The sequence below is a fragment of the Nocardioides ungokensis genome (assembly GCF_013466985.1).
GTDB lineage: Bacteria > Actinomycetota > Actinomycetes > Propionibacteriales > Nocardioidaceae > Nocardioides > Nocardioides ungokensis.
The window spans coordinates 4390745-4445461 of the sequence record NZ_CP059164.1 but is presented as its reverse complement, the minus strand read 5'-3'; the positions used below and the strand labels follow the sequence as shown (position 1 = coordinate 4445461).

General features: G+C 73.3%; 57 protein-coding genes and 5 pseudogenes (2 of these 62 only partly in view). 22 read left to right on the top strand and 40 right to left on the bottom strand.

Annotated elements, in window-relative coordinates:
- Window positions 1-142, bottom strand: partial view of a hypothetical protein gene (locus H0S67_RS22050; RefSeq protein WP_180934787.1) — the 5' portion only. 65 nt of this gene lie to the left of the window's left edge; 142 of the gene's 207 nt are visible here — the first part of the coding sequence; the start codon lies at window positions 140-142; its stop codon lies beyond the left edge, outside the window.
- A 102-nt stretch (window positions 143-244) separates the two neighbouring features.
- On the opposite strand from H0S67_RS22050, the gene H0S67_RS22045 reads away from it, so the two are divergent.
- The 3 genes from H0S67_RS22045 (at window position 245) to H0S67_RS22035 (ending at window position 2643) form a co-directional block, all read left to right on the top strand.
- Window positions 245-634, top strand: coding sequence for a spore germination protein GerW family protein (locus H0S67_RS22045; protein WP_180934786.1), 390 nt, complete (start codon window positions 245-247; stop codon window positions 632-634).
- 126 nt (window positions 635-760) lie between these two features.
- On the top strand, window positions 761-2077 hold the full coding sequence (locus tag H0S67_RS22040) for a diacylglycerol/lipid kinase family protein (protein WP_180934785.1): 1317 nt from the start codon (window positions 761-763) through the stop codon (window positions 2075-2077).
- Window positions 2074-2643, top strand: a complete 570-nt coding sequence (locus H0S67_RS22035; protein WP_180934784.1) for a phosphatase PAP2 family protein — start codon at window positions 2074-2076, stop codon at window positions 2641-2643. The genes H0S67_RS22040 and H0S67_RS22035 overlap by 4 nt, the downstream gene beginning before the upstream one ends.
- Here H0S67_RS22035 and H0S67_RS22030 read toward each other — a convergent pair.
- The 14 genes and pseudogenes from H0S67_RS22030 to H0S67_RS21975 all read right to left on the bottom strand — a co-directional run bounded on the left by H0S67_RS22030 (window position 2640) and on the right by H0S67_RS21975 (window position 14296).
- Entirely contained in the window at window positions 2640-3473 is an 834-nt protein-coding gene (locus H0S67_RS22030) for an alpha/beta fold hydrolase (protein ID WP_180934783.1), read from the bottom strand. The two genes, H0S67_RS22035 and H0S67_RS22030, sit on opposite strands and share 4 nt — an antisense overlap.
- 109 nt (window positions 3474-3582) lie before the next feature.
- A complete protein-coding gene (locus tag H0S67_RS22025; RefSeq protein ID WP_180934782.1) occupies window positions 3583-3837 on the bottom strand; it encodes a phosphopantetheine-binding protein in 255 nt (84 codons plus the stop codon).
- Window positions 3838-3839: 2 nt separating this feature from the next.
- On the bottom strand, window positions 3840-5174 hold the full coding sequence (locus H0S67_RS22020; RefSeq protein ID WP_180934781.1) for a dihydrolipoamide acetyltransferase family protein: 1335 nt from the start codon (window positions 5172-5174) through the stop codon (window positions 3840-3842).
- Window positions 5171-6166, bottom strand: coding sequence for an alpha-ketoacid dehydrogenase subunit beta (locus H0S67_RS22015; protein WP_180934780.1), 996 nt, complete (start codon window positions 6164-6166; stop codon window positions 5171-5173). The genes H0S67_RS22020 and H0S67_RS22015 overlap by 4 nt, the downstream gene beginning before the upstream one ends.
- Window positions 6163-7146, bottom strand: coding sequence for a pyruvate dehydrogenase (acetyl-transferring) E1 component subunit alpha (gene pdhA / locus H0S67_RS22010; protein ID WP_180934779.1), 984 nt, complete (start codon window positions 7144-7146; stop codon window positions 6163-6165). The genes H0S67_RS22015 and pdhA (H0S67_RS22010) overlap by 4 nt, the downstream gene beginning before the upstream one ends.
- Complete coding sequence (acsA, locus tag H0S67_RS22005) at window positions 7143-8873, bottom strand: acetate--CoA ligase (protein ID WP_180934778.1); 1731 nt, start codon at window positions 8871-8873, stop codon at window positions 7143-7145. The genes pdhA (H0S67_RS22010) and acsA overlap by 4 nt, the downstream gene beginning before the upstream one ends.
- A gap of 92 nt (window positions 8874-8965) precedes the next feature.
- Window positions 8966-10228 (bottom strand): phosphoribosyltransferase family protein, encoded by a 1263-nt coding sequence (locus H0S67_RS22000; RefSeq protein ID WP_180937054.1) that lies wholly within the window; start codon window positions 10226-10228, stop codon window positions 8966-8968.
- Window positions 10229-10303: 75 nt separating this feature from the next.
- Window positions 10304-10867, bottom strand: a complete 564-nt coding sequence (locus H0S67_RS26230) for a sensor histidine kinase (protein ID WP_246354960.1) — start codon at window positions 10865-10867, stop codon at window positions 10304-10306.
- Window positions 10843-11196, bottom strand: coding sequence for a HAMP domain-containing protein (locus H0S67_RS26225; RefSeq protein ID WP_246355429.1), 354 nt, complete (start codon window positions 11194-11196; stop codon window positions 10843-10845). Before H0S67_RS26225 ends, H0S67_RS26230 begins: the two co-directional genes overlap by 25 nt.
- Window positions 11197-11771: 575 nt before the next feature.
- A pseudogene (locus H0S67_RS21990) lies at window positions 11772-12444 on the bottom strand (response regulator transcription factor).
- 101 nt (window positions 12445-12545) lie between these two features.
- Entirely contained in the window at window positions 12546-13010 is a 465-nt protein-coding gene (locus tag H0S67_RS27070; RefSeq protein ID WP_281369054.1) for a fructosamine kinase family protein, read from the bottom strand.
- Window positions 12944-13402 (bottom strand): fructosamine kinase family protein, encoded by a 459-nt coding sequence (locus H0S67_RS27065; RefSeq protein ID WP_281368921.1) that lies wholly within the window; start codon window positions 13400-13402, stop codon window positions 12944-12946. The genes H0S67_RS27070 and H0S67_RS27065 overlap by 67 nt, the downstream gene beginning before the upstream one ends.
- Window positions 13399-13808, bottom strand: a pseudogene (locus H0S67_RS21980) (low molecular weight protein-tyrosine-phosphatase). Before H0S67_RS21980 ends, H0S67_RS27065 begins: the two are co-directional and overlap by 4 nt.
- A 92-nt stretch (window positions 13809-13900) precedes the next feature.
- Window positions 13901-14296: a phage holin family protein gene (locus H0S67_RS21975; protein ID WP_180934777.1), complete on the bottom strand. Its 396-nt coding sequence runs from the start codon at window positions 14294-14296 to the stop codon at window positions 13901-13903.
- Between the two features lie 78 nt (window positions 14297-14374).
- On the opposite strand from H0S67_RS21975, the gene H0S67_RS21970 reads away from it, so the two are divergent.
- Both H0S67_RS21970 and H0S67_RS21965 read left to right on the top strand, forming a co-directional pair.
- Window positions 14375-14938, top strand: coding sequence for a VanZ family protein (locus H0S67_RS21970; protein ID WP_180934776.1), 564 nt, complete (start codon window positions 14375-14377; stop codon window positions 14936-14938).
- Between the two features lie 10 nt (window positions 14939-14948).
- Window positions 14949-16124 carry a histidinol-phosphate transaminase gene (locus H0S67_RS21965; RefSeq protein ID WP_246354959.1) on the top strand — a complete coding sequence of 392 codons (1176 nt, stop codon included), beginning with the start codon at window positions 14949-14951 and terminating at the stop codon, window positions 16122-16124.
- A 292-nt stretch (window positions 16125-16416) separates the two neighbouring features.
- Here H0S67_RS21965 and H0S67_RS21960 read toward each other — a convergent pair whose 3' ends face one another.
- The 3 genes and pseudogenes from H0S67_RS21960 to H0S67_RS21950 form a co-directional block, all read right to left on the bottom strand.
- Window positions 16417-17292 carry an MFS transporter gene (locus tag H0S67_RS21960; protein WP_219635391.1) on the bottom strand — a complete coding sequence of 292 codons (876 nt, stop codon included), beginning with the start codon at window positions 17290-17292 and terminating at the stop codon, window positions 16417-16419.
- Between the two features lie 448 nt (window positions 17293-17740).
- Window positions 17741-17800: pseudogene (locus tag H0S67_RS28540) on the bottom strand (hypothetical protein); the annotation flags it as partial.
- 125 nt (window positions 17801-17925) lie between these two features.
- Window positions 17926-18660: an SRPBCC family protein gene (locus tag H0S67_RS21950; protein WP_180934775.1), complete on the bottom strand. Its 735-nt coding sequence runs from the start codon at window positions 18658-18660 to the stop codon at window positions 17926-17928.
- An 85-nt stretch (window positions 18661-18745) separates the two neighbouring features.
- Here H0S67_RS21950 and H0S67_RS21945 point away from each other — a divergent pair, with 85 nt between their 5' ends.
- Window positions 18746-19387 (top strand): glutathione S-transferase family protein, encoded by a 642-nt coding sequence (locus H0S67_RS21945; protein WP_343050222.1) that lies wholly within the window; start codon window positions 18746-18748, stop codon window positions 19385-19387.
- Window positions 19387-19458, top strand: a pseudogene (locus tag H0S67_RS27635) (glutathione S-transferase C-terminal domain-containing protein); the annotation flags it as partial. The gene H0S67_RS21945 and the pseudogene H0S67_RS27635, both read left to right, overlap by 1 nt.
- 223 nt (window positions 19459-19681) lie before the next feature.
- Here the strand turns inward: H0S67_RS27635 and H0S67_RS21940 are convergent.
- Window positions 19682-19852, bottom strand: coding sequence for a hypothetical protein (locus H0S67_RS21940; RefSeq protein WP_180934774.1), 171 nt, complete (start codon window positions 19850-19852; stop codon window positions 19682-19684).
- Window positions 19853-19951: 99 nt separating this feature from the next.
- Between H0S67_RS21940 and H0S67_RS27060 the strand changes: the two genes are divergently transcribed.
- Window positions 19952-20359, top strand: coding sequence for a cation diffusion facilitator family transporter (locus H0S67_RS27060; protein WP_281368920.1), 408 nt, complete (start codon window positions 19952-19954; stop codon window positions 20357-20359).
- Window positions 20329-20865, top strand: coding sequence for a cation diffusion facilitator family transporter (locus H0S67_RS27055; protein ID WP_281368919.1), 537 nt, complete (start codon window positions 20329-20331; stop codon window positions 20863-20865). Before H0S67_RS27060 ends, H0S67_RS27055 begins: the two co-directional genes overlap by 31 nt.
- Window positions 20866-20890: 25 nt before the next feature.
- Here H0S67_RS27055 and H0S67_RS24000 read toward each other — a convergent pair whose 3' ends face one another.
- From H0S67_RS24000 to H0S67_RS21920, 6 genes are read right to left on the bottom strand one after another with little or no spacing between them, the layout of a single operon-like run.
- Window positions 20891-21412, bottom strand: a complete 522-nt coding sequence (locus H0S67_RS24000) for a VOC family protein (protein ID WP_219635390.1) — start codon at window positions 21410-21412, stop codon at window positions 20891-20893.
- Window positions 21343-22689, bottom strand: coding sequence for a sugar phosphate isomerase/epimerase family protein (locus H0S67_RS21930; protein ID WP_219635389.1), 1347 nt, complete (start codon window positions 22687-22689; stop codon window positions 21343-21345). Before H0S67_RS21930 ends, H0S67_RS24000 begins: the two co-directional genes overlap by 70 nt.
- Complete coding sequence (locus H0S67_RS23995; protein ID WP_219635388.1) at window positions 22689-23066, bottom strand: hypothetical protein; 378 nt, start codon at window positions 23064-23066, stop codon at window positions 22689-22691. Before H0S67_RS23995 ends, H0S67_RS21930 begins: the two co-directional genes overlap by 1 nt.
- Window positions 23030-23584 (bottom strand): hypothetical protein, encoded by a 555-nt coding sequence (locus H0S67_RS23990; protein ID WP_219635387.1) that lies wholly within the window; start codon window positions 23582-23584, stop codon window positions 23030-23032. Before H0S67_RS23990 ends, H0S67_RS23995 begins: the two co-directional genes overlap by 37 nt.
- Window positions 23581-23763: a hypothetical protein gene (locus H0S67_RS23985; protein ID WP_219635386.1), complete on the bottom strand. Its 183-nt coding sequence runs from the start codon at window positions 23761-23763 to the stop codon at window positions 23581-23583. Before H0S67_RS23985 ends, H0S67_RS23990 begins: the two co-directional genes overlap by 4 nt.
- Complete coding sequence (locus H0S67_RS21920; protein ID WP_219635385.1) at window positions 23703-24956, bottom strand: MFS transporter; 1254 nt, start codon at window positions 24954-24956, stop codon at window positions 23703-23705. The genes H0S67_RS23985 and H0S67_RS21920 overlap by 61 nt, the downstream gene beginning before the upstream one ends.
- A gap of 107 nt (window positions 24957-25063) precedes the next feature.
- Between H0S67_RS21920 and H0S67_RS28535 the strand changes: the two are divergent.
- A pseudogene (locus tag H0S67_RS28535) lies at window positions 25064-26002 on the top strand (LacI family DNA-binding transcriptional regulator); the annotation flags it as partial.
- 98 nt (window positions 26003-26100) lie between these two features.
- Here the strand turns inward: H0S67_RS28535 and H0S67_RS26210 are convergent.
- Window positions 26101-27075, bottom strand: coding sequence for a helix-turn-helix transcriptional regulator (locus tag H0S67_RS26210; RefSeq protein ID WP_180934773.1), 975 nt, complete (start codon window positions 27073-27075; stop codon window positions 26101-26103).
- A gap of 53 nt (window positions 27076-27128) precedes the next feature.
- Between H0S67_RS26210 and H0S67_RS21905 the strand changes: the two genes are divergently transcribed.
- Window positions 27129-27695 (top strand): DinB family protein, encoded by a 567-nt coding sequence (locus tag H0S67_RS21905; RefSeq protein WP_180934772.1) that lies wholly within the window; start codon window positions 27129-27131, stop codon window positions 27693-27695.
- 62 nt (window positions 27696-27757) lie between these two features.
- On the opposite strand, the gene H0S67_RS21900 is transcribed toward H0S67_RS21905, so the two are convergent.
- On the bottom strand, window positions 27758-28225 hold the full coding sequence (locus H0S67_RS21900; protein ID WP_180934771.1) for an SRPBCC family protein: 468 nt from the start codon (window positions 28223-28225) through the stop codon (window positions 27758-27760).
- A 189-nt stretch (window positions 28226-28414) separates the two neighbouring features.
- Between H0S67_RS21900 and pdhA (H0S67_RS21895) the strand changes: the two genes are divergently transcribed.
- The 3 genes from pdhA (H0S67_RS21895) to H0S67_RS21885 are packed head-to-tail and all read left to right on the top strand — an operon-like array spanning window position 28415 to window position 32109.
- Window positions 28415-29611 carry a pyruvate dehydrogenase (acetyl-transferring) E1 component subunit alpha gene (pdhA, locus tag H0S67_RS21895; RefSeq protein ID WP_425489847.1) on the top strand — a complete coding sequence of 399 codons (1197 nt, stop codon included), beginning with the start codon at window positions 28415-28417 and terminating at the stop codon, window positions 29609-29611.
- Window positions 29611-30594 carry an alpha-ketoacid dehydrogenase subunit beta gene (locus H0S67_RS21890; RefSeq protein ID WP_180934769.1) on the top strand — a complete coding sequence of 328 codons (984 nt, stop codon included), beginning with the start codon at window positions 29611-29613 and terminating at the stop codon, window positions 30592-30594. Before pdhA (H0S67_RS21895) ends, H0S67_RS21890 begins: the two co-directional genes overlap by 1 nt.
- Window positions 30595-30603: 9 nt before the next feature.
- Window positions 30604-32109, top strand: a complete 1506-nt coding sequence (locus tag H0S67_RS21885; protein WP_180934768.1) for a dihydrolipoamide acetyltransferase family protein — start codon at window positions 30604-30606, stop codon at window positions 32107-32109.
- A 17-nt stretch (window positions 32110-32126) separates the two neighbouring features.
- On the opposite strand, the gene H0S67_RS21880 is transcribed toward H0S67_RS21885, so the two are convergent.
- Complete coding sequence (locus H0S67_RS21880; RefSeq protein ID WP_180934767.1) at window positions 32127-33620, bottom strand: carboxyl transferase domain-containing protein; 1494 nt, start codon at window positions 33618-33620, stop codon at window positions 32127-32129.
- A 144-nt stretch (window positions 33621-33764) separates the two neighbouring features.
- Here H0S67_RS21880 and H0S67_RS21875 point away from each other — a divergent pair, with 144 nt between their 5' ends.
- Window positions 33765-34370, top strand: a complete 606-nt coding sequence (locus tag H0S67_RS21875) for a nitroreductase family protein (RefSeq protein ID WP_246354955.1) — start codon at window positions 33765-33767, stop codon at window positions 34368-34370.
- Between the two features lie 9 nt (window positions 34371-34379).
- Here the strand turns inward: H0S67_RS21875 and H0S67_RS21870 are convergent, their stop codons facing one another.
- The 6 genes from H0S67_RS21870 to H0S67_RS21845 all read right to left on the bottom strand — a co-directional run bounded on the left by H0S67_RS21870 (window position 34380) and on the right by H0S67_RS21845 (window position 39252).
- Entirely contained in the window at window positions 34380-35387 is a 1008-nt protein-coding gene (locus H0S67_RS21870) for an NAD-dependent epimerase/dehydratase family protein (RefSeq protein ID WP_180934765.1), read from the bottom strand.
- A 65-nt stretch (window positions 35388-35452) separates the two neighbouring features.
- Window positions 35453-35833 (bottom strand): gluzincin family metallopeptidase, encoded by a 381-nt coding sequence (locus H0S67_RS21865; protein ID WP_180934764.1) that lies wholly within the window; start codon window positions 35831-35833, stop codon window positions 35453-35455.
- The gene (locus H0S67_RS21860; protein WP_180934763.1) at window positions 35830-36882 is read right to left on the bottom strand and encodes a gluzincin family metallopeptidase; all 1053 of its coding nucleotides are present in this window, start codon (window positions 36880-36882) and stop codon (window positions 35830-35832) included. The genes H0S67_RS21865 and H0S67_RS21860 overlap by 4 nt, the downstream gene beginning before the upstream one ends.
- Window positions 36882-37451 carry an RNA polymerase sigma factor gene (locus H0S67_RS21855; RefSeq protein WP_180934762.1) on the bottom strand — a complete coding sequence of 190 codons (570 nt, stop codon included), beginning with the start codon at window positions 37449-37451 and terminating at the stop codon, window positions 36882-36884. The genes H0S67_RS21860 and H0S67_RS21855 overlap by 1 nt, the downstream gene beginning before the upstream one ends.
- A gap of 83 nt (window positions 37452-37534) precedes the next feature.
- Window positions 37535-38344 carry an ABC transporter permease gene (locus H0S67_RS21850; protein WP_180934761.1) on the bottom strand — a complete coding sequence of 270 codons (810 nt, stop codon included), beginning with the start codon at window positions 38342-38344 and terminating at the stop codon, window positions 37535-37537.
- Window positions 38341-39252, bottom strand: a complete 912-nt coding sequence (locus tag H0S67_RS21845) for an ABC transporter ATP-binding protein (RefSeq protein ID WP_180934760.1) — start codon at window positions 39250-39252, stop codon at window positions 38341-38343. Before H0S67_RS21845 ends, H0S67_RS21850 begins: the two co-directional genes overlap by 4 nt.
- A gap of 124 nt (window positions 39253-39376) precedes the next feature.
- On the opposite strand from H0S67_RS21845, the gene H0S67_RS21840 reads away from it, so the two are divergent.
- Window positions 39377-40882: a serine/threonine-protein kinase gene (locus tag H0S67_RS21840; RefSeq protein ID WP_246355427.1), complete on the top strand. Its 1506-nt coding sequence runs from the start codon at window positions 39377-39379 to the stop codon at window positions 40880-40882.
- Window positions 40883-40899: 17 nt separating this feature from the next.
- Here H0S67_RS21840 and H0S67_RS21835 read toward each other — a convergent pair whose 3' ends face one another.
- Entirely contained in the window at window positions 40900-41550 is a 651-nt protein-coding gene (locus H0S67_RS21835; RefSeq protein WP_180934758.1) for a hypothetical protein, read from the bottom strand.
- 107 nt (window positions 41551-41657) lie between these two features.
- Here H0S67_RS21835 and H0S67_RS21830 point away from each other — a divergent pair, with 107 nt between their 5' ends.
- Window positions 41658-43148 (top strand): DHA2 family efflux MFS transporter permease subunit, encoded by a 1491-nt coding sequence (locus tag H0S67_RS21830; RefSeq protein ID WP_180934757.1) that lies wholly within the window; start codon window positions 41658-41660, stop codon window positions 43146-43148.
- A gap of 66 nt (window positions 43149-43214) precedes the next feature.
- Window positions 43215-44723, top strand: coding sequence for an amidohydrolase (locus H0S67_RS21825; RefSeq protein ID WP_180934756.1), 1509 nt, complete (start codon window positions 43215-43217; stop codon window positions 44721-44723).
- A gap of 1 nt (window position 44724) precedes the next feature.
- Here the strand turns inward: H0S67_RS21825 and H0S67_RS21820 are convergent, their stop codons facing one another.
- Both H0S67_RS21820 and H0S67_RS21815 read right to left on the bottom strand, forming a co-directional pair.
- Window positions 44725-46866, bottom strand: coding sequence for a DEAD/DEAH box helicase (locus tag H0S67_RS21820; protein WP_180934755.1), 2142 nt, complete (start codon window positions 46864-46866; stop codon window positions 44725-44727).
- A gap of 270 nt (window positions 46867-47136) precedes the next feature.
- Entirely contained in the window at window positions 47137-47571 is a 435-nt protein-coding gene (locus H0S67_RS21815) for a MarR family winged helix-turn-helix transcriptional regulator (protein WP_180934754.1), read from the bottom strand.
- Between the two features lie 133 nt (window positions 47572-47704).
- Here H0S67_RS21815 and H0S67_RS21810 point away from each other — a divergent pair, with 133 nt between their 5' ends.
- Window positions 47705-48892: an MFS transporter gene (locus H0S67_RS21810; RefSeq protein ID WP_180934753.1), complete on the top strand. Its 1188-nt coding sequence runs from the start codon at window positions 47705-47707 to the stop codon at window positions 48890-48892.
- On the opposite strand, the gene H0S67_RS21805 is transcribed toward H0S67_RS21810, so the two are convergent.
- Window positions 48889-49836, bottom strand: coding sequence for an SGNH/GDSL hydrolase family protein (locus H0S67_RS21805; RefSeq protein ID WP_180934752.1), 948 nt, complete (start codon window positions 49834-49836; stop codon window positions 48889-48891). The two genes, H0S67_RS21810 and H0S67_RS21805, sit on opposite strands and share 4 nt — an antisense overlap.
- A gap of 95 nt (window positions 49837-49931) precedes the next feature.
- Here H0S67_RS21805 and H0S67_RS21800 point away from each other — a divergent pair, with 95 nt between their 5' ends.
- Entirely contained in the window at window positions 49932-50927 is a 996-nt protein-coding gene (locus H0S67_RS21800) for a cation diffusion facilitator family transporter (protein ID WP_246354954.1), read from the top strand.
- Between the two features lie 70 nt (window positions 50928-50997).
- On the opposite strand, the gene H0S67_RS21795 is transcribed toward H0S67_RS21800, so the two are convergent.
- Together H0S67_RS21795 and H0S67_RS21790 are read right to left on the bottom strand one after the other, a co-directional pair.
- Window positions 50998-51636, bottom strand: a complete 639-nt coding sequence (locus H0S67_RS21795; RefSeq protein WP_180934751.1) for a fasciclin domain-containing protein — start codon at window positions 51634-51636, stop codon at window positions 50998-51000.
- Window positions 51637-51791: 155 nt separating this feature from the next.
- Window positions 51792-52970: a PucR family transcriptional regulator gene (locus H0S67_RS21790; protein WP_180934750.1), complete on the bottom strand. Its 1179-nt coding sequence runs from the start codon at window positions 52968-52970 to the stop codon at window positions 51792-51794.
- Window positions 52971-53067: 97 nt separating this feature from the next.
- Between H0S67_RS21790 and H0S67_RS21785 the strand changes: the two genes are divergently transcribed.
- Window positions 53068-54192 carry a ferredoxin reductase gene (locus tag H0S67_RS21785; RefSeq protein WP_180934749.1) on the top strand — a complete coding sequence of 375 codons (1125 nt, stop codon included), beginning with the start codon at window positions 53068-53070 and terminating at the stop codon, window positions 54190-54192.
- 37 nt (window positions 54193-54229) lie between these two features.
- Window positions 54230-54717: the 5' portion of a fatty acid desaturase family protein gene (locus tag H0S67_RS21780; protein WP_180934748.1), read on the top strand. 739 nt of this gene lie beyond the right edge of the window; only the first 488 of its 1227 coding nucleotides appear in the window; it begins with the start codon at window positions 54230-54232; the stop codon falls past the right edge of the window.

Sequence of the window (54717 nt, the reverse complement as noted above, 5' to 3'; positions counted from 1 at the left end):
GCACGATCGCGACCGCCCACCCGTAGCGTCCCTGCCGCAGCGCGTCCACGAGCGGCCACACCACGAGGACCCCCACGACCAGCAGCGTGGTCAACAGGAGCACGGGATCGGGCGAGAGGTACGACGTCTCCAGGGCGGTCACGGGGATCATGATGCGACAGGGGTCGCGCGACCTTCGGCCGGGGGCAGCGGCTGAGGACCTTCTGCCCTGTCCGGGGGCCGGGGCCGGTCGGAGTGTGGAGCCATGAAGGTCGCGGACGTCGTCAACACAGCCAGGGACGCCATCACCGTCAAGCGGGTCTACGGCGAGCCCTACGAGAAGGACGGGCTGACCGTGATCCCGGCCGCCGTCGTCTCGGGCGGAGGCGGGGGCGGGACCGGGCACGACGAGAAGGGCCAGGAGGGCGAGGGGGGCGGGTTCGGCGTCACCGGCCGCCCGGTGGGCGCCTACGTGATCCGGAACGGCGAGGTCAGCTGGCGCCCGGCGCTGGACCCCAACCGGATCCTCACCATCGCCGGCCTCGTCGTCATCGCCTACCTGATCAGCCGCCCGCGCGTGGTCCGCGCCCGCGCCGCCACCGCCAAGTGGCAGCTGCTCGCCGCGCGGGCCCGGGCGAAGCGGTCCGCCGCCTGAGCCGTCGTCACAGCGACCTCACCCCGCGCAGGTGATGTGCCGGCCGCCGTGCGCCGGGCACCGTGAGGGCATCGGAGGTACGGCGGTCGCGGGCGCGGTGGTGCCTCCCCGGCGGAAGGGGACGCGATGAACGGCAGCGAGCGCCACCCCTGGTGGGCACGCCTGGCGCTCGTCCTCGCGGTCCTCGGCATCATCGGGCTCGTCTCGGCCGCGGCGTCGCGCGCGCTGTGGCTGTTCCTGGTGGTCGCGATCGCGGTGGTCGCCTTCGTGGCGGCGGGCTACTCCTTCCTGGCACTGCGGGGGTGGCGGCGCACCGCCAGCCTCGTCGTCGCCCTGGCGGCCCCGGTGGCGCTGGTGGTGCTGCTCGCCGTGAACGACCTGCTGCTCCCGCTGCTCGTCTGCGCGGGCCTGTTCGCCCTGGCCGTCGGCGCGGGACGGGTGGCGCTGACCCCCGGGGCCGACACCGAGGGCATGCCCGAGCAGGTGGTCCCGCCGCCGCGGCACCCGTTCATCGTGATGAACCCGCGCTCGGGTGGGGGGAAGGTGGCCAGGTTCGACCTGCAGGCCAAGGCCGAGGCCCTCGGCGCCGAGGTGGTGCTGCTCGAGGGACCCGAGATCATCGACGTCGCCGAGCTGGCCCGCCAGGCCGTGGCCCGCGGAGCCGACCTGCTGGGCGTGGCCGGTGGCGACGGGACCCAGGCCCTGGTCGCCGGGGTGGCCGCCGACCACGACGTACCGCTCCTGGTCATCAGCGCCGGCACCCGCAACCACTTCGCGCTCGACCTCGGGCTCGACCGCGAGGACCCCTCGACCTGCCTGGCGGCGCTGGGTGAGGACGCCGTGGAGCTGCGCGTCGACCTCGGGGTGATCGCGGGCCGGACCTTCGTCAACAACGCCTCCTTCGGTGCGTACGCTGCTGCCGTGCAGAGCCCGGGCTACCGCGAGGACAAGACCCGCACCACCCTCGAGGTGCTGCCCGACCTGCTGAGCGGCGCCAAGGGCCCGCAGCTGCGGCTCGACGTCGACGGGATCGTGGTCGACCACCCGCAGGCTGTGCTGGTCAGCGACAACCCGTACGGCATGGGCGACCTGGCCGGGCTGGGGCGCCGCGCCCGGCTCGACACCGGGCGGCTCGGCGTGGTCTCGGTGACCGCCGGCAGTGCCCGGCAGGCCGTCGGGCTGCTGCGCGGCGCCACGCGGCACGGCGTGGTCGCGACCACCGCCCCCGAGGTCGTCATCTCCTCCGACGCCCCGGAAATCCCGGTGGGCATCGACGGTGAGTCCGTCGTGGTGCCCACCCCGGTCCGCTGCAGCGTCCGCCCCCGCGCTCTGCGGGTGCGCGTGCCCCGCGACCGGCCCGGCGTACCACCGCGGCGGCCCACCTGGAGCTGGGCCGAGCTGCTGCGCCTCGCGTCCTTCTCGCGGAGCGGGTCCGCACGGTGACGGGGCTCCGCCCGCGGATCCGGCAGGTCGGCCACGAGCTCGTCGAGCTCGACCGCGCCGTGTACGCCGCCGTGCAGTCGACCCCGACGCCGCGGATCGACCTCGCCCTGGCCCGCATCTCCCGCACTGCCGACCGGTCCGTCCTCTGGATGGGCATCGCCGCGGCGCTGGGAGTGTCGGGACCCCGACCGCGTCGGGCCGCAGTGGTCGGGCTCGGCGCCATCGCCGTCACCTCGGCGACCGTCAACCTGCTGGTGAAGCCGGTCCCGAAGCGGGTCCGCCCCTCGCTGGAGGGCTCGGTCCGCACGCACGGGGTCCGGATGCCGGGGTCGCACTCCTGGCCGTCGGGCCACTCCGCCTCGGCGTTCGCGTTCTCCACGGCAGTCGGCAGCGAGATCCCGGAGCTGGACAGCGTGCTCCGGCTCGCGGCCACCGTGGTCGCCTACTCGCGCGTCCACACCGGGGTGCACTACCCCGGGGACGTCATAGCCGGGACCCTGATCGGTGCCGGCATGGGCACGGCGGCGCACCTCGTGGCCCGCCGGCGCCCGGCGCCCCGCCGCTAGGACGCCTGCGTCTCCTCGTCGCCCTCGATGCCGATGACGTTGGTGATGACCTCGGCGAACCGGGTCGGGTCGGCGAGCAGCCAGCTGTGGTTGCCGGGGACGGTGACGACCTCGGTCTTGCCGAGCGCCACGGCGAGGGACTCCGCGCACGCCCACGGGATCACGGTGTCGTCCCGTCCCCAGACGATGACGACGGGCAGCCCGCGCTCCTTGAGCTCCTCGAGCTCGGCAGCCAGGTTGGCGTCGCGGGCGAGCCGTCCGACCTTCCACAGCGTGGTCGGGTGCAGCACGAAGTTGGGAACCGCGTCGGCCGCGATCACGGGCATGACGCGGGTGAACGACCGCACCGACAGGGCGTGGGCCGCGATGTGCAGCCCCCAGTCCCACATCGGCCGGTCGGCCATCGGCACCGGCAGCTCGCCGCGGTTGGACCACACCGACCCGCCGATCGAGTTGACCAGCACCAGCCGGCCGAACAGGTCTGGACGGAGGTGGGCGGCGTGCAGGGCCACCCCGCCCCCGAAGGAGTGACCGATCAGGGTGACCGGCTCGTCCACGCCGTACTCCTCGAGGAAGGCCGCCACCCACTCGGCGTACCCCTGGAGCGTGAAGGCGTCCTCGGGGAGCGACGCGGTGCCGGCGAAGCCGGGGAGCGCCGGGGCCAGCACCCGCACCCCGTGCCCGACCAGCAGCTCGAGGCCGTGGCGGTAGGTGCGGTGGGAGAGTCCCCACCCGTGCAGGAAGACGACCAGCGGCCCGTCGCCCGCGACGCCGTACGACGCGGGGCGGCCGTCGACCCGCATCGTGCGCCACTCCATCCGTGCCCTCATGGGTCGGCCTCCTCAACCGAGGACCCGAGTCCTGACCTGAGTGTCGCCGCAGGCAGGACCGGAGGGTGGGTCCGGAAGTCCCGACCCACGGGGGCCGGTGGTCCTGCTGTCAGCGAGTGAGGAAAGCGATGCAGGAGCGCATCGTGCGCAGCGCGGGGTAGTCGTCCTCGTCGATCCGGGCGCCGGTCGAGGCGCTCAGCTGCTCGACGAACCCGAGGAAGTCCAGCGAGTCCAGCTCCAGCTCGGCCCGCAGCGCGCCGTCGTCGCCCACCTCGTCGAGATCGGCGTCCGGGACGATGCGCAGCAGCGCCGCAGTGACCGCCTCGCGGGCCTGGTCGTCGGTGAGGGTGGTCGGATCGGGCATGGTCACAGCTCCTCGGGGCTCTGGAGACGTTCGTCGACGGCGGCCAGGAAGCGGCCGCCGGTGAAGCCGTCGGTGGCGCGGTGGTCGGCTGCGAGGGTGGCCACCGTGAGCGGGCGCACGCCGAGGAGACCGTCGACCGCCCACGGCCGCTCGGTGACGCGGCCGAAGCCGACGAGCGCCACCTGGGGCGGGTAGATCACGCCGTGCACCGACTCGACGCCCTGCTCGCCGAGGTTGGTCACGGTGATCGTGGGGTCGCTCAGCTCGGCCCGGCGGAGCCGGCCGGCGCGGGCCCGGGTGACGACGTCGCGCATCCCGGCCATCACGTCGGTGAGGTCGAGCTGGTCCGCGTCGTGGATCGCGGGGGCGACGAGGCCGCCGCCGCGCAGCGAGACCGCCACCCCGAGGTGGACCCCCGACCCGGGCCGGAACTCGTCGTCGACCCAGAAGCCGTTGAGCCCCGGGTTGGCCGCCGCCGCCAGCGCCGCCGCCTTGAGCAGCAGGGCCGCCGGGACCAGCCGCTGGGCCACCGGCAGGTCGCGGTTGCGCTCGCGCATCCACCGCAGCGCGCGGTCGAGGTCGATGGTGAGGGTCAGGTAGTAGTGCGGGATCTCCCGCTTGGACCGGGCCATCACGGTGGCGATGGTGCGACGCATCTCCTCCCGGCGGTCCGCCTGGGCAGGGGCGGCGACCTCTGGTCGCTCCGGGGCGGGCCGCTCGGAACCGGCCGCCGCGGCCCGCACGTCGGTGGCGCGCACCGGGCGTCGTTCAGGGGCGGGCAGCCGGTCGAGGTCGACGCCGAGCTCCCCGGCCAGCCTCCGGGCGTACGGCGTGACGCGCGCCGGTCCGCGTCGTCCCTCGGACGGTCGGGCATGGGGCGCCGCCGGGACCGCGGGCGGTGCCGCCGCGTGGGCCACGTCGGCGCGGGTGATCGCCCCGCCCCGGCCGGTGCCGGTCACGGTGGCGAGGTCCACGCCGGCCCGTTCGGCCTCCCGGCGCACCAGGGGGGAGCTGACCAGGGGTTCCTCGGCGATCGCCACCGGCATCTTCGCGGCGTGGCGGCTCGGCCGCTTCCTCGGTTCGGGCGGCGCCGGCTCGGCGCCGGCCGCGGCGAAGGTGGCCAGGACCGCGCCCACCGGGACCCTGGTGCCGGGCTCGACGACGAGGGACTCGACCACGCCGTCGGTGAAGCTCTCGACCTCCACGGCCGCCTTGGAGGTGTCGACGACCGCCATCAGGTCGCCCTTCTGCACGGTGTCGCCGGGCTTGACCAGCCACTCCAGCAGGGTGCCCTCGTCCATGTCCGCACCCAGCGACGGCATCGTGAAGTCGCTCATCCGCCCTCCCACGTCCGCCGCGCGGCGGCGGCGATCGTCTCCGGCTGGGGCAGCGCGGCCTCCTCGAGATGACGTGGGTAGGGCAGGGGCACCTCCGCCGTGCACACCCGCTCGACCGGGGCGTCGAGGTCGTAGAACGCCTGCTCGGTGATCCTCGCGCTCACCTCGGCGGCGAGGCTGCCGCTGCGCCAGCCCTCGTCGACCACGACGGCGCGGTGGGTGGCCCGCACCGACGCCAGGATCGTCGCGTCGTCGAGCGGACGGAGGGTGCGCAGGTCGACGACCTCCGCGGAGGACCCCTCCGCGGCCAGGAGGTCCGCAGCCGCCATGGCCTTGCCGACGCAGCCGCCGTAGGCGATGAGCGTGACGTCCTCGCCGCTGCGCCGGATCGCGGCGTGCTCGATGTCGACGGCGCCGGCGTCCGTGGGCAGCTCGCCGGCGAGGTTGTAGAGCGAGCCGTGCTCGAAGATCAGCACCGGGTCGGGGTCGGCGAGCGCCGGGGCGAGCATGCCGCGGGCGTCCTCGAGGGTGGCCGGCGCGAGGACCCGCAGCCCGGGGATGTGGGCGTACCACCCCTCGAGGCTGTGGGAGTGCTGGGCGGCGAGCTGCCGCCCGGCGCCGGTGGTCATCCGGATCACCAGCGGCACGTTGAACTGGCCCCCGGACATGTGCAGCAGCGACGCGGCGTTGTTGAGGATCTGGTCGAGCGCCAGCAGGCTGAAGTTGACCGTCATGATCTCGACGATCGGCCGCATCCCGCCGAGGGCGGCGCCGATCCCGGCGCCGACGAAGCCCGACTCCGACAGCGGCGCGTCCCGGATCCGCTCCGGCCCGAACTCCTCGAGCAGCCCGAGGCTGACCGCGAACGAGCCGCCGTAGCTGCCGACGTCCTCGCCCATCAGGAACACCCGCTCGTCGGCGCGCATCGCCTCCGCGATCGCCTCCCGCATCGCCTCGCGGTAGGTCGCCTCGACCGTGGTCACGGTGGTCATCGGCCCGCGGCGGTGTTTGTGAGAGCGGTGCTCGTCACGAACCTGGTCAGGTCCTCCACCGCCTCCCGGGGCGCCTGCTCCGCGGCCTCGACGGCCCGGGCCAGCAGGCCGGCCACCTCGGCCTCGAGGGCGACCAGCTCGTCGTCGTCGAGCTGGCCCTCGGCCCGCATCCGGTCCGCGAAGGTCGGGATCGGGTCGTGGGTACGCCACGACGCGATCTCCTCCTTGGTGCGGTAGCGGTCCGGGTCGTACATCGAGTGGGCACGGAAGCGATAGGTCCGCAGCTCGAGGAACACCGGCGCGCCACCGCCGCGGATCTCCTCGACTGCCCGGGTGGCGGCGTCCTCGACGGCCTCGACGTCCATCCCGTCGACCGGCCACGACGCCATGCCGTACGACGAGGCCCGCAGTGCCAGATCGGTCTGGGCGTGCTCCTTGGCCAGCGCGGTGCCCATCGCGTAGCGGTTGTTCTCGCAGCAGAAGAGCACCGGCAGGCGCCACAGGGCGGCGAGGTTCATCGCCTCGTGGAACTCGCCCTCGGCGACCGCGCCGTCGCCGAAGAAGCAGGCGGTGACGCGGTCGCGGCCCTGCATCCGGTCGGCGAGCGCGAGCCCGACCGCGAGCGGGATGCCACCGGCGACGACGGCGTTCCCCCCGACGAAGTGGGTCTCCTTGTGGAAGAGGTGCATCGAGCCGCCCCGGCCCCGGCTGCAGCCGGTCTGCCGGCCGAACATCTCGGCCATCAGCGCGTCCAGCGGCACGCCCCGGGCGAGCGCGTGCCCGTGCTCGCGGTAGGTCGAGACGACGGCGTCGTCGGGCCGCAGCGCCGACATCACCCCGGTGGCGACCGCCTCCTCGCCGATGTAGAGGTGCAGGAACCCGCGGATCCGGGTCGCGCTGTAGAGCTCGGCGCAGGACTCCTCGAAGCGGCGGATCAGCACCATCGTGCGCAGCAGCTCCTGGCGGTGCTTGGCGCTCACGGGGCGTTCTCAAGGGTGGAGATGTCCCCTTCGGGCAGGCCGAGCTCGCGGGCCTTGAGCAGCCGGCGCATCACCTTCCCGCTGCTGGTGTGCGGCAGGTGCTGGTCGAAGTCGATCTCCTTGGGCGCCAGCCCGCCGAGGCGGTGCCGCCCGAACGCCAGCAGGTCGCGGCGGAGCGCGTCGTCGGGCTCGAAGCCGGGCCGCAGCGTCACGAACGCCTTGACCAGCTCGCCGGCGACGGCGTCGGGCTTGCCGATCACGCCCGCCTCGACCACGGCGGGGTGCTCCATCAGCGCGGTCTCCACCTCGAAGGGGCCGATCAGGTGGCCGGCGGACTTGATCACGTCGTCGGCCCGGCCGACGAACCAGAAGTAGCCGTCCTCGTCGACCCGGGCCAGGTCGCCGCTGAGGTACCAGCCGTCGGCGAAGCAGGCGCGGTAGCGCTCCTCCTCGCCGAGGTAGCCGCGGAACATCGACGGCCAGCCCGTCCGCAGCGCCAGCTCGCCGGTGACCCCGGGGCCGGCGACGGTCACCCGGTCGTCGACGACACGGGCCCGGCCGTTCTCGCCGCGGACCAGCACGGCCGCCTCGACGCCGGGCATCGGCCGCCCCATCGAGCCCGGCCGGATCTCCATGCCGGCGTAGTTGCTGACCATGATCGCGCCGGTCTCGGTCTGCCACCAGTTGTCGTGGATCGGCCGGCCGTAGGCCTGCGTCCCCCAGGTCACCACCTCGGGGTTGAGAGCCTCGCCGACGCTCGCGATGTGCCGCAGCGTCGACAGGTCGTGCGCCCGCGCCGCGCCGGCGCCGTACTTCATCAGCATCCGCAGGGCGGTCGGCGCGGTGTACCAGACGTTGACGTGCTGGGCCTCGAGCAGCTGGTACCACGCACGGGCGTCGAACTCGCCGGCGTAGCTGATCAGCGTCGCGCCGTGGGTGAGCGGCGCGATGATGCCGTACGACGTGCCGGTCACCCAGCCCGGGTCGGCGGTGCACCAGAAGACGTCACCGGGCCGCAGGTCGAGGGCGAGCTCGGCGGTCGCGTGGTGGGCGACCACGGCCTCGTGCACGTGGACGGCGCCCTTCGGTCGGCCGGTGGTGCCGCTGGTGAAGTGCAGCAGCGCCGGGTCCTCGGGGTCGGTCGGCGCGATCTCGTAGTCGTCCGAGGCGAGCGCCATCTCGGCGGTCAGGCTCAGGGTGTGCTCGTCCGGCGGCTCACCGACCACCAGGACGTACTCCAGCGACGGCAGGTCCGCCAGCAGGGCGGCCACCTTGCGGCGGTAGAGGAACGGCGTGGTGACCAACACCCGCGCCCCGCTGATCCGGAGGCGCTCGCGGATCGGCTCGGGGCCGAAGGAGGAGAAGAGCGGCGAGAACACGGCCCCGTGCTTGAGGGTGCCGAGCGCGGCGACGTACTGCTCCTGCTGTCGCCCCAGCAGCGTCATCACCCGGTCCCCGCGCTCGACGCCGAGGTCGGCGAGCACGTTGGCGAAGCGGTTGGTCTCCCGGCGCAGCTGCTCGTACGTCGTCGTGGTGACGACGCCGTCCTCGTCGACGCAGCGCAACGCGGCCCGGTGGCCCAGCCCGGCGCCGACGTGCCGGTCGACGGCCTCGTGGGCGATGTTGAGACCGCGGCCGTCGGGCAGGCCGGAGAGGTCCCGACGGGCGCGGTCCCAGGTGAAGGTGCGGCGGAGCTGTTCGTACGTCGGGGGGATCAGGTGCAGCACGGGGGGCTCCTTCCGGTCCCGCCAGTCAACGACGGTGCGTCCCGGCCAGGCAGGGCCGAAGGTCGGCTCCCGGCAGGGCCATGGGTCTGCGCTCAGCCGGTGGGCGAGGCCGCCAGGTGCGGGCCGTGCGCGAGGTGCTCGAGGAAGAAGTCGCGGGCCAGGTCGGCCACCCGCTCCAGGGTGCCGGGCTCCTCGAAGAGGTGGGTGGCTCCGGGGACGACCACCAGGCTCGCGTGCGGCAGCTGCTGCCCGGCCTGCCGGTTGAGCTGCAGCACCAGCTCGTCGCGACCCCCGACGAGGAGCAGCGTGGGCGCGCGGACCCCGGAGAGCCGGGCACCGGCGAGGTCGGGGCGCCCGCCCCGCGACACGACGGCCGCCACCCGCAGGCGGGGGTCCGTGGCCGCGCAGAGGGCGGCCGCGGCGCCGGTGCTCGCGCCGAAGAGGCCGAGCGGCAGCGCCCGGCAGCCCGGCTGCCGCTGCAGCCACTGACAGGCCGCGGCGAGGCGCCCGGCCAGGAACTCGATGTCGAACACCAGGTCCCGGTCGCCGTCCTCGTCACCGGTCAGCAGGTCGAGGAGCAGGGTGCCCAGGCCCGCCTCCCGCAGCACCCGGGCGACCAGGCGGTTGCGGGGGCTCAGCCGGCTGCTGCCGCTGCCGTGCGCGAAGGCCACCAGGCCCACGGGCCGGGCAGGCACGTCGAGGATGCCCTCCAGCGGTCGTGCCGCGCCGGGCACCGGGATGAGCACGTCGGACGCCGCCCAGGCCGCGCGGTCCAGCAGGGACAGCACCTCCTCGTCGCTGACCTGGCCGAAGTCGCCGTAGACCTGGCCCACGGCCCAGAACGGGGAGGGCTGGTCGAGGCAGACCAGGTCGTCCACGTCGCGGGCCAGGACCGCGGCCGCCTGGCGGGACGCCACCGGCACGGCCAGGACCACGGCGCGCGCCCCGTGGGCGCGGGCCACCTGGCAGGCGGCCCGGGCGGTGGCGCCGGTGGCCACCCCGTCGTCGACGACCACGGCGACCCGGTCGAGCAGGGACCTCCTCGGGTGGCCCGGCCGCAGCCGGCGTACCCGCTCGTCGAGCTCGGCGCGGCCGTGCTCCTCCAGGACCCGCAGCGAGTCGCGGGTCAGCCCCGCGCCCGCGACCACCTCGGGGTTGACCACGAGGACGCCGTCCTCGCCGACCGCCCCGGCGGCCAGCTCGGGCTGCGTGGGCACCCCCAGCTTGCGGACCAGGATCACGTCGAGGGGAGCGTGCAGTGCCCGGGCGACCTCGAAGGCGACGGGCGCCCCGCCGCGGGGCAGTCCGAGGACGACGGTGTCGGCGTCTCGGTAGGCCTCGAGGGCCCGGGCCAGCCGGCGCCCGGCGTCGTGCGGTGCGGTCGTCGAACATCACGGTGGGTCACCTCCCGGTGCGGGGGTCCGACCCGTTCACGCTCTGCCCGGTGACCTCGCCCCGGTAGGGACCTTCGGCCCGAGAGGCCGGTCGTAGCCGGGCAGCCACAGGGTGAGCCGAGCGCCTCCGGCGGGTGAGGCGCTGGCCACGACGGTGCCCGAGTGGCGGACGGCGACCTGCCGCACGATCGAGAGCCCGAGCCCCGAGCCGGGCATCGAGCGGGACTCCTGGGAGCGGTAGAAGCGGTCGAAGACGTGGGGGAGGTCGGCGGGCGCGATGCCGGTGCCCTCGTCGTCCACGGTGAGCACCCCGTCGGCGAGCCGGACGGTGACCGTGCCCTCGCGGGGACTCCACTTGGCGGCGTTGTCGAGGAGGTTGGTGATGGCCCGCTCCAGGCCCGCGGGCTCACCGACCACCCACCACGGCTGCCCCGTCACGTCGAAGGTGATGCCCGTGGCGCGGCGCCGGACCCGCGCGACCGCCCGGTCGAGCACCTCGGCGAGGTCGACGGCCTCCACCACGTGCGTCATCGGGTCGTCGCGGGCCAGCTCGACGAGGTCGCCGATCAGGGTGGTCAGCTCCTCGATCTGCGCGCGCACGTCCTCGAGCAGCTCGGCGCGCGCCTCGGCGGCAGGCCGTGGGCGCCGCCCGGGCCGTCGGCCTGGGTGAGCAGGTCGAGGTTGGTGCGCAGCGAGGTGAGCGGCGTGCGCAGCTCGTGCCCGGCGTCGGCGACCAGCTGGCGCTGCCGGTCCCGCGAGGCGGACAGCGCGGTCAGCATCTGGTTGAACGCCGTGGCGAGGCGGGCGATCTCGTCGTCGCCCTCGACCGGGAGCGGCGTCAGGTCCTCGGTGCGGGCGATGTGCTCGACCGAGCTGGTGAGCCGCCGGACCGGTCTCAGCCCGTTGCGCGCCACACCCCACCCGGCCATCCCGGCCGCGATCACGCCGGCCAGGCCGAAGAACAGCATCACCGCGCCGAGCCGGTCGAGGACGCGCTGCTGCGAATCGAGCGGCTGGGCGATGATCATCGTCTGTCCCGAGTCGCGGCGGACCGCCGCCACGCGCCACAGCCGGTGGTCGTTGCTGCTGACGGTGTTGATCGAGGACTGCTGCGATCCCGAGATGACCTGGAACTCGGGGTCGCCGAGACGGATGTTCGGCAGACTGTCCGAGGTCACGGCGAACTGACCGGTGACGCAGGCGATCCACACGTCCGTTGCGCCGAAGTACTTCGTCGGCACACCGGTGTTGGGGTTGCACAGGCCCAGGGACGCCGAGTCCGCTCGCTCCAGCAGTGACTCGTCGAGGGAGGACTGCAGCTGCATCCGCACGGTCACGTAGGCGCCCATCGCCACGAAGGCGACGGCCAGGCCCACGGCCATCGTGGTGAGCAGGGTGACCCGGCTGGCCAGGGAGCGCCGGTAGTGCCAGCGACGCTCGTCCCCCTCCCGGACCGGTGGCACCGACCGTCCGTCGGGCGGTGGCGGCGGCGGGGTCAGGGAGCTCATGACTCCTTCAGCACATAGCCCACGCCGCGGACCGTGTGGATCAGGCGCGGCTCGCCCTCGGCCTCGGTCTTGCGGCGCAGGTAGCCGACATAGACCTCCAGCGAGTTCGCCGTGGTCGGGAAGTCGTAGCCCCACACCTCCTCGAGGATGAAGGAGCGCTCGAGGACCCGGCGCGGGCGGCGCAGGAAACATCTCGAGCAGCGTGAACTCGGTGCGGGTCAGCTCGACGGTCCGGTCACCCCGGCGGACCTCGCGGGTGGCGACGTCCATGGAGAGGTCGGCAAACCCGAGGATCTCCTCGGTGCCGTCCTCACGGGGCACGACGCGGCGCAGCAGCGCGCGGAGCCGGGCGAGGAGCTCCTGGAGGGCGAACGGCTTGGTCAGGTAGTCGTCGGCGCCGGCGTCGAGCCCCTCGACCCGGTCGCCGACCGCGTCCCGGGCGGTGAGCACCAGGATCGGCACGTCGTTGCCGGCGGTGCGCAGCGCCTTGGTCGCCTCGATGCCGTCGAGGCGCGGCATCATCACGTCCATGATCACGACGTCGGGCTGGGTGCCGGCGATCCCGGCCAGGGCGTCGGCACCGTCCGAGGCCAGGCTGACGTCGTACCCGTTGAACTCCAGCGAGCGCCGCAGGGACTCGCGCACCGCCTTGTCGTCGTCGACGACCATGACGCGGGGCCGGGGCAGGCCGCTGGAGGCAGAGTCGGTCACGGCACCACTCTGCCAGCCGAGTCTGAGTCGGGACTGAGAGTTCGCGGGAAAGTCGCGCGTCAGGTGTAGCGGCGGGCCGCGTCCGCGGCACGCGGGCCGTAGCCGCCGCCGAAGAGGCAGGCGTGCACGAGCAGCGGGAAGAGCTGGTGCAGCCCGACGCGCTCCTGCCAGCCGTCGGCGAGCGGGGCGGCCTCGGCGTACGCGTCGAGCACCCGCGGCAGGTTGGGCAGCCCGAACAGCGCCAGCATGGCCAGGTCGGTCTCCCGGTGGCCGCCGTGGGCGGCGGGGTCGATCACGTGGGCACGTCCGTCGACGCCCCAGAGCACGTTGCCGTTCCACAGGTCGCCGTGGAGCCGGGCCGGGGGCTCCTCGGGGACCAGGCCGGGCAGCCGCGCGACCACCGCCTCGACGGCCCGCGCGTCGCCGTCGTCGATGGCGCCCCGGTCGCGCGCCAGCTTCAGGTACGGCAGCACCCGCCGGGTCGCGTAGAACTCCGCCCAGGTGTCGGCCGGCTTGTTGGGCAGTGGCAGCCGCCGATGTAGCCGTCCCGGTCCAGGCCGTACGACGGGGCGCCGGAACGGTGGGTGGCCGCCAGGGCCCGGCCGAAGCCGGTTGCGGCGTCGTGGGTGCACTTGCCCGGCTCGACCCACGACAGGATCAGGCACTCCGGGTCGACGGCGAGCACCTCGGGGACCAGGACCCCGCTGCCCTCGGCGAGCCAGCGCAGCCCGTGCGCCTCGCTCTCGAAGAAGTCGGCGGGCGCGTGGGGGAGGGTCTTCATCAGCGCGGTCGTGCCGTTGTTGAGCCGCAGGCGGGTGGCGGTCGCGATGTCACCGCCGGCGACCGGGGCCGTGGCCACCACAGCGGCGCCGAGGAGGTCCTCGGCGCGGCGGGCGACCAGCGGCTGCCGGGTCACTCGAGCTCGAGCCCCAGCTGGGCGACGATGGTCGCGGCCGTGCGCTCCACCATGGTGAGCACCTCCTCGAAGCCGGCGTCACCACCGTAGTACGGGTCCGGCACCTCGCCACCCGGTTCGAGGGGATCGAAGTCCCGGAAGAGTCGCACGCGGTGGTCGGCCCCGCCGATGTCGACGAGATTCTGGCCGTCCATGGCCAGCACCAGGTCGAACTCGTCGCGCCAGGTGGGGGCGTACTGCTGGGCCGGTGCCGCGAGGCGTCGTACCCGGCCGCGGTCAGGGTGGCGGCCGCGCGCCGGTCCATCGGCTGGCCCACGTGCCAGTCGCCGGTGCCCGAGCTGGCGATGCTGACGCGGTCGGCCAGCCCGGCCTCCTCGACGCGGGCCGACAGCACGACGTCGGCCATCGGGGAGCGGCAGATGTTGCCCAGGCAGACCAGCGCGACCGCGTAGCGGCTGCTGGTCCGCGGCGCCGGCAGCGCTGGTGGTGGGGTGGCCATCAGCGGTCCCGGTCGGGGCCGATGAGCCGGTCGACCCCCCAGTCCACGAGCGTGATCACGATCGCCCCGGCGACCGCGGTCCAGAAGCCGTCGACGTGGAAGCCGAGGTCGAACTGGCCGGCGAGCCAGCTGGTCAGCATCAGCATCAGGGCGTTGATCACCAGCAGGAAGAGGCCCAGCGTCAGGATGATCAGCGGGATCGACAGGATCTTGAGGATCGGCTTCACGAACGACGAGACGACCCCCAGGATCAGTGCCACGAGCACCAGCGGGACCAGCTTGTCGGTCAGCTCCGCGTGACCGTGGTGGGGGCCCTCGAAGTAGATGCCGTCGAGCAGCCACGCGGCGACCGCGAGCGCGATCGCGTTGGAGACCAGCCAGGTGAGGAGACGCACGGCTCGATCCTCTCAGCCCGGGATCGTCGGACGCGACCCGTCGGTGCTCCATGGGCCCGGCTGGGTAGCCTCGCCCCCGTGGTTCCGGTGGGTGGGGTGGGCGTGATGCTGCTCGGCAGCGCGCTGTCCGGCCTGCTCTGCCTCCTCTTCTTCCTGGCCTCCCGGCGACGGCTGGGCACGGTCTCCGCCCTGGCCATCGCGGGGTTCGTCTGGTCGCTGATGGTGATCGCCTGCGTCACGCTGATCCCCGCCCAGGGAGCGCCGGGGGTGGTGTCCGCGGAGGGCCGCCTGACGACCTGCTCGTGGGACATCGGCGGGCCCGCGCCGCAGGGGTTCTGGATCTTCCAGAGCGGGCAGCGGGCGCTCAACACCGTTCTCTTCGTGCCCTCGGGGGCGCTGCTGGTGGTCGGCGCCGCGCGCTGGCGGGCCGGCTGGGTGCTGGTGCCCCTGGGCCTGGTCGGGCTCGCGGTCTACTCCGCGGCCATCGAGGCGACCCAGCTGGCGCTGGCCCGGCTGGACCGGGCCTGCGACGTCACCGACTTCGTCGACAACGTCACCGGGGCCGCCCTCGGCGTGGCCATCGGGGTGGTCCTGGCCGTGGTCCTCCGCCCGTGGCGCGCCCGCAGCCGCCGGCACCACTAACCTGACCCGCATGACCGGCCCCGCCACCCCTGCGCCCCGTCCCAACATCGGCCAGATCCCGCCGTACGTCGCGGGCAGGCCGCCGACGGTCCGCCCCGGGATGACGTCGTACAAGCTCTCCTCCAACGAGAACCCCTACCCGCCGCTGCCCGGCGTGGTGGAGGCGGTGCAGGAGGCGGTCGGCTCGATGAACCGCTACCCCGACATGGGCAGCGCCGCGCTCTACGCCGCGCTGTCGGAGAGGCTCGGGGTGCCCGCCGACGACCTGTCGCTGGCGACCGGCTCGGTCGGGCTGATCTACCAGCTGGTGCAGGCCTTCTGCGAGCCCGGTGACGAGGTGCTGTTCGCCTGGCGCTCGTTCGAGGCCTACCCGATCGCGGTCACGGCCGCGGCCGCAACGGCGGTGCGGGTGCCGGTGCTGGCCGACGGTCGCCACGACCTCGACGCGATGGCCGCGGCGATCACCGACCGCACCCGCGTGGTGCTGGTCTGCACGCCCAACAACCCGACCGGCCCGGCCGTCACCCAGGCCGAGCTGGACGCCTTCCTGGCCCAGGTGCCGCCGCACGTCCTCGTCGTCGTCGACGAGGCGTACGTCGAGTTCGTCCGGATGGACGACCCGGTGGACGGCATCGCGACCTACCGGGCCCACCAGAACGTGGTGCTCACCCGCACCTTCTCCAAGGCCTACGGGCTGGCCGGCTTCCGGGTCGGGTACGCCGTGGCCCCGGCACCGATCGCCGCCGCCCTGCGCGCGGTCTCCCTGCCCTTCGGCGTCTCGACCGTGGCCCAGGCCGCCGCGATCGCCTCGCTGGAGCGAGAGCCCGAGCTGCTGGAGCGGGTCGAGGCCCTCGTCGCCGAGCGGACCCGCGTGGTCGAGGGCCTCCGCGCCGCCGGCTGGGAAGTCCCCGAGGCTCAGGGCAACTTCGTGTGGTTCGAGCTCGGTGACCGGACGGCCGACTTCGCCGCCGCGCGACGAGGTCGGCATCGTGGTGCGCCCCTTCGCCGGCGAGGGCGCCCGGGTCTCGATCGGCGAGGACGAGGCCAACGACCGGCTCATCAAGCTCGCCCAGGAGTTCCCGCGCTGACGCTCACCGACGCCGAGTCGGCGTCCGTTGACGCGGGCCGGTGGTCCATCTCGCGCCAGCGCGGCTGGACCGCAGGCGCCAGCGTGGTGACGAGGTAGGCGCCGCCGACCACCAGCAGCGCCGGCGCGAGGCCGAAGGCGCCGACGGCCAGGCCGCCGAGCACCCCGCCCAGCGGGATCAGCGACCAGCTCATCGCGATGTTCATGGCCGACACCCGGCCCATCAGGTGCGGGGGCGTGCGCTCGAACAGCACCGCGCCGAGCACCGGGTTGATGAAGCCGGCCGCGCAGCCACCGACCACGGCGACCAGCAGGATCGACCACAACGGGGCGTCGAGGGCGAGCGCCACGAAGCGGGGCACGCCGCCGAGGAAGAAGCACAGCAGGTAGGTCAGGTAGCGCGGCAGTCGTTCGGCGTACGCCGTCGCGACAGTGACCCGAGCACCGCGGCCCCGCCGAACGTGGCGGCCAGGATCCCGACCGCGGCCACGCCGTTGCCGCTGTCGTGGGCCCAGACCGGGACGAGCACGACCGACCAGGCCTGGTCGAGGAGGTTGGTGATCGCCACCATGACCGCGATCCCCATCAGCACCGGGTCGCGGCGCGTGAAGGTCCAGCCCTCGCGGAGCTCGTGCAGGTAGGCCCGCACCCGCGAGGGAGGCGGCGTCGTATCGCCGGGCGCCGGCGCCGTGGCCAGGCCTCGGGTGGTCGCCACGAGGATCACCGCGGAGACCAGGAACGACGCGGCGTCCACGACCAGGGCGTCGGCGCCCCCGACGGCGGCGACCACGCCGCCGGCGATCGCCGCGCCGGCCAGGGAGGCGGTGCGCTCGACCGTGCCGTCCAGCCCGGTGACCCGTTCCGTGGGCAGGTGCGAGTGCGCGACGAGCAGGGGGAGCATGGCGTGCCGCGCCGCGTCGCCGGGGCCGCGCAGCGCGCCCGCCACGGCGACCAGCCCGAGCAGGGCGGGGAAGGTGAGCAGGCCGAGCGCGTGCAGCAGCGGAACGGCTCCGACCACCAGGGCGCTGCCCCAGTCGCACGTGATCGCGACCCGGCGGGCGCCGAGGCGGTCGATGACCGGCCCGGACAGGAACTGCAGCAGCACCAGCGGCGCCATCTCGGCGAAGGCCACCAGGCCGGTCCGGGTCGCCGAGCCGGTGGTGGTGAGCACGAACCACGGGATCGCGATCATCGAGAGCCGGGTGCCGGTGATCGACACCGCCTGCGCGGTGAGGTAGCCCCACAACGGGGTCCGTCGAGCACTCACGGCTCGACGTCCTCGGTGGCGAGCGTCCCGGGTCGGACGAAGGCGTTGACGTTGACCCGGAACGACGCGGCACCGGTGCGTCCGCGGGGTCCTCCGGCCAACCCTCGATGAGCTCGTGCAGCGCCTCGACCAGGGCCTTGGCCCGCTCCGGGGTGAGGTGCAGCGACCAGTCGCTGAGGTTGCCGGCGTCCTGCCAGGCGGCCGGCAGCGTGCGGCGCTCCTCAAGCGAGTGCTGCAGCTGCTCGGTGTAGATCACCCCGACGGCCTGCAGGTAGGCGTCGTAGGTGTCGTGCTCCTCGGGCGTGGTCGCCTCGGCGGCGTCGGCCTGGGTGTAGTGGTGGGCCGCACGCCACCACCGGTCGCGCGCGTTGCCGCGCGTGGTGTCCTCGACGATGAAGCCGTGCTTCTCGAGCTGGCGGAGGTGGTAGGACGTGGCCCCGCTGTTCAGGCCGAGCCGGGTCGCGAGCATGGTGGCCGTGGCCGGGCGCTCGCGCAGCAGGCCCAGCATGCGGAGACGTCCGGGGTGGCTGAGCGCCTTGAGCCCCTCGGGACCGGGTGAGACGGAGGTGCGCGGGTCCATGCCCCGAGCCTAGAACCGCAAAGACTTGTTTGCAAAGAGTTCTTTGCAGTTTGTCAGAAGACGTGGGTGGCCCGCTCGGCGTGCTCCTTGATGCCGAGCAGCATCCGGCGCTCCATCACCGCGTGCGGCAGCTCGATGCCCAGGTAGTACGCCAGGGCGCGCGGTTCGCGGTCCACGTGCGAGCGGGCGACGAGGCGGCAGCCGCCGTCCCAGTCCGGCTCCACGACGTAGGCACCCCACCCCTCGATCACCAGGGCGTGCGGCGCGTCGACCTCGGTCAGCTTCGTCGCGACGCCGGGGAAGAGGACGAGCGGGTCGCCCGGCTCGGCGTGCTGCCACTCCGGGTGCACCCGGGTCGCGGTGCGCAGGCGGCAGCCGGCGAGGTTCTCCAGCCAGTCGTAGGAGTAGAACCCGCCCTTGTCCTGGCCGATCTGCACCAGCCACGGCCAGACTGCCTCGGCGGGGGCCCGGACCGTGACCGCGCGGGTGCTCGTCGAGAGCGGCCGCCCGACACCGTCACCCGGGTAGCGCCGGTCCCGCTCGCCCTCGGTGGAGCCCCAGTTCTGCAGCCACGGCCGCACCATGCCGGCGTACACCCAGGGCAGCGCCAGCCCCGCGAGGGTCGCCGCCCAGGCCGTACGCCGGGTCGTGCGACCCCGCAGCCGCGAGGGCCAGCGGCGGGCGGCTGCCACGGGCGCCACGGCCGAGGCCAGGGCCAGCAGCACCGGCCCTCCCGCCACGACCGTGACCGCGCGGGCCAGCTGCAGGGGAGTGGGTTCGGTCCTCATGGCCCGACGCTGCAGGCAGCGTGCCGCCGCGGGGCAGGGTCGGACGTCCCGATTGGCGAGGCCGCACCGCGGGTACGTCTCCGGCGTGAGCGACGACTACCAGCGGGACATGACCTACATCCCGGACCGGATCACCCTGGACGCCCGCAAGCCCGACCACGGCCCGGTCGAGGGCGACCTGTGGCCGGTCGAGCCGGGTCGCTACCGCCTGGTCGCGGCGCCGGCGTGCCCGTGGGCGAACCGGTCGCTGATCGTGCACCGGCTGCTCGGCCTCGAGGACGTGATCTCGGTCGGGCGACCCGGCCCGGTCCACGACGAGGACAGCTGGACCTTCGACAACGACCCCGGCGGGGTGGACCCGGTGCTCGGCATCCACCGGCTGAAGGAGGCGTACCTCGCGCGCGACCCCGACTACCCGCGCGGCATCACGGTGCCCGCGGTCGTCGACATCCCCACGGGGCAGGTCGTGACCAACGACTTCCCGTGGATCACCCACGACCTCTTCTTCGAGTGGCGCGAGCACCACCGCCCCGACGCGCCGGACCTGTGGCCCGAGCACCTCCGCGAGGAGATGGAGGAGGTGATGGAGCAGGTCTTCACCGAGGTCAACAACGGCGTCTACCGCTGCGGCTTCGCCGGCTCGCAGGAGGCGTACGACGCGGCGTACGACCGGCTCTGGAACGCGCTCGACTGCTCGAGGACCGCCTGGCCGGCCGTCGTTACCTGATGGGTGAGCAGGTCACCGAGGCCGACGTGCGGCTCTTCACGACCCTGGTCCGGTTCGACGCGGTCTACCACGGCCACTTCAAGTGCAACCGCCAGAAGCTGAGCGAGCTGCCCGCCCTGTGGGGCTACGCGCGCGACCTGTTCCAGACGCCGGGCTTCGGGGAGACGGTCGACCTCGACCAGATCCAGGCGCACTACTACCGCGTGCACCGCGACCTCAACCCCTCCGGCATCGTCCCGAAGGGACCGGAGCGCGGGTCTGGGCGACCGCTCACGGCCGGGAGCGGCTCGGCGGCTAGAAGCCGTTGTTGCCGGGGCCGCCGAACGGCCCGTTGTTCTTGTACGGGTAGAGGGTGCCTTCGGTCTTGCCGCGCGCACGGCTCTCCGCGACGCTGTCCACGCCGCGGCGGGCACGGCCGCTGCTCCACCAGGCCAGGGCGAAGCCCACGACGACGACTGCCAGCACGATCCACCGAACATCTGGAACCCCGGACTCAGCGATGTGACCGCCACCGTACTTGCAAGAATGGCGCGGCGGTGCAACGACCGACCAGGAGGCATGCCGATGGGCCACGACCACGGCCACGCCACGGGGCGCGCGGAGGACCGCGGCCGGCTGCGGCTGGTGCTCGCGGTCACGGTCACGGTGCTGGTCGTGGAGCTCGTCGGCGCGTGGGTGGCCGGATCGCTGGCGCTGCTGGCCGACGCGGGGCACATGGCGACCGACGTCGCCGCGATCGTGCTCGCGCTCGGGGCGTCGTACGTCGCCACCCTGCCGGGAGGCCCGCGCTCGACGTTCGGCTACCACCGTGCCGAGATCCTCGCCGCGCTGCTCAACGCACTGGTGCTGCTGGGCGTGTGCGGCTACCTGCTGTACGCCGGCATCGGCCGGCTCTTCTCGCCCGAGACGGTCGACGCCGGCCCCATGATCGCCTCGCGACAGTGGGACTGGTCGCCAACGGCGTGTCGATGACGGTGCTGAGCAGGTCGGAGACCGGGTCGCTCAACCTGCGGGGTGCCGCCACGGAGGTGCTCGGTGACCTGATCGGGTCGGCGCTCACGGTCGTGGCCGGTGTCGTCATCTGGGCCACCGGCTGGCAGCAGGCCGACGCGGTGGCGTCGCTGCTGATCGCGGTGATGATCCTGCCGCGGTCGTTCCTGCTGCTGCGCGACTCGGCGTCGGTGCTGCTGGAGATCGCGCCCCACGACCTGGACCTGGCCGAGGTCGAGCGCCACCTGCGCGCCCTGCCGGGCGTCACGGACGTGCACGACCTGCACGCCTGGACCATCACCAGCGGCATCCCCAGCCTGTCCGCGCACGTCACGGTCACCGACCAGGCGCTGGACGAGCACGGCGTCGGCGGGATCCTCGACCAGCTCTGCGCGTGCACGACCGAGGACTTCGGGGTCCGGCACGCGACGTTCCAGGTGGAGCCGGTCAGCCACCGCGAGCACGAGGACCTCGGCGAGGCCCACTGAGCGTCGGCCGGGCAGTGCGGGACCGTCACCCGGCCTGCGCGGCCAGCCGCACGTGCGTGCCGGCGGCGCCGTAGCCGGCGTACCCTCCGCGGCGCTCGAGCAGCTCGACGTGGAAGCCGGTCTCCAGCGGCAGGGTGAACGCCTGCAGCAGCTCCCCGTCGCCCACCCGGTCGTAGAGCAGCTGGTGCTCCCGCAGCTCGGCCAGCAGCGCCGGGTCGAGGGCGAAGCGGGCGTCGAGGTCGACGTAGTAGTTGTCGGGCACCGGCATCAGCGGCACGCCGCGCGAGCGGAGCGCGCGCACCTGCGCGGCCACGTCGGCGACGGCGAAGGCGAGCTGCGTGATCCCGGACCGCCGCGGGTGGCCGGGCCGGACGTCCTCGACGTTGAGGACCACGCGCAGGTCGCCCACGGGCGGCCGCAGGGCGCGGCTGCGCAGCCTCCCGTGCGGCTCGATGAACTCCTCCACGCCACCCGGCGTCAGGTCGAAGAGCGTCCGGAAGAACGCGATCTCCTGGTCGAAGCGCTCGGCCGGAACGGCGACGACCACGTGGTCCAGCCCGAGCCAGCCCGCATCCTCCGCGGGGTCGGCCTCCACGAAGTCCCCGTGCCAGTCGTCGGCAGCCCCGGCCTCCGCGCTGACGAACATGTGCAGGCCTGAGGGTGAGGTGATGCCCGGCAGCAGCGCCTCGCCGGTGCCGCGGGTGCGGTCCACGGCCGGCCACAGCAGCGCCTTGGCGCGGGCGGCGACCGCGTCCACGGGCGGCGCGGCGAGGCCCAAGGCGTGTGTGGTCGGGGCGTGTGAGGTCGCGCCGGTGGTCTGCGGGGTCTCGTTGACGACGACCTGGGCGCCGCCGTTGCGCCACCAGGTGACCGGCTTGCTGCGGTGGTGGCCGGCGACGGTGAAGCCCAGCGACCCCAGCAGTGCCGGCACGCCCGGCGTCGCGGAGACCTCCACGAACGCCGCGTCCGCGCTCGGGCGGGCGGCGGGGCCGCGGCGAGCGGCCCGTCGACGAGGGGGGCCAGCCGGTCCTCGAGGAAGATCAGTGAGCGCATCGCGTCGCGCGCGGTGTCGGCCGGGTCGGCCTCGCGTACCGCGTCGCTGAACACCTCGAGCGACAGCGGGCCGCGGTAGCCGGCGCGCAGCACCGCGGCCACGACCCCGGTGACGTCGAGCGTCCCCTGGCCGGGGAAGCACCGGAAGTGGCGGCTCCACTCGAGGACGTTCATGTCGAGCAGCGGGGCGTCCGCGACCTGGAGGAAGCCGATCCGGTCGCCCGGGATCCCGTCGAGGGCCGACCCGTCGTCGCCGCGGGCGAGCAGGTGGAAGGTGTCCACGGCGAGGCTCACGGCCGGGTGGTCGGCCCGTCGTACGACGTCCCAGGCCGCGCCGACGCGGTCGATGTGCCGGCCCCACGCCAGCGCCTCGAAGGCCAGCGTCACGCCGTGCTCGGCCGCGAGCTCGCCGACCCGGTGCAGCTGCTCGGCCGACAGGTCGGGGTCGTCGATCGCGTCGCTGCCGACGTTGGAGCAGGCGAGGAACGTCGTGACGCCCAGCTCGCCCATCACCGCGAGCTTGGTGCGGACCCGGTGCAGCACCGCGTCGAAGCGGTCCGGGGCCACGCCCTCGAGGTCGCGCACCGGCTGGAAGAGGTCGATGGACAGCCCCAGGTCGGCACACCGCCGCGCCACCTCGCGGGGGCTCAGCGGGGAGGCGACGAGGTCGTTGTCGAAGAGCTCGATGCCGTCGAAGCCCGCAGCGGCGACCGCGGCGAGCTTGTCGGCGAGCAGGCCGCTGAGGGAGACGGTGGCGATGCCCTTGTGCATCAGGCGCTCTGCTCGGCGGTCGTGGGCTCCCCGGAGGTCAGCTGGGCGAAGTGCCGCGACATCCGGTCGGCGTCGGGCACCCGGCCGGTGAAGTACTCGAAGGCGCCGACCGCCTGGTGCACGGCCATGCCGCCACCGGGGACGACCCGGCAGCCGCGGGAGCGGGCCAGCCGGACCAGCTCGGTCTCGAGGGGGAAGTAGACGACGTCGGAGACCCACAGCCCGTCGTGGACGAGCCGGCCCGGCACGGCCGTGCCGGGGTGGCCGAGCATGCCGATCGGGGTGGCGTTGACCAGTCCCTGCGCATCCGCCAGCGCCCGCTCGAGGTCCTCGACGGCGCTCACCCGGTCGTCGCCGAACCGCTTGGCCAGCCGCACCGCGCACGCGTCGGCGCGGTCGCGGTCGGCGTCGAGGACGGCCACGTGTTCGGCCCCTGCTCGAGCAGGCCGTAGCCGACCGCGACCCCGGCGCCACCGGCGCCGACCAGGACCACCCGGTCCTCGACGGCGTCGGGGAGCGCCTGGCGGAAGGCCCGGCCGTAGCCCGACCAGTCGGTGTTGCGGCCGAGGGCCTTCCCGTCGCGGAACACCACGGTGTTGACCGCGCCGAGGTCGGCCGCGTCGTCGGAGAGGTCGTCGAGCAGGGGCACGACCGCCTGCTTGAACGGGTGGGTCACGTTGAGCCCGTCGAAGCCCAGCCGCCGGGCCCAGGCGAGGACCTCGGGGAGGTCCTCGGCCCGCAGGCCGGTCTTCTCGGCGTCGATGATCCGGTAGCTCAGCAGCAGGCCGGACTCGCGGCCCTCCCGCTCCTGCATGGCCGGGGTGAGCGAGGCGCCGATGCCGGCGCCGACCAGGCCGAGGAGGTACGACGTCTGCTCGGGCAGGGGCGCGCTCACGACGCGACCCCGACCGTGACGGGGCGGGTCTCGACGCGCCGGGCGGTGCCGAGGCCGACCTCGCGGGTGGGCACCCGGTGGGTGTTGCTCGGCCCGGTCAGGACGGCGATCGCGGAGATCACGCAGGCGCCGGCGGCGAAGGCCGCGACCTTCCACCAGTTGCCGGCGTCGCCGGCCATGATCCAGCCGGCGATGGTGGGCGTGAAGCCGGCCAGCGCGAAGCCGAACTGGGTGCCGACGGCCATCCCGGAGAGGCGGACGCTGGTGGGGAAGTACTCGGCGTACGTCGCCGGCCACACGGCGTTCGGCATCGAGTAGACGACACCGGCCAGGGCGACGCCCAGCACGAAGACCAGCGGCGCGTTGCCGCCGAGATGGCGGCGAGGAACGCGACGACCAGGACGGCGCTGCCGAGCAGGCCGGACACGAAGACCGGCTTGCGGCCCACCCGGTCGGAGAGCCGGGCCCAGAACGGGATGGTGGCGATGGCGACCAGGTTGGCGACGATCGCCAGCCACAGCATCAGGGTCGAGCTGATGCCGATGCCGTAGGCGTCGGAGGTGGCGAAGTTGAGCGCGAAGACCTGGAACGTCGTGTTGACCATCGCGATGAAGGCGGCGAAGAAGACCCGCAGCACGCCGCGCCAGTGGTAGCGGAACAGCACGGCCAGGGGGGTGTGCGAGGCCGCGGTGGTCATGTCGGTCTTCTTGAGCCCCTCGGCCTCGAACTCCGGCGTTTCGTCGAGGGTGCGCCGGATCGCGAACCCGATCAGGACGACGACCGCGCTCAGCAGGAACGGGATCCGCCAGCCCCACGCGAGCAGCTGGTCCTCGGGCAGCACGGCGGCGAGGGGCAGGAACACGGCCGGGGCCAGGACCTGGCCGCCCTGGGTGCCGCTGAGGGTGAAGCTGGTGAAGAATCCCCGCCGGTCGTCGGGGGCGTGCTCGAACGACATCGAGTTGGCGCCCGCCTGCTCACCGGCGGCGGAGAGGCCCTGGAGCAGCCGGAGCAGGACGAGCAGCGCCGGCGCGATCAGCCCCACCTGCCCGTAGGTCGGCAGGCAGCCGACCAGGAAGGTCGAGATGCCCATCAGCAGCAGGGTGCCGACCATGACCTTCTTCCGGCCGAGCCGGTCACCGATGTGGCCCATGAAGAACGAGCCGATCGGACGGGCGACGTACGCCACGCCGAACGTGGCGAGGGAGGCGATGGTCGCGGCCGACGCGTTGCCGTCGGGGAAGAAGATCTTCGGGAAGACCAGCGCGGCGGCGGTGCCGTAGATGGCCAGGTCGTAGTACTCCAGCGCGCTGCCGCTCCAGGCGGCCAGGGCCGCCTTCTTCGGCGTACGCCGGGGGGTGTCCTGATCGGTCATGTCGGTTCCTTCGGTCTCACCCTGCTGGTCCAGGGGGCTTGCCGTCGAGTGTTGGAGTGGCGGCGGTCACATGGCAAGCGTTTGCCATCTTTTGCCAGAATGGCCGCATGACCCCCTCCGAGCCCGCGCCCGGACCGCGCCGACGGGCGACCATCACGGACGTGGCGGCTGCGGCAGGAGTGGCGGCCTCCACGGTCTCGCGGGCGTTCACCAGGCCCGGCCGGGTCAACCAGCACACCCGCGAGCACGTGCTCGCGGTGGCCGAGGAGCTCGGCTACACGCCGAACCCGGCGGCCCGCGCCCTGGAGTCGGGGCGCACCAACACCCTGGCCCTGCTGGTCCCCGACATCACCAACCCCTACTTCGCCGGCGTGATCAAGGGAGCCGAGCGCGCCTCCGCGGCGGCGGGCCTGACCCTGGTGCTCGGCGACACCCAGGAGAACCCTTCCGCGGAGGAGCAGCTGATCCGCCGGCTGGGCCCTGCCGTGGACGGCTTCGTCCTCAGCGCCTCACGGCTGCCCGACGAGGAGCTGCGCCGGGCAGCCGAGCTGAACCCCATCGCCCTGGTCAACCGGGCCACGCCGGGGCTCGCCTGCGTGGTCGCGGACTACGACAACGGCACCCGCCAGATCGTCGATCACCTCGCCTCCCACGGGCACCGGTCGTTCGTCTTCCTCGGCGGCCCGGCGGAGTCCTGGTCCGGGGCCCGCCGGTGGGCCGGCCTGCGCGCCGCCGCCGAGGTGCACGGCCTGCGGACCACCAGGTTCGGGCCCTACGTGCCGACCCTGGCCGGCGGCCCCGCGGCCGCTGACGCGGTGCTCGCCTCCGGGGCGACGGCCGTGGTCGCGCACAACGACATGCTCGCGATCGGGGTGATGCTGCGGCTGGCCGAGCGCGGGGTCGACGTGCCCGGCGAGGTCAGCGTGGTCGGCTTCGACAACATCGTCGGCTCGGACTTCTGCAGCCCCGCGCTCACCACTCTGGCCGAGCGGACGGAGGACGCCGGGTCGCGTGCCGTCGAGGCGCTGGTCCAGCAGGCCCACGCCCGCGCCTCCACGCCCGCCGCCCGGGTGCTGCCCACCCAGCTCGTCGTACGCCGCTCGTCGGGGCGGCGCGCTGACCCCAAGCAAGGGTCCGCCCGGGCTCAGTCGGGGGTCTCGACCTCGCCCGCCCGCAGCAGGTTCCGCCCGATCATCCGGGCGGCCTCCTGCACCTCGGCCGGCCCGACGATGCGGAACGACGTGCGCAGCAGGGCGAGCTGCTGGGCGTACCAGTCGGGCTCGTCGGTGGAGCCGACCAGGCGGCAGTGGTCGTCGTCGACGGGCTCGAGGCGGCCGAGGCTGCGCGGGATCCAGGCGCGGACGGTCGCCGCCGGCGCGTCCACGAGGATCTCGACCTGGTGGGCCCAGCCGTCGGAGAGGTGGTCCTCGACGTCGCGCACGGGGTCGAGGTCCTGCGGCGGCTCGAACGTCTCCGGGAGGAGGTCGACCGAGACGACGCGGTCCACCCGGAGCACGCGGCGTGCGTCGCTGGTGTGCGACCAGCACAGGAGATACCACCGGCCGTGGCGCGTCACCACGGCCCACGGGTCGACGTCGAGGACGCGGTCTCGCCCGGACCCCGAGCGGTAGCCGAGGCGCAGCCGCCGCGCCGCGGAGCACGCGTCGACGAGCTGCACCGTCGTCCCCGGGTCGGGGCTGGTGTCGCGGTGGGCCCGGCGCGTCGCGCTGACCCGTCGTACGGCGTCCGCGGGCTCGGCCACCGTCGCCGGCAGGGCCCGGATGATCTTGCCGAGGGCGCTGCCCACCGGCACGGTCGGGTCGCCCGCCGCGTGGTCGCCCTCGATCACCGCCATCACCAGGGCCAGCGCCTCGGTGTTGGTGAACATCAGCGGCGGCAGCCGGTGCCCGCGCCCGACCCGGTAGCCGCCGTACCGGCCACGCGCGGACTCGATCGGCACCCCGGCCTCGCGCAGCACTGCGACGTAGCGGCGGGCGGCGCGGTCCGAGACGCCGAGGCGCTCGCCGAGCCGCTCGGCGGTGATCCCGGGGCTGTTCTGCAGCAGCTCGAGGCAGACCAGGGCGCGGGCGGTCGGGCTCGTCTCGTCCACGGTCGTCATCCTGCCAGCCAAACCGGAAGCGTTACGTCCGGAATGGTCTCTAGGGTGGCGTCATGACGACTGAGACCCGCACCCCTCCGCCCTGGGAGCCCCCGGTCGCCGGCACCGAGGTCGAGCACCTCGTCGGCGCCCTCGACCGGCAGCGCACGACGTTCCGCTGGAAGGCCGACGGCCTCGACGCGGCCGGGTTGCAGACCCGGATCGGCGCCTCGTCGATGACCCTCGGCGGCCTGCTCAAGCACCTCGCGTTCGTGGAGGCCTACTACTTCGCGTGGAAGGTGGCCGGGGAGTCGCCGGGCGTGCCCTGGGAGAGCGTGGACTGGGACGCGAACCCCGACTGGGACTGGACCTCCGCCGCCGACGACAGCCCGGAGGCGCTCTATGCCCTGTGGGACGCCGCGGTCGAGCGCTCCCGCGCGAAGCTGGACGCCGCCCTCGCCGACGGCGGGCTCGACCGGTCGGTGAACCTCTCCTGGCCCGACGGTCGCCAGCCCAGCCTGCGCCGGGTGCTGTGCGACCTGGTGGAGGAGTACGCCCGCCACACCGGGCACGCCGACCTGCTCCGCGAGGCCGTGGACGGCCGGACCGGCGAGGACCCGCCGGCCGACTGGCGCCCCTGATCCCGCAGCCGGGCTTGGAGGGGGCCGTCAGGCCCGCTCCACCTCGCTGCCCTCGCGGACGCTCATGCGCCCTCGCCCGCCCGGGCCGCGTCCTCCTCGGCCGCACGGGACAGCCGCACCAGCGTCTCCTCGATCCCGCGACGGTTGCGCTCGGGGAAGCCGGCGACCTCGATGCCCTTCGCCCACAGCAGGTTGTAGCGCGAGTAGTCGAAGGTCTCGGTGACCCGGGTGCCGCCCTGGACCGGCTCGAGCTCGTAGCGCCACCGGTGGCCGCCGAAGTGACGCCACGCGATGCGGCGCCCCTCCTCGAACTCCACGACCCGGTTGCGGATCCGGTAGGGCAGGCCGTACATCTTCATGTCCATCCCGAAGTCCGCGCCCTTCGCGAGCCGCTCCGGGCCGGAGATCGTGCCCTGCAGGGTGCCGGACCCGTCGATGCGCGGGTGCTGCCGCGGGTCGGCGAGGATCGAGAAGACCACGTCCGGCGGTGCGGCAACCGTCGTGCTGGCGGAGACGATGCGAGAGCCCATGGTCCCGAGACTAGGCGGGCGTTCCGCATCGGGGCCGGTGGATTGGCCCCGGCCCGTAGCCCCCCGGTAAGTTGTCCGCGAGCCCGTTGTGGTCCCGATCACAGAGCGCACCACCCCAGCGCCGCAGGTCGGATCCCGCCTATCGGCATGCGGAGACCCCGCGACGCCGATGAACTCGAAGGAGTGCACGTGACCCAGTCCGGAAGTCCTGGCTTCGGCCCCGATCTCGTGGAGGTCTTCGGACCCTCGCAGCAGGACGGTGGCCCCGAGCTGATCCAGCTCCTCACTCCCGAGGGCGAACGCGTCGAGCACCCCGAGTTCAGCTTCGGCGCCGGCCTGTCGGCCGATGAAGAGGCCGAGATGGTGCGCGGCTTCTACCGCGACATGGTGCTCACCCGTCGCATCGACACCGAGGCCACCGCCCTCCAGCGTCACGGCGAGCTCGGCATCTGGGCCCAGCTGCTCGGTCAGGAGGCTGCGCAGATCGGCGCCGGCCGTGCGCTGCGCCCGCAGGACTACGTCTTCCCGACCTACCGCGAGCACGGTGTCGCCTACTGCCGCGGCGTCGACCCGCTCAACCTGCTCGGCCTGTTCCGCGGGGTCGACCACGGCGCGTGGGACCCGAACGAGAACAACTTCGGCCTCTACACGATCGTGATCGGCGCCCAGACGCTGCACGCCACCGGCTACGCCATGGGCATGCAGCGCGACGGCGTCGTCGGCACCGGCGACCCCGAGCGCGACGCGGCGGTCATCGCGCACTTCGGTGACGGCGCGTCCTCGCAGGGCGACGTCAACGAGGCGTTCATCTTCGCCGCCTCCTACAACGCGCCGGTCGTGTTCTTCTGCCAGAACAACCAGTGGGCCATCTCCGAGCCGATCGAGCGCCAGACGCGGATCCCGCTCTACCAGCGCGCGCTCGGCTTCGGCTTCCCCGGCGTCCGGGTAGACGGCAACGACGTGCTCGCGACGTACGCCGTCACGCAGGCCGCGCTGCAGCGCGCCCGGGACGGCCAGGGCCCGACCTTCGTGGAGGCCTACACCTACCGGATGGGTGCCCACACCACGACCGACGACCCGACCCGCTACCGGCTCTCCGACGACGTCGAGCACTGGAAGCTCAAGGACCCGATCGCCCGCGTCGAGGTCTACCTCAAGCGCAACGGCCTGGCCGACGACGCGTTCTTCGAGGGCGTCAAGGCGGAGGCCGACGACCTCGGCCACCACCTGCGTGAGGGATGCAAGGCGCTCCCGGACCCGCAGCCGCTGAGCATGTTCGACCACGTGTACGCCGAGGAGACCGAGGAGCTGCGCGCCGAGCGCGAGGGCTACGCGGCGTACCTCGAGTCGTTCGAGGGCTCTACTACTGCTGGGGGGCACTCCTGATGAGCAACCAGAAGATCACGCTCGCCAAGGGCCTCAACATGGGCCTGCGCAAGGCGATGGAGGACGACCCCAAGGTCCTCATCATGGGTGAGGACGTCGGCAAGCTCGGCGGCGTCTTCCGGATCACCGACGGCCTGCAGAAGGACTTCGGCGAGGACCGCGTCATCGACAGCCCGCTCGCGGAGTCCGGCATCGTCGGCACCGCGGTCGGCATGGCCCTGCGCGGCTACCGGCCCGTCGTGGAGATCCAGTTCGACGGCTTCGTCTACCCGGCCTACGACCAGATCGTGTGCCAGGTCGCGAAGATGCACTACCGCTCCAAGGGCCGCAACAAGATGCCGATGGTCATCCGGATCCCGTTCGGTGGCGGCATCGGCGCGGTGGAGCACCACAGCGAGTCGCCGGAGGCGCAGTTCGCGCACACGCCCGGCCTGAAGGTCGTCGCGTGCTCCAACCCCGTGGACGGCTACTGGATGATCCAGCAGGCGATCGCGAGCGACGACCCGGTGATCTTCCTCGAGCCCAAGCGGCAGTACCACGCCGACAAGGCCGAGCTCGACGAGTCCGCCACCCCGGAGCCGCTGTTCACCTCGCGCGTCGTGCGCCAGGGCACCGACGTCACCGTGCTGGCCTACGGCCCGACGGTGAAGACCGCCATGAAGGCCGCCGAGGCCGCCGCGGGCGAGGGCAAGTCGCTGGAGGTCATCGACCTGCGCACGCTCTCGCCGCTGGACATGGGTCCGGTGCTGGAGTCGGTGCGCCGCACCGGCCGCGCCGTCGTCACCCACGAGGCGCACGTCAACCTCGGCATGGGCTCGGAGCTGTCCGCCCGGATCACCGAGGAGTGCTTCTACTCCCTGGAGGCCCCGGTGCTGCGCGTGGGCGGGTTCGACACCCCCTACCCGGCCTCGCGGATCGAGGAGGACTTCCTCCCCGACCTCGACCGGGTGCTGGACGCCGTCGACCGTTCGCTGAGCTTCTAGGAGCCGTGCATGTCTGAGTTCAAGCTGCCCGACGTCGGCGAGGGCCTCACCGAGGCCGAGATCGTGGCCTGGAAGGTCAAGGTCGGCGACGTCATCGCGATCAACGACATCATCGTCGAGATCGAGACCGCCAAGTCACTGGTCGAGCTGCCGTCGCCGTTCGCCGGCACGGTGCTGGACCTGATGGTCCCCGAGGGCGAGACCGTGCCGGTGGGCACGCCGATCATCTCGATCGGTGACGCCTCCGCGGCACCCGCGGCCGCCCCCGCCGCACCCGCGACCCCGGCCCAGCCGACCCCGCAGGCCGAGATGGAGATCGACCTGTCCAACCCGCGCGCCTCCGGCGGCGGCGAGGGCGAGAGCCTGGTCGGCCGCAACAAGGTCGAGCGCGGCGCGGTCCGTCGTGCCCGCAAGGGCGCCACCACGCCGGGGGTCGCGGTCGGTGCCGCGGCCGCCCACGCGCAGGCCCAGGGCGCCTTCGAGCCCGGCCCGGCACCGGACGTCCAGAGCTCCGACGAGCCCGCCGTGCCCGCCACCTCGGCGGTCCCGACCGGTGGTCGTCGGCAGGCGAGCGCGCTGGTGCCCGACGCCGTCACCTCTCCGGCGACGGCGCGCGCGCTGGCCAAGCCGCCGGTGCGCAAGCTGGCCAAGGACCTCGGCATCGACCTCGGCGCCATCGCTCCCTCGGGCCCGAACGGCACCGTCACCCGGGCCGACGTGGAGGCCGCGGCCACGGGTGCTCCGGCCATGCCCGAGCAGTACGCCGACCTCGCGCGTCCGGGCGTGAACCCGATGGTCGGCGCCCGCGAGACCCGCGAGCCGATCAAGGGCGTCCGCAAGATGATGGCCCAGGCGATGAGCCAGTCGGCCTTCACCAGCCCGCACGTGACCGAGTGGATCACCGTCGACGTGACCCGGACGATGGAGTTCGTCGACCGGATCAAGGCGCGCCGCGAGTTCAAGGACGTCAAGGTGTCGCCGCTGCTGGTGCTCTCGCGCGCGGTGATGCTGGCGATGAAGCGGACCCCGGAGATCAACTCGTTCTGGGACGACGCCGCGCAGGAGGTCGTCTACAAGGGCTACGTCAACCTCGGGATCGCGGCCGCGACTCCCCGCGGACTGGTCGTCCCCAACGTCAAGGACGCCGACTCCCTGTCCCTGCTCGAGCTCTCGGCTGCGCTCAACCAGCTCACCGCGACCGCGCGCGAGGGGAGGACCCAGCCGGCCGAGATGAGCGGTGGCACGTTCACGATCACCAACGTGGGCGTCTTCGGTGTCGACGCGGGCACGCCGATCATCAACCCCGGTGAGTCGGCCATCCTGTGCTTCGGCGCGATCCGCAAGCAGCCGTGGGTCGTCACCGGCGCGAACGGCGAGGACGAGCTGGCCATCCGCCAGATCACCACGCTGGCGCTCTCCTTCGACCACCGGCACATCGACGGCGAGAAGGGCTCACGCTTCCTCGCCGACGTGGCCGGGATCCTCGAGGACCCCGCCTCGGCGCTGCTGTTCTGAGCCGACGGGCCGCGGGCTCACACGTAGCGCGCGGCCCGCTCGGCGGGTGACCCCGGTCCGGCGTCGAGCAGCGCGGCGAGCTCGTGCTCGAGGACCGCGCCGACACGTTGGCAGAACGCCTCGGGCTCGTCCGCGGCGTCGGGCTGCTCGGCCACGATCCGGTCGACGATCCCGAGGCGGTGCAGGTCCAGCGCCCGCACCTTCTGGGACCGTGCCATCTCGGGGGCGTGGTCGAGGTCGCGGTGGACGATCGCGCTGGCGCCCTCGGGCGGCAGCGGGGAGAGCCAGGCGTGCTGGGCGGCCACCACCCGGTCGGCCGGCAGGAGCGCGAGCGCGCCGCCGCCGTTGCCCTCGCCGAGCATCAGGCACAGGGTCGGCGCGTCGAGGGTGACCAGGTCGGCCAGGCAGCGGGCGATCTCGCCGGCCAGCCCGCCGTTCTCGGCGTCCGGTGAGAGCGCGGCGCCCTGGGTGTCGATCACGGTCACCAGCGGCAGCCCGAGCTCCGAGGCGAGCCGCATCCCGCGGCGGGCCTCCCGCAGCGCCTCCGGCCCCATCGGGTGGTCGGGGGTCTGGCCGCGGCGGTCCTGCCCGAGGAAGACGCACGGCGCCTGCCCGAAGCGCACCAGCGCGATCAGCAGGCCGGGGTCGTGCTCCCCCTGCCCGGTGCCGTTGAGGGGTACGACGTCGGTGGCGGCGTACTTCAGCAGCCGGCGAACGCCGGGCCGGTCCGGGCGGCGGGACCGGGTGACGGCGTCCCAGGTCTCCACGTCGGGCAGCGGGGTGAGCGGCACCGGGTCCGGCACCGGCGTGATGCCGTGCCGCGGCGCGAGCAGGATGGTCAGCGCCCGGTCGAGGATCCCGGCGATCTGGTCCGGCGGCAGGACGGCGTCGATGATGCCGCGGGTGTAGAGGTTCTCCGCCGTCTGCACGCCCTCGGGGAAGGGCCTGCCGTAGAGCGCCTCGTAGACCCGCGGGCCCAGGAAGCCGACCAGCGCCCCGGGCTCGGCGACGGTGACGTGCCCCAGCGACCCCCACGACGCCATCACTCCGCCGGTCGTCGGGTGGCGCAGGTAGACCAGGTACGGCAGCCCGGCGACCTTGTGCGCGGCGACCGCCTCGGAGATCCGCACCATCTGCACGAAGGCCGGGGTGCCCTCCTGCATCCGGGTGCCGCCGCTGATGGGCGCCGCGAGCAGCGGGAGACCCTCTCGCGTCGACCGGTCGATCGCGGCCACCAGCCGGTCGGCCGACGCGCGCCCGATCGACCCGGCGAGGAAGGCGAACTCACCGACCACGACCGCGACCCGGCGCCCGTGCATCAGTCCCTCGCCGGTGAGGACCGACTCGTCGACCCCGCTCTTCTCGGCCGCCGCGGCCAGCTCCGCGGCGTACTCCTCCGAGATGCCCTCGCGCACCGGCGGCAGGTCCCACGAGGTCCACGAGCCCTCGTCGAGGACCAGGCCGATGAGGTCGGCGGCGGAGAGCCGGGCGGGACGGGGTGCGGTCGTCATCTGGGCAGGTTAGTTCGTGCCCCCGGCCCGGCAGGACGTCATACGTTGCCGTCGCTGGGGCGACCGTTTCGTATGACGTCCCGCTCGACGTGCGCGGAGGGGTGGGCGCGGGAACAGGAGCGGACGTCGACGCGTTCGCCCCGAGTGACCCTCGACGCCTCGCCCGACCTGCTCCCGCTGCCGCGCGAGCGGCGCAGCACCCGGTCGTTCGACGACACCCACGTGCTCGTCGACGACGAGCTGCGGGCGATGCTGGAGGCGGCCCGGTGGGCGCCGTCCGCGGGCAACTCGCAGCCGTGGGCGTTCCTGGTGGCCCGGCGTGGCGACGCCGCGCACCAGCGCCTCGTCCCGCTGCTCTCGCGGGGCAACCAGTCGTGGGCGCCGCGCGCGAGCGCGCTGGTCTTCACGCTGCACCAGGTTGCCTCCGGGCCGGAGGAGGACGCCCTGACCTACTCCGACTACGCGGCCTACGACCTCGGCCAGGCGGTGGCCCAGCTCAGCGTCCAGGCCCTCGCGCTGGGGTTGGTGGTCCACCAGTTCGCCGGGTTCGACCACGAGGGGCTTGCGGCGCAGGCGGGAGTGCCGCGGCACTGGCAGGTCACGACCGGCGTCGCGCTGGGCCGCGAGCTGGCCGCGGACGACGCGGGCGACGCCGCCGCGCGCGAGCGCGACCGCCGGCCGCGCACCCGCAAGCCACTCGCCGAGCTCGCCTTCGGCGCGACGTTCGGCGAGCCGCTCGACCTCGGATGAGCAGGGACCTCAGGCCCGCTCGTGCCAGGCCGCGAGGACCTTCTCCTCGTCCTCGCGGGACCATCCGGTGACCGGGGCGTCGGGTGTCTCGCGGAGCCACACCAGGGTGTCGCGGGCGGTCTCGGAGAGCGGGCGCGTGCTCAGCCCGGCGTCGAACGACGCGGTCACGTCGTGGGCCATCAGCCCGGCGTACTCCGGCAGCGGCAGCCACACCGGGACCGAGCGCGGACCCATCCACGGCTCCACCTCGTGGGCGACCAGGAAGTCCTGGTCGACAGCGGTGAACGTGGTCGTCGTCGGGTCGTGCAGCCCGAGCTCGCGGGCGGCCGCCGCGACCGCGTCGACGAACGCCGCGCGGGTCGTGGCGAGGCCGGTGCCGTCGAAGGTGCCGGTACGCCGCTCCTCGGCGCAGGTCACGATCCAGGCCGCCAGGTCGCGGGCGTCGACGACCTGGACCGAGTCGTCGGGTGATCCGGGGACCAGCACCTCCGGGTGGTCGGCGGTGTCGGCGAGGCGCGCAGGCCAGTAGGTGAAGCGCCCGGACGGGTCGCCGGGTCCGACGATCAGTCCGGGCCGGATGATCGTCGCGGATGCGGCTCCGGCCGAGACGACCTGCTCGCACGCGACCTTCATCGGCCCGTAGGCCTCGGGATCCTCGCGCAGGTCGCGGTCCTCGTGGAGCGGCTCGCGCAGCGGCAGGGCACCGGGCCCGCCGGGCGTGGAGTCGTCGGAGTAGACGTTGATCGTGGAGACGAAGACCCAGTGTGCCGACGGGATCCGCTCGACCGCGGACCGGACCCAGGACGGCAGGCGGCCGACGTCGACCACGGCGTCGTAGTCGTCGGCGAGCTCGTCGGGCAGGCCCTCGGAGCGGTCGGCCACCACGTGACGGGTCCCGTCGGGCACCGAGCCCGACGAGCCCCGGCAGGCACACGTGACGTCGTGCCCGCGACGCACCGCCTCCTCGGCCACCGCGCGGGAGAGGAAGACCGAGCCACCGAGCACCAGGAGTCGCATGGCTCCCACCGAACAGGCTCGGTCGCTCCGACGCAAGGGGTTCCGCTGTGGGCAGCGCAGCCGCGTCAGGGGAAGGGCGGCGAGGTCGCCCCGAGCAGCCAGGAGTCGAAGAAGGGGTGCAGGTCCGTGCCGGTCCGCTCGGACCAGAAGCCGGTGAGGTCGTCGTAGGAGGCGTTGGCGTCCTCGTGGGCCTTCGGCCAGGCGCGGACGATCGCCCAGAACCGCTCGTCGCCGAGACGACGCCGCAGCTGGTCCCACATCAGCGCCGGGCCGTAGTAGACGTTGCCCGCGCCGAAGGTCGCCGGGTCGTAGTCGGCCGGCGGCCCCGACTCGCGGCGCATCTGCGGCTCGGCCCGCGCCCAGCGGGCCATCAGCGCCGGCACCGGGAGGTGGTCGTGCTCCGCCTGCCACAGCCCCTGCAGGTAGAGCGCCATCCCCTCGCTCATCCAGACGTCGCGCCAGTCGGCCGGCGTGACCTCGTGTCGCCGTACCACTGGTGCACCATCTCGTGGACGAGCACCTCCGGCGAGGTGTCGTACGCGGTGCTGCCCAGCGTGATCATCGTCTGGGTCTCCATCCCGCTGCGGGAGTCGACCACGAGCACGCCGAGCGAGGAGAACGGGTAGGGACCGAGCCGGTCCTCGATCCAGCCCAGCTCGTCGGCGGCCGGCCGCAGCCGGTCGACGAGGGCGGGCCGGTCGCGCGGGGTCCAGTAGGTCACCGGCACCCCGCTGGCCGAGCGGTCGCGGGTCTCCCGGAAATCGCCGATCGCGATCGTCGTGAGGTACGACGACGCGGGCTCGGCGAGGTGCCAGCGGGTGACGGTGCGGTCGCCCTCGTCGTGGCGCGACTCCAGCGTGCCGTTGGCGATCCCGACCATCGGCGAGGGCGCCGAGATGGTGAAGTCGTAGAGCGCCTTGTCCGACGGCTGGTCGTTGACGGCGTACCACGAGAAGGCGCCGAAGGGCTCCTGCATCGTCCACACCTCGCCGTCGGGTGTGATGGTCCAGCCGAGGGTGCTGAAGTCGGAGCGCGTGGTCGGCGCCGCGACCGGGCGGGGCGTCCCGGCGTAGTGGAGCACGACCGTGTAGCGCTGGTCCGCGGTCACCGGGGTGCGGACCACGAGGTCCTTGCCCTCGTGGTCGTACGCCGCGTCCCTGCCGTCGACGGTCACCGACGACACCGCGAGGGCGTGCTCGAGGTCGAGCTGGAAGGTCGGGGCGTCGGAGGTGGCCCGGAGGACCAGCGTCTCGACGGCGTCCAGTGTCGAGGAGTCCGGGCTCCACGTGAGGTCGAGGCCGTAGTGCAGGGCGTCGACGCCGGGGTCGCCGACCTGCGGGTAGACCCGGTCCTCGACGGGCGTGCTCAGCGCGGCGTCGAGGCTTCCGTGGGTGGTCGGGCTCCCGTGGGGGGCAGGGCTCGGGTCGTCGGACCCCGACGTGCACCCGGCCAGCAGCAACGACCCCGCCGCCAGTCCGGCGACGAGGGCGCGCATCAGTCCCCGGCCCGCAGCAACGGCCGCGCGAGCTTGCGGCCGTGGTGGATCTGCGCCTTGATCGTGCCCAGCGGGACGCCGACGAGCGCGGCGATCTCCTCGTAGGACATCCCGTAGACGTCACGCAGCAGCAGCGGCTCGACGAACTGCGGATGGTCGCGCTCGATGGTCTCCATCGCCTCGAGCAGGTCGAGGCGGGTCCCGGCGATGACGCTGGTGGTGCGTGGGTCCGGCTTCTCGGCCGGCAGCACGTCGCTGGCGATCGCCTGGTTCTTCATCCGGCGGTAGGTGGTGCGTGCGGAGTTGACCGCCACGACGTGCATCCAGGTGGTGAAGCGGCCGCGACCGCCCCAGGAGCAGATCTTGTTGGCGATGTTGAGCAGCGCCTCCTGGCAGGCGTCCTCCGCGTCCGGCGTGTAGGGCAGCACCCCCCGGCAGACGTTGAGCGCGCGAGGGCGGATCGCCCCGAGCAGCAGCTCCATGGCATCGCGGTCGCCGTCCTGCGCCCGTCGCGCCAGATCGTCGATCTCGTCCGGCGTGGTGGCCTCGGCGTACGTGTCCCCGGTCATGCGGTGTTCCTTTCCCCGTGCCACGGACACTAATGGAGGGCCCCGGCGGCAGCACCGCCGGAGCCCTACCCGTTGGGGGATCGTTACTTGACCTCGGACCGCATCAGCATCGCCAGGCCGACCGCGAGCGGCGCCACGAGCCAGATCGTGCCGGCGACGCCGAGGTGTGCCCATTGCTCCCCGCTCATCGAGCCGTTGAAGAGCTGGCCCTGGGCGAAGTTGAAGTCGATCCACGGCTGGAGGTCGCGGAACCACTGCTGGCCGTTGGCCAGCAGCATCGACAGGGTGGGCAGCACGAACGAGTAGACGAAGTACGCCACGATCGCGCCGGCCGAGTTGCGGATGACGGTGCCGAGCATGAAGCCGACCAGCAGGCCCAGCACGTTGCCGAGCACGATGTAGCCGAGCACGCCGAACCCGTCGTCCCAGACGGTCGGGACCCCGGCGATCGCGGACCCCGCGATGTTGCCGATCGCGCCGATGCCGAAGGCGAGCAGCATCGAGGCGACGCCCACGCCGATCGCGACCAGCGCCTTGGCGAGGATGACCCGGCTGCGGTGGGGCACGAGCGTGAACGTCGTGAGGCCGCTGCGCTGGCTCCACTCGCTGGTCACCGACAGCACCGCGATCATCGGCAGGATCACCGCCATCGGGAAGCCGATGGCGGCCGCGAACGTGTCGTAGGTCAGCTCACTGTCGGGGGCCCAGAGCAGGACGGCGCCGGTGGCGAGCACGGCGGTGATGCCGATGCTGGCCAGCAGCCAGAACCCCGACCGGGTGTCGAACGACTTGCGCAGCTCGACCGCGGTGATGCGGGAGAGCGGGATCGGGCTCGGCGCCGGCTTCGGCGTCCCGGTGCGCCCGGCGGCGGGCGCGAGGGTGGTGGTGGTCATGCGACCGCTCCTTCTCGTTGGGTGTCGGCGGTGAGCTCGAGGAACATCTCCTCCAGGCCCGCGCCGTCGGCGGCCCGTAGCTCGGCGAGCGCGATGCCGGCCTGCTGGGCGACCTTGCCGACCAGTTCGGGGTCGGCGTCCACGCGCAGGGCGTCGGTGCCCCCGGTGGTGGTGCTGGGGACGACGCTCAGGCCCGACGCCGTCAGGGCGGTGGCGAGCCGGGGCGCGTCGTGGGTGCGGACCAGGGTGCCGGCGGCCCGCAGCAGCTCGGCCTTGGTGCCCTGGGCGACGATGCGGCCCTGGCCGATGACGACGAGGTCGTCGGCGATGACCTCGATCTCGTGCAGCAGGTGCGAGGAGAGCAGCACGGTGCCGCCCTGGTCGGCGTACCCGCGGAGCAGGTCGCGCATCCAGCGGATGCCGGCCGGGTCGAGCCCGTTGGCGGGCTCGTCGAGGATCAGCACGCCCGGGTCACCGAGCAGGGCCGTGGCGATGCCCAGCCGCTGGCGCATGCCGAGCGAGTAGTGCCGCACCCGGCGGCCGGCCTCGTCGGGCGTCAGGCTGACCAGCTCGAGCATCTCGTCGACGCGCCGGGCCGGCAGCCCCATCATCCGCTGGGCGACGGTGAGGATCTCGCGGCCCGTGCGGCCGGCGTGCTGGGCGGAGGCGTCGAGGAGCACGCCGACCTCGAGGCCCGGGTTGGGCAGGTCGGAGAAGCGCTGGCCGTTGATGTGGGCGGTGCCGGAGGTGGCCGGCGTGAGCCCGACCATGATCCGCATGGTGGTGGACTTGCCGGCGCCGTTGGGACCGAGGAAGCCGGTGACCCGGCCGGCCTCGGCCGTGAAGGTGATGTCGTCGACGGCCGTGAAGGCGCCGTACGTCCTGGTGAGTGATGCGACCGTGATCATGCCGAGAACACTCGCGCGGCGACGGGGGTGCGCGCATCGGGGATGCCGCTGAAGCCGCCCCCGGAACCCACCCCTGACCCTCCTCGGGGTTGACCCTTGGTGCCCCCATAATGCTGGGGTGTCCATGCCCTCCCGCCTCGGCCGCTATGCCGTGCGCCGGCGCATCGGGTCCGGTGGTTTCGCGACGGTATGGCTGGCCTACGACGAGCAGCTCGACTCGCCGGTGGCGGTGAAGGTGCTCGCCGACAACTGGACCGAGGACCACCACGTCCGGCAGCGGTTCCTCGAGGAGGGCCGCTACCTGCGCAAGGTGGAGTCGCCGCACGTCGTGTCCGTGTACGACGCCGGCGAGCTCGACGACGGCCGGCCCTACCTGGTGATGTCGTACGCCGACCAGGGGACCCTGGCGGACCGGCTCGAGCTCGAGGGGCTCACCCCGGCTCAGGCGCTCGAGGTCGTCCGGCAGGTCGGCGCCGGCCTCCAGGCGCTGCACCAGCGGGGCATCCTGCACCGCGACGTGAAGCCGGCCAACGTGCTCTTCCGGACCGTCGAGGGCGCCCGGGCGGGGGAGACCGAGGTGCGCGCGATGGTCGGCGACCTCGGGCTCGGCAAGGCGCTCGACATGTCCTCGCGACTGACCATGATCGCCGGCACCCCGTCGTACGTCGCCCCCGAGCAGGCCCTGGGTGAGGGGCTGGACGCGCGGGCCGACCAGTACTCCCTCGCCTCCCTGGCCTACCTGATGCTCAGCGGCCGCGCGGCGTACTCCCACGCCTCGCTGTCTGCGGCGGCCAGCCCCGGGACGCCGCCCGCGCTGTCCACGCCGGAGCGGCCCTTCCCGGCCGAGGTCGAGGCAGTGGTGGCGCGCGGGCTCGCCCCGGACCGGGAGGACCGCTGGCCCGACGTGGACGCCTTCGTGGCGGCGCTCGCGACGGCGCTGGCCCCGGTGCTCGAGCCCGGGTCCGCCGCGCCCGGCGTGACGTCGACGAGCGAACCCTGGCTCCCCGTTGACCCGCACCTGACCCAGCCGGGCGCCGCGCCCTCGCCGCGTCCGGAGTCCCGCGACCTCCCCGAGCCCGGACGCCCGCGGCGCGGCCGACGCCGGGCCGTCGCCACCCTGGTGGGCCTCGTCGCGCTGGCCGCCGGGGGCGCGGCCGGCTACCTCGCCGAGCAGCGCACCGGTCGCGACGCCACCCTGAGCGACGACTCCGGGAACCTCTCGGTGACCGTGCCCGTCGGCTGGGACCGCGCCGTGGCGACGGCCGGCTGGACCCCGCCGGCCAGCCCCGGCTCGAAGGAGGAGTTCCCCGCGCTGTCGGTCGGCACGTCCCGCGGCTGGACCGACCGCGACGCGGCCGGCCAGGGCGTCTTCCTCGGCATCCTGCCCGGCACCGCGCTGCCCCACCAGGTGCCGAGGCACCCCGAGTGCGGTGCCGCCGACGAGCCGGTCGACGACACCGTCGAGGGGAACGCCTCGGTCACCGTCGTCTACACCGGCTGTCCCGGTGGCGTCACCGTCGAGCGGGTCGTCCAGGTCGCGGGCAACCGGCTGCTGTGGGTCCAGGTCCGCAGCGCGGACCGGGCCACCGCCAACGCCGTGCTCGACGACGTGCGGACCCACGGCATCTGAGCCCTGCTGCCTCGGCCCTACTGGACCGGGTGCACGCTCCGGGAGACCTGCTCCATCAGGTCGTCGAGCCCGTCCCGGTCCACCGCCCGGCCGACGACCGACATCTCGAAGAGCGCCTCGTCGGAGCCCGGCAAGGACAGCCAGCGGAACGTGTTGAAGCGCTGGACGTCGGTGTCCGGCTCGCGGTAGGAGAACGACAGCAGGTCCTGGGTCTGACCGAGGATCTGCACGTCGTCGTAGCCCGCCTGCATGGCCGCCAGCTTCTGCGCGACCATCTCCTCCTTGGTCTTGTGCTCGAAGACGAGCTTCACCCGGAGGCTGTAGCCGCCGACGTCCGGTTCGTCCGCCGGTCGCCAGCGGATCTCGTCGGGGTCGCCGTTCTCGATGGTGGGCTTCCAGCCCCAGGGCGCGTCGTACACCCACTGCTGGAAGCCCTTCTGCCCGAGCACGTGCCGCTTGTACTCCTGGCCCGCGAGCAGCGACGGGTAGTCGATGTCGGGGGCGAACGTCGGGGGCTGGTCGACCGGCAGCGAGGGGTCTGCCGCCGGCACCGGCGCGGCCACCGCCATCGCCACGGGCGCGTCCTCCAGGAGGTGTCCCACCGCGAACCCCCCGGCCGCCCCCAGCAGGGCGAGCACGAGCACGGCCCCGAGTCCCCGCATGCTCATGGCGACACCGTATCCGCAGCGATGACTTCTCCCGTGCCGGCCGGTCTGTCGAAATGACCGGGCCCCGTTCGTGGAAGGGGTGAACCCCGTCCACCGAGGAGAGATCGATGACCGAACACACCGCCGTCCGCACTGCCGACCGCTCGGCCACCGACCGGAGCCGCTGGCTGGCCCTCTACGTCCTGTGCCTGGGCGACCTGATGATCGTGCTCGACTCGAGCATCGTGAACGTCGCCCTGCCGTCCATCCAGACCGACCTGGGCTTCTCGGGCTCGGCCCTGGCCTGGGTCGTCAACGCCTACCTGCTGACCTTCGGCGGCTTCCTGCTGCTGAGCGGGCGGCTCGGCGACCTTTTCGGCAACAAGCGGGTCTTCTCGGTGGGTGTGGTGGCGTTCACCCTCGCCTCGGTCGCCTGCGGGCTGGCCCCGGCGTCCGGGCTGTTGGTGGCCGGCCGCGCCGTCCAGGGCTTCGGCGGTGCCGCCGTGTCGGCGGTCGCGCTCTCCCTGATCATGGGCCTGTTCTCGGACCCGGCCGAGCGCGCCAAGGCGATGGGCTTCTTCGGCTTCGTGATGTCCGGCGGCGGGGCGGTCGGCGTGCTGCTCGGCGGGGTGCTCACGGGGCTCTTCTCGTGGCACTGGATCTTCCTGGTGAACGTCCCCGTGGGCGTGGCCGTGTGGGTGAGCGCCCGTCGGGTGCTGCCGGAGGACGCGGTCTCCGGGGGCGGCGGCCGGCTCGACGTCCCCGGCGCGGTGCTCGTCACGAGTGCGCTGATGCTCTCGGTCTACGGGATCGTGGGTGGGAACGCCGCCGGCTGGGGCTCGGTGCGCACCCTGGGCCTGCTCGGCGCCTCGGTCGTCCTGCTCGGCGCCTTCGTGGCGTGGGAGGCGCGGACCGCGCACCCGCTGGTGCCGCTGCGGCTGTTCTCGCTGCGCAACGTCGCCGTCTCGCAGGTCGTGGGCGTGCTCTGGGCCGCGGCCATGTTCGCCTGGTTCTTCCTGGCCGCGCTCTACCTCCAGCGAGTGCTCGGGTACGACGCCCTCGAGGTCGGCCTGGCCTTCCTCCCGACCAGCGTGCTGATGGCGTTCTGCTCGCTGAAGGTGTCCGACCGCCTGGTGATGCGTCTCGGCGTCCGCACCCCTCTGACGGCCGGGCTGCTGCTGGCGGCGGCCAGCCTGCTGCTGTTCTCGCGGGCACCGGTCGACGGTGACTTCCTGGTCGACGTGCTGCCCTCGATGCTGCTCCTCGGCGCCGGCGCGGGGATCGCGTTCAACCCGGTGTTGCTGGCGGCCATGGGCGACGTCGAGCCGCACGAGTCCGGCCTCGCGTCCGGCGTGGTCAACACCTCCTTCATGATGGGCGGCGCGCTCGGGCTCGCGGTCCTGGTCAGCCTGTCCGACCACCGCACCGGCAGCCTGCTCGCGGCGGGCGCGGCTCCGCTGGAGGCGCTCAACGGGGGGTTCCGGGTCGCCTTCGCGGCCGGGGCCGTCGCGGCGCTGCTCGCGGCGGTGGCGGGTGGCGTGCTGCTGCGGCCGCGGCCGATGGTGGCGCCCGAGCCGGTGTGCGAGCCGGCCGAGGCCGCCTGCGCGGACCCGGCCTGAGCCGGACGTGCCCGGTGCCGACCCCGCGGTGCGAGTGCGGTCGGCCACAGCGTTAGCGTGCGGACGGTGACGAGCCACCTGATCCGCAATGCCCGCCTCGTCCCGCTCGGCCCGGGTGAGGACGCGCCCGACCGCCCGCTCGACGTCCTCGTCGAGCAGGGCACGGTGACCGCCGTCGGCGCAGCCCTGGACCGCCCGGCCGGGGTCGAGGAGAGCGACGCCCAGGGCCGCTGGCTGATCCCGGGCCTGTGGGACCAGCACGTCCACCTCGCCCAGTGGACGCTGGCCTCGCAGCGGCTCGACCTCGCCGCCGCCCGCTCGCCGGAGGACGCGACCCGCGCCGTCGCGGAGCGGATCGCCGAGTGGCCCGACCACCCGGTCATCGGGTGGGGGCACCGCTCCGGCGGGTGGGACCGCGACGTCACGGTCTCCGAGCTCGACGCGGTCTCCGGCGACACCCCGGTCGTGCTGATCAGCGGCGACGGGCACCACGCCTGGCTCAACACCACGGCGCTGATGCACCTGGCGATGCCCGTGCGCGACTCGGTCGTCCGCGAGGGGGAGTGGTTCGCGGCGTACGCCCGGCTCTCGACGCTGGTCGGTGACGACGGGACCTCCCCGGAGGCCTACCGCCGCACCCTCGACCACGCGGCCTCGATGGGGGTCGTCGGCATCGTGGACTTCGAGTTCAGCGGCGGGGCCCGCGAGTGGGCCGAGCGCTGGGCCGCCGGCGCCGACCTGCTGCGGATCCGGATGGCGACCTACGCCGACACCCTGGAGGACGTCATCGCCGCCGGCCTGCGCACCGGCGACACCCTGCCCGGCTGCGACGGCCGGGCCACGATGGGCCCGCTGAAGATCATCAGCGACGGCTCGCTGAACACCCGCACGGCCTGGTGCTGCCAGCCGTACGCCGACGCGCACCGCCTGGAGTACCCCTGCGGCCAGCCGAACCTCTCCGGCGACGAGCTGCGCACGCTGCTGGCCCGGGCGCACCGGTCCGGCCTCGAGGTGGCCACGCACGCGATCGGTGACGCGGCGGTGGCCGAGGCGCTCGCGTCGTACGCCGACACCGGCGCCCGCGGCTCGATCGAGCACGCGCAGATGGTCGGCCGCGACGACGTGCGCCGGATGGCCGAGCTCGGCATCCGGGCGAGCATCCAGCCCGCGCACCTGCTCGACGACCGCGACCTGACGGAGAAGATCTGGGGGGATCGCGCCGAGCGCTGCTTCGCCTTCCGCTGGATGCTCGACGACGGTGTGGAGCTCGCGATGGGCTCCGACGCCCCGGTCTCCGCGCTGGACCCGTGGCTGGCGATCGCCGCGGCCGTGCACCGCAGCGCCGACGACCGCGAGGCCTGGCACGGCGAGCAGGCGCTCACCGCGCGCGAGGCTCTGGCCGCCTCGGTCGACGGGCTGCCGACGGTCGGTGCCGGCTCCCGTGGCGACCTGGTCCTGCTCGACCGCGATCCGCTGGCCGCCGGCGAGGGCACGGCGGCCACCGGCGAGCTGCTGCGCACCATGCCCGTCGCCACCACCTTCGTGGGCGGCGTCGCGGTGCACGACGTGCGGTAGGTCAGGCGGCCTCGCGCTCGTTGAGCGCGTCGGTGAGCAGCGAGACCAGGGCCTCGAGCTGGACGTCGGCCGAGGAGGCGACCTCCTCGTCGGACCCGTCGAGCGCGCGGGCCGCGAGCCCGGCCTTGCTGTCGATGAGCTCGGCGATGCGGGTGTCGATCGTCTGCGCGGCGATGATCCGCCACGCGGTGACGGGCTCCGCCTGGCCGATCCGGTGGATGCGGTCGATGGCCTGCGTCTGCTCCGCGTCGGTCCACGACAGCTCGGCCAGCACCAGGTTGGAGGCGACCTGCAGGTTGAGCCCGACGCCCGCCGCCATCAGCGAGCAGACGACGATCTCGACCTCGGGGTCCTCGACGAAGGCGTCGATGTTCTTCTGCCGGGCCCGCGGGGTCTGGTCGCCCCGGATCGAGGAGTACTTGATCCCCCGCTTGGCGAAGGTCTCCTCGGCGACGTCCATGACGTCGACGTGCTTGGCGAAGAAGACGACCTTGCCGACGTTGCGCGCCAGCTGCGCGGCGTAGTCGGCGGCCAGGCCGGCCTTGGCCTGGCCGATGCGCCGCATCATCGTGAAGACGTTCTCCTCCGACTTCGTGGTCGTCGTGTCCTCACGCTCCCAGGTGGCGACCCGGCGTACGAGCTCGTGGTCGATGCCCTCGACGACCGCGCCGGACGTGCGGGTCTCGAGCGCGGTGTCGTAGCGGTGCACCAGGCGGCGGGCCAGCTCGCGCTCGGCCTCGCGGATCGACCGTCCGAGGTCGTCGTCGAGCTCGACGGGCAGGTCCGCGACTCGGCGGGCCGGGATGTCCGCCGCCACGTCGACCTTGCGGCGCCGGACGATGCCCATGTCGATCACGGCCTTGCGGGCGGCGGGGTAGAAACCGGGGTCGGCCGGCGTCATGCCGGTCTCCTCGAGGGCGACCATCAGGTCGGTGAGCGGCTTCTTGTCGTCGATCCAGCCGAGGAACTGCCAGATCGCGCGGAAGTCCTCGATGTCGTTGATGAGCGGGGTGCCGGTCAGCGCCATCAGCAGCGGGCGCACGATCCGGGAGCGGATGCGCTCGGAGAGCTGCAGGACGTTCTGGGAGCGCTGGGAGGACTTGTTCTTGATGAAGTGCGCCTCGTCCACGACCATGCCGCGGAAGCCGAGGTCGCCGAGCCAGCCGACGTGCCGGTCGAGCACCTCGTAGTTGACCACCACGATGTCGGCGAAGCCGTCGATGTTGTCGCCGTTGCCGTGGATCACGGTGGCCGGCCGGTTGGGCGTCCAGAGCCCGGCCTCGCGGGCCCAGTTGGTCTTGACGACGTTGGGCACCACCACGAGCAGCGGGTAGGCGTTCGCGGCCTCGGCGGCGAGCAGGGCCTGCGCGGTCTTGCCCAGGCCGGGCTCGTCGGCCAGCAGGAAGGTCCGCTGCCCGTCGGCCGCGGCGGCGACGACCTGCGCCTGGTGCCGCATCAGCTCCAGGCCGCCCGGGGCGCTGAGCGAGGTCGGGTCGGGCAGGGGCATGCAGGACGAGGCGCCGTTGCCGGCGTACTCGAAGGACCGGAAGAGCGGGCCGAGCAGCTCCCAGCCGGCCAGCCGGTGCGTGCGGACCTTGGTCTGCTGGGCAGCGGAGAAGTCGGGGACGAGGAAGGGGTTCGCGAGCTGGCGCGAGACCACGGACTGCGGGACCACGCGGCGCTCGGGCGCGGCGGAGGTGGTCACCGGCTCGGCGGGGGCGGCCTCCTCGACCGGCGCCTCGACGCCGCCGGCGGCGAGCATCTCGCGCTTGAGGGTCCGGGCCGACTCGGAGACGACGGCGTCCTCGGCGAGCAGCACGAGCAGCGTGGTGTCGCGGGCCGCGGTCTTCGCCAGGATCGTGGCGATCCCGTCGAGCCGCTTGAGCTGCTCGGCCCGGTGGGCCTCGGTGTTGGTCGTGTCCGCCTTCACCCGGGCGCGCTCCTCGCGCACGAGCAGCGCGATGACCTGGAACTTCGTCCGCACCGACGCCATCACCTGACCGCGCTGGACGGCGTTCTCGACCTCGCGCACGGCGCGTGCGAGCACCGGGATGATGCCCTCGTTGTCGAGATCGCGACCGCGGCGCTGGTTGCGCTGGGCGGGACGGCGAACGCTCTGCTGGCGCTGGCCTCGTCGAGCCAAGACTCCTCCTCTGGCGTGCCGGGCACGCTCAGCGCGGTGTGGCTGGCGCCATCCGCACACCGTCCCGCAGTACGACGGGACATCGAGCGGAGCGAGCCGGGTGGCCACTCCGCGAGGCGACCCGACCCCACGGATCTGCGAGAGATCGACGCGATGCCGTCCGACGGACGACAGGGCCAGGGTCGGTGCTTCTCCCATACTAACGCCCAGCGCGTCAGGAGGGAGACCCGGCGCTGTGTCGGAACGCGGGAGGGCCGGGTCGCAGCCGTGCTAGCCCGTGACCGCCTTGACCAGGTCGGCCAGCTCGGGGGTGCTCTCCGCCTCGGTCAGCGCTGCCTCCAGCGCCTCGTCGTGGGCGGGTCGGGCCAGGTCGAGCTGCTTGCGGCCGGTGGCGGTGAGCTCGGTGTAGATGCCGCGCCGGTCGTCGGCGCAGAGGATCCGGGTCAGCAGGCCGCGGTCCTCGAGGCGGTTGACCAGCCGGGTCGACGCGCTGGGGGAGAGCCCGGCAGCGCGGCCGAGCTGGGCCATCCGCATGTGCCAGCCGTCCTGGCGGGACAGGGCGTCCATGACCGTGAACTCCACGACCGACAGCCCGTGCTCGGCCTGCAGCGCCTTCTCCAGGCGGCTCTCGATGAGCTGGTGCAGGGCGGCCAGGCGACGCCATCCCTGGGCGCGGACCTCGACGGCCTCGTCGCTGATTCCCATCTCTCGCCTCCCGCGTGCCGTGGTGTCACCCTTCACTCTACCAGCGTTTGCAATAGACCGCGTGTGCAACTAACGTCGAACGAGAAACTTGCACACGCGGGATAACGCCCCGCGCACGAGATGGAGGTCAACCATGAAACCCGGACTGCTCGCCCTCGCCGTCGGTGGGTTCGGCATCGGCCTGACGGAGTTCGTCATCGCCGGGCTGCTGCCCGAGGTCGCGGCCGACTTCACGGTCTCGGAGGCCACCGCCGGCTGGCTGATCTCGGGCTACGCCCTGAGCGTGGCGGTCGGTGCGGTCGGCCTGACCGCCGGCGTGACCCGCCTCCCGCGCAAGCAGGTGCTGCTCGGACTGATGGTGCTCTTCGTCGTCGGCAACCTGCTCTCCGCCCTCGCCCCGTCGTACGCCGTGATGCTCACCGGCCGCATCGTCGCCGCGCTCTGCCACGGCGCGTTCTTCGGGATCGGGTCGGTCGTCGCGGCCGGCCTGGTGGAGCCGGCCAAGAAGGCCGGTGCCATCGCCCTGATGTTCGGTGGCCTCACGATCGCCAACGTGCTGGGGGTCCCGCTCGGCACCCTGCTCGGCCAGCAGCTGGGCTGGCGCTCGACCTTCTGGGCCATCACGGCCATCGGCATCGCCGCCTTCGCCGCCATCGCCGTGCTCGTGCCGGGCGGCCGGCCCGACGAGGGCCAGGGCAGCCTGCGTCACGAGCTCGTCGCCTTCCGGCACCCCCAGGTCTGGCTGTCGCTGGCGATCACCGTGCTCGGCTTCGGCGGCATGTTCGGTGCCTTCACCTACATCGCCTACACGCTCACCGAGGTCAGCGGCTTCGCCTCCGGTGCGGTCCCGTGGCTGCTGGTGCTCTTCGGCGGCGGCCTCTTCGTCGGCAACCTGCTCGGCGGCCGAGCCGCCAACGTCGACGTCCCCCGCACCCTCCTCGTCGTGATGGGCGGGCTGGCCGTCGTGATGGCGCTCTTCGCGCTGACCGCCGGGTCGCAGGTGGCGACCGTCGTCGCGCTGGTGCTGATGGGCGCCTTCGGCTTCGCCACCGTCCCCGGCCTGCAGATGCGGATCATGACGTACGCCGGGGCGGCGCCGACGCTCGCGAGCGGGGCCAACATCGCGGCGTTCAACGTCGGCAACGCGCTCGGTGCCTGGCTCGGCGGGCTCACGATCACCGCCGGTCTCGGCTTCACCTCCCCGCTGTGGGTGGGGTCGTCCCTCGCGCTCGCGGCGCTCGTCGTGCTGGTGGTCGCCGAGCGCGCGGCCGCCCACGCGCCAGCTCCCGCGATGCCCGACGAGGAGCCGGTGGCGGCCTAGGAGACGGCAGCCAGCACCAGCCGGGCCACGGCCTTCTGCTCGGCGGCGAAGGGGTGGAAGGCCAGGGCCCGGGCCGGGTCGGTCGCCTGGCCGTTGATCCACGGGTCCTTGGAGCAGATGTCGTGGCCGGCGCTGGCCTTCAGGACGTCGATGTAGTCGTCGGCCTTGCGCGCCCCCAGCCTGACCGCGTCGGAGAGCCCCTGGTTGATCCGGTGCGCGTAGGCGTAGTCGCCGGTCGCCAGCGGGAGCAGGTCGGGGCAGGTGCCGTGCGCCGGCACGATCTGGGGATAGCCGACGACCACCACCCGGGCGTGGGGCGCCCGGTCCCGGATGCCGGCGACGATGGCCGCGACGTGACCCCTGATCTGCCGCAGCTCGCGCGTCAGCTGGTCGCTCCCGCCCGAGCTGAGCTGCGCCTCGCAGGGCGAGCCCGTCGGGTCGGAGTCCCGCAGCCTGGCGCAGGTGCCGATCAGGGTGCCGAAGAGGCCGAAGTCGTTGCCCCCGATGCCGACCGTGACCAGGTCGGTGCTCTTGGTGAGCGCGTTGAACTGCGGCTGCTGGGCCTGCGAGCCCGTCTCCTGCACGCCGACCATCGAGCTGCTGTCGGCCCCGCTGCAGCTGACGTCGATCAGCTGGGTGCCCGGCAGCCCCTTCGCGACCAGCGAGGGGTAGTTGCCCGTGGAGCGCAGGCACCCGTTGGAGGTGTCGGTGGCCGGCACCAGCGGTGCGGCCGTGTAGGAGTCGCCCAGTGCGACGTAGGTGCCGTACTTGCTGGACGGCGTCGGGTCGCCCGCCGTCGGTGAGGACGCGGAGGGCTGCGGGGGGCCCGCGTCGGCGCCGGAGCTGCCCTGGGAGCAGCCGGACGCGACCACCGCCAGGGCGAGGGCCACCGCGAGCGGCAGCGCCCACCGGGTCGCGCGGGTCGGACGGGACGAGCGGGTCATGCGTACCTCCTGCGGTGAGACGGTACGGGCGTGCTCCCAACGATCGGTGACCGCGTCGACGCGTGAACTGCCCGGCACCCGGGTAGGACTGGAGGGTGAGCACTCAGAGCGCCGAGAAGCCCGGCGATGGCACCCCCGTCTCGGTCGAGATCCCCGACGACCAGTCGAAGGGCGGCGAGTCGACGTTCACCGTGATCGTTGCCCTGATCGCCAACGGGCTGCTCGCGGCGGCCAAGACGTTCGCGGGGCTCGTCACCGGGTCGGCCTCGATGATGGCCGAGTCGGCGCACTCGTGGGCCGACACCGGCAACGAGATCTTCCTGCTCATCGCCGAGAAGCAGGGCAAGAAGCCTCGCGACGAGAGCCACCCCCGCGGCTACGGCCGCGCGACGTACATCTGGTCGCTGGTGGCGGCGTTCGGCCTGTTCTCCGCCGGCGCGGTGGTGTCGATCTGGCACGGCATCACCGAGCTCGTCGCCGAGCCGACGTCGGCCAGCTTCACCATCAACTACGTCATCCTCGGCATCGCGTTCCTGCTGGAGGGCAGCTCGTTCTTCCAGGCCTCGCGACAGGTTCACGGCGCCTCCCAGCGGTGGGGGATGCACCCGATGAAGTTCATCGACAGCACCTCGAACCCCACCCTGCGGGCGGTCTTCTTCGAGGACTTCGCCGCGCTGATCGGCCTGGTCCTGGCCGGCACCGGGATCGGCCTGCACCAGCTCACCGGCCAGGCCTACTGGGACGCACTCGGGTCGCTGGCCGTGGGTGTGCTGCTGGGCTTCGTGGCGGTCTACCTGATGCGGCGCAACATCCAGTACCTCATCGGCGCGGGGTCCCCCGAGCTGCGCGCCCGGGTGCTGCGGGGCATGCTCGACCACCCGGCGATCGACCGGGTCAGCTACCTGCACGTGGAGTACGTCGGACCCAGCCGGGTCTTCGTGGTCGCCGCCGTGGACCTCAGCGGTGACGACGCGGAGCCCGACCTGGCCGTGCGGCTGCGCGAGGTCGAGCGCGAGATCGAGGACAACGCGCTGATCGAGGACGCGGTGCTCACGCTGTCGCACCCCGACGAGGCGTCGCTGACTCCCTGACGACCGCACCCAGGGCGACCGCACCGCTCCGGATGACAGGGGAGAGCGGTGCGGCCGCGTCGGTGGGCGGTCAGAGATTGGCTGGCCGGAGCACCTGGCTGATGCCGTGGGCGATCTGCCGGTTGCCCTTGTTGATGTCGAGCGCCCGCGGGAGCACGCGCGCGTTGGGGGCGTCGGGGTCTCGGTCGATGAGTCGGATCCCGTTCTTCGTCACGTTGACCTTGATGACGCCACCCTGGGCGGTCTTCAGTTTGGCGCCGTCGGCCTTGGCCGCCTGGGCGGAGGTGATCGTCGCGCCCGGCACCACGTGGTAGAGCAGGATCGCCTCGAGGGTGTCGACGTCCGCGACGGACGCGACGGCCTTGAACGTCGCCCTCTCGGTCTGCGGCGTGTGGCCGGTCAGGTCAGTGACCAGCCGGCGGAAGGCCGCGTCGGTCGGGATGAACGCCGTGACCCGCTTCCTGCCCTTGGTCAGCACCCCGACCGGGCTGTCCGGCTTGGCGTCGAGCACGGTCAGCACGGCCTTCTCCACGATGTCGAAGTCCCTCCAGTTGTGGTCGAACCTCGTGCCGTCAGCGGCCAGCACTGTGGCGAGGCTCCTGGTGCCCGCACTGCGCTCCGGGGCCGGGCTCGCGTTCGCCGGGGCGGCGGCAGCCGTGCCCGCGGCCAGGACGGTCGCCAGGGCGGTCGCGGTGAATCGGATCTTCATCGGTGTCTCCTCTCTGGGGCCCTGCGGGGTGTTGCCCACGTCGGCCTCGTCGAGGCCGGGCGGGCGGCGCAGGTGCCAGTGATTCGACGACCTCGCACAGGCGGTTGGGGTTCTGGCCCAATATTTCAACAACTTGTTGAGATGTCCCTGAGGTGTCAGACGTGGTCCACGCCCAGGGCGATGGTCAGCGCGAGCACCGTGGCCGGGTCGTCGAGCCGGTCGCCGTAGAGGTCGCGCAGCTGGCCCATCCGGTAGCGCACCGTCTGCGGGTGGACGAAGAGCTCCTCGGCCACGTCGTCGCGCCTGCCCTGGTGGAGCAGCCACGAGCGCAGCGTGTCGGCGAGCTTCTCCGCCGAGCCGGCGCGGAGGCCCTCCAGCGGGGCGAGCACCTGGGTGCGGAGGTCGGCCAGCGCCTCGGGGTCCGCACAGAGCACCAGCTGGGTCAGGTGCGCCTCGGTGTCCTCGGTGATGCCGAGCGTGCGGGCCCGGATCGCCCGCTCGTACGACGCCCGCACCTCCAGCCAGGGGCGGGCCGGGCCGGCGACCGCGCCCCGGCCCAGCAGGGCGCGCAGCAGCGCCGGGCGGCGGCGGCCGTGCGCGTCGGGCACCAGCAGCAGGGCGTGGTCGTCGAGGTCGGGGAGGTCCGCGGCCACGAGGGTCCGCGACGCCACCGCGGCCAGCACCGGACGGACCTGGGCCTCGGGCAGCACCACGGCGGTGAGCGTGGTCGGGGCCTCCCACCCGGCCCGCTCGGCGGCGGCGAGCACCGTCTCGGTCGATGAGCCCTGCAGCAGGTGCCGGGCGATCCGCTCGAGGAGCCGCTGCCGGACCCGCCCCGTGGTCGCCAGCTCGTCGGTGTGCCCCGCGACGCTGGCGGCGGAGAGCTCGTCGATGTAGGCGAAGACCAGCTCGGCGAAGTCGACCAGCGTCTCGGCCGGGACGCCGTTCTCGACCGCGGTCGTGGACATCTCGCGCCAGGAGACCCGGGCGCCGACCCGGAAGGCCGCCAGGAGGGCGTCGGTCGTCCTCCCGCTGCGCGCCTCGCCCCGGCCGAGGGCGTAGGCGCCCTCGACGGCCGGCGCGGTCGGGGTGCGCGGGTTCGCGCCGCGGCGGCCGCTGGCCAGGGAGAGGAACCCGCCGAGTGCGAGCTGGACCGCGTTGCGGATGTTCTCGCCCATCGACCCGGTGAGCGCGCCCTCGTAGCTGGGCACCTCCGCGATGATCGCGGCGACCGTCTCGTCGGCCACCGCGGGGAGCCGGGAGCGCATCTCGGTGACCGCCGCGGCGGGCAGCTGGAGCCGGTGTCCGGCCGTTTGACGGGTGGAGCGAGCCATGAAGAACTCCGTTTTGTGCGTTACGAACAAATGTGACGTACGTCTTCACGCTCGTCGGACAGGACTTTACGCCCTCCGATGAAGGACAGTCGATGTCATGAGCATCAGTGTCACTCCCCGCGCCTCCGGAGCGACCGCGTCCCCCGTCCGGGCCCGCGGCCGCAGCCTGCGAGACGGCCTGCGCCGCGTCGCCGAGGCCGCGGTCACCCCGCTCCAGCTCGACGACGTCCTCGACGTCTTCCACCCGCTGCGCGCGGGAGCGGAACTGCGCGGGCGGATCGTGGCGGTCCACCCCGAGACCGCCGACTCCGCGACCCTGGTCATCAGGCCGGGCAGGGACTGGGCCGGCCACGTGCCCGGCCAGTACGTCCGGGTGGGCGTGGACGTCGACGGGGTGCGCCTGTGGCGCACCTACTCCCTGACCCACGGCCCCCGTGCCGACCGCTGCATCAGCATCACGGTCAAGGGCATCCCCGACGGCGTGGTCTCCAACCACCTCGTGCACCGGGTGCGGGCAGGACAGATGATCCACCTCGGCCAGGCCGAGGGTGACTTCGTGCTCCCCGACCCGATGCCGGGCAAGCTGCTGCTCGTCACCGCCGGCTCCGGCATCACCCCGGTGATCGGGATGCTGCGCAACCTCTTCTCCCGGGCCGTCCCGTTCGAGGCCGACATCGTGCTGCTCCACTCGGCGCTGTCGCGGTCCGAGGTGATCTTCGGCGAGGAGCTGCGACGGTACGCCGCGCAGGGCCGGCTCCGGCTGGTCGAGCTGCACACCGACGTCCACGGGATGCTCGACGTGGCCGATCTCGACGAGATCGTCCCCGACCTGGCCGAGCGCACGACGTACGCCTGCGGTCCGGTCGGCCTCCTCGACGCGCTCGAGGAGCACCACACCGGCCGCGGACTGCCGCTGCACATCGAGCGGTTCCGCACCGCGACGGTGGTCACCGGCGAGGGCGGCACCCTGACCTTCTCCAGGTCGGGCGCGGTCGTCGAGGCCGACGGCGCGACCCCGATCCTCGACGCCGCCGAGTCGGCCGGCGTGCTGATGCCGAGCGGCTGCCGGATGGGCGTCTGCTTCGGCTGCGTGCTGCCACTGCGCGAGGGCGCCGTGCGCGACCTGCGCAACGGCCAGCTCACCGTCGCCGCGCCCGGCGACGGCGTGATCATCCAGACCTGCATCAGCGCCGCCGCGGGCGCCTGCGACATCGACAACTGACCCTCCACCCCGCTCGATCCCACGAGAAGGAGCGACCATGACCGCACTGCAGAAGAAGTCCGAGAACCCCATCGCCCACCTCACCCCTGAGGACATCGAGCAGCTCGGCGTCGAGCTCGACGCGATCCGTCAGGACATCCTCGACTCCCGAGGCGAGCGCGACGCGGCGTACATCCGCAAGGTGATCGGCGTGCAGCGCAAGATGGAGCTCGGCAGCCGTGCCGTGCTGCTCGCCAGCGCCTTCCCGCCCGCCTGGATCGTCGGCACCGCCGGCCTGAGCGTCGCGAAGATCCTCGAGAACATGGAGATCGGCCACAACATCCTCCACGGCCAGTGGGACTGGATGCGCGACCCCAAGATCCACTCCACGACCTGGGAGTGGGACATGGCCACGCCGGCCAAGCAGTGGCAGCACTCGCACAACGAGCTGCACCACACGTACACGAACGTCATCGGCAAGGACAACGACCTCGGCTACGGCATCATGCGCGTGGACGAGGACCAGCCGTGGCACCCGTTCTTCCT

Coding starts and splice junctions, on each gene's coding strand:
- H0S67_RS22045 (WP_180934786.1), top strand. CDS start 245: ATGAAGGTCGCGGACGTCGTCAACACAGCCAGGGACGCCATCACCGTC.
- H0S67_RS22040 (WP_180934785.1), top strand. CDS start 761: ATGAACGGCAGCGAGCGCCACCCCTGGTGGGCACGCCTGGCGCTCGTC.
- H0S67_RS22030 (WP_180934783.1), bottom strand. CDS start 3,473: ATGAGGGCACGGATGGAGTGGCGCACGATGCGGGTCGACGGCCGCCCC.
- H0S67_RS22025 (WP_180934782.1), bottom strand. CDS start 3,837: ATGCCCGATCCGACCACCCTCACCGACGACCAGGCCCGCGAGGCGGTC.
- H0S67_RS22020 (WP_180934781.1), bottom strand. CDS start 5,174: ATGAGCGACTTCACGATGCCGTCGCTGGGTGCGGACATGGACGAGGGC.
- H0S67_RS22015 (WP_180934780.1), bottom strand. CDS start 6,166: ATGACCACCGTGACCACGGTCGAGGCGACCTACCGCGAGGCGATGCGG.
- H0S67_RS26225 (WP_246355429.1), bottom strand. CDS start 11,196: ATGGCCGGGTGGGGTGTGGCGCGCAACGGGCTGAGACCGGTCCGGCGG.
- H0S67_RS21965 (WP_246354959.1), top strand. CDS start 14,949: ATGACCGGCCCCGCCACCCCTGCGCCCCGTCCCAACATCGGCCAGATC.
- H0S67_RS21950 (WP_180934775.1), bottom strand. CDS start 18,660: ATGAGGACCGAACCCACTCCCCTGCAGCTGGCCCGCGCGGTCACGGTC.
- H0S67_RS27060 (WP_281368920.1), top strand. CDS start 19,952: ATGGGCCACGACCACGGCCACGCCACGGGGCGCGCGGAGGACCGCGGC.
- H0S67_RS21930 (WP_219635389.1), bottom strand. CDS start 22,689: ATGCACAAGGGCATCGCCACCGTCTCCCTCAGCGGCCTGCTCGCCGAC.
- H0S67_RS23985 (WP_219635386.1), bottom strand. CDS start 23,763: ATGGCCGGCGACGCCGGCAACTGGTGGAAGGTCGCGGCCTTCGCCGCC.
- H0S67_RS21920 (WP_219635385.1), bottom strand. CDS start 24,956: ATGACCGATCAGGACACCCCCCGGCGTACGCCGAAGAAGGCGGCCCTG.
- H0S67_RS26210 (WP_180934773.1), bottom strand. CDS start 27,075: ATGACGACCGTGGACGAGACGAGCCCGACCGCCCGCGCCCTGGTCTGC.
- H0S67_RS21905 (WP_180934772.1), top strand. CDS start 27,129: ATGACGACTGAGACCCGCACCCCTCCGCCCTGGGAGCCCCCGGTCGCC.
- H0S67_RS21900 (WP_180934771.1), bottom strand. CDS start 28,225: ATGGGCTCTCGCATCGTCTCCGCCAGCACGACGGTTGCCGCACCGCCG.
- H0S67_RS21890 (WP_180934769.1), top strand. CDS start 29,611: ATGAGCAACCAGAAGATCACGCTCGCCAAGGGCCTCAACATGGGCCTG.
- H0S67_RS21885 (WP_180934768.1), top strand. CDS start 30,604: ATGTCTGAGTTCAAGCTGCCCGACGTCGGCGAGGGCCTCACCGAGGCC.
- H0S67_RS21880 (WP_180934767.1), bottom strand. CDS start 33,620: ATGACGACCGCACCCCGTCCCGCCCGGCTCTCCGCCGCCGACCTCATC.
- H0S67_RS21870 (WP_180934765.1), bottom strand. CDS start 35,387: ATGCGACTCCTGGTGCTCGGTGGCTCGGTCTTCCTCTCCCGCGCGGTG.
- H0S67_RS21865 (WP_180934764.1), bottom strand. CDS start 35,833: ATGAGCGAGGGGATGGCGCTCTACCTGCAGGGGCTGTGGCAGGCGGAG.
- H0S67_RS21860 (WP_180934763.1), bottom strand. CDS start 36,882: ATGCGCGCCCTCGTCGCCGGACTGGCGGCGGGGTCGTTGCTGCTGGCC.
- H0S67_RS21855 (WP_180934762.1), bottom strand. CDS start 37,451: ATGACCGGGGACACGTACGCCGAGGCCACCACGCCGGACGAGATCGAC.
- H0S67_RS21850 (WP_180934761.1), bottom strand. CDS start 38,344: ATGACCACCACCACCCTCGCGCCCGCCGCCGGGCGCACCGGGACGCCG.
- H0S67_RS21845 (WP_180934760.1), bottom strand. CDS start 39,252: ATGATCACGGTCGCATCACTCACCAGGACGTACGGCGCCTTCACGGCC.
- H0S67_RS21840 (WP_246355427.1), top strand. CDS start 39,377: ATGCCCTCCCGCCTCGGCCGCTATGCCGTGCGCCGGCGCATCGGGTCC.
- H0S67_RS21835 (WP_180934758.1), bottom strand. CDS start 41,550: ATGAGCATGCGGGGACTCGGGGCCGTGCTCGTGCTCGCCCTGCTGGGG.
- H0S67_RS21830 (WP_180934757.1), top strand. CDS start 41,658: ATGACCGAACACACCGCCGTCCGCACTGCCGACCGCTCGGCCACCGAC.
- H0S67_RS21815 (WP_180934754.1), bottom strand. CDS start 47,571: ATGGGAATCAGCGACGAGGCCGTCGAGGTCCGCGCCCAGGGATGGCGT.
- H0S67_RS21810 (WP_180934753.1), top strand. CDS start 47,705: ATGAAACCCGGACTGCTCGCCCTCGCCGTCGGTGGGTTCGGCATCGGC.
- H0S67_RS21805 (WP_180934752.1), bottom strand. CDS start 49,836: ATGACCCGCTCGTCCCGTCCGACCCGCGCGACCCGGTGGGCGCTGCCG.
- H0S67_RS21795 (WP_180934751.1), bottom strand. CDS start 51,636: ATGAAGATCCGATTCACCGCGACCGCCCTGGCGACCGTCCTGGCCGCG.
- H0S67_RS21790 (WP_180934750.1), bottom strand. CDS start 52,970: ATGGCTCGCTCCACCCGTCAAACGGCCGGACACCGGCTCCAGCTGCCC.
- H0S67_RS21785 (WP_180934749.1), top strand. CDS start 53,068: ATGAGCATCAGTGTCACTCCCCGCGCCTCCGGAGCGACCGCGTCCCCC.